This is a genomic window from Rhodococcus sp. BL-253-APC-6A1W, assembly GCF_012843405.1.
Lineage (GTDB): Bacteria > Actinomycetota > Actinomycetes > Mycobacteriales > Mycobacteriaceae > Rhodococcus.
Genome location: NZ_JABAFB010000001.1, coordinates 399,532 through 454,288, shown reverse-complemented (window position 1 = coordinate 454,288; position 54,757 = coordinate 399,532). Strand labels below are relative to the sequence as shown.

Here is a 54,757-nt window from a genome sequence, read left to right as displayed (position 1 = left end):
TTGTGCGGCTCGCCGGAGCCCTTCTGCACGCCCGCTGCCTTGAGCAGCAGCTTGGCAGCCGGAGGCGTCTTCAGCTTGAAGTCGAACGAGCGGTCTTCGTAGACCGTGATCTCGACCGGCACGACGTTGCCGCGCTGCGACTCGGTCGCTGCGTTGTACGCCTTGCAGAACTCCATGATGTTGACGCCGTGCTGACCCAGCGCGGGGCCGACCGGAGGCGCCGGATTGGCCGCGCCGGCCTGGATCTGGAGCTTGATGAGCCCGGCGATCTTCTTCTTCTTGGGGGGCATCTCTATTCCTAAGTTTCTTGCTCGGTGTGGTTCTTGCGTATTGCTACTGCAAGCTTTCGTGCGTCAGATCTTCGAAACCTGCGTGAAGGACAACTCCACGGGAGTCTCACGACCGAAGATCGACACCAGGACCTTGAGCTTCTGCTGCTCGGCATTTACTTCGCTGATGGACGCGGGCAGCGTAGCGAACGGACCGTCCATCACGGTCACGGACTCCCCGACCTCGAAGTCCACCTCGATGGTGGGCTTCGACGACGCGGCGGCCGACTGCTCGCCGGCGGCCGACGTTCCGGCCGCAGGCTTCTTCTTCGCCTGCTGCGGGAGGAGGAACTTCACAACCTCCTTGATCGTCAGCGGCGACGGACGGGAGGTCGCACCGACGAAGCCGGTCACGCCGGGCGTGTTGCGCACGGCGCCCCACGACTCGTCGTTCAGCTCCATGCGAACCAGGATGTAACCGGGCAGCACCTTGCGGTTGACCAGCTTGCGCTGCCCGTTCTTGATCTCGGTGACCTCTTCCGTGGGCACCTCGACCTGGAAGATGTACTCGCCCAGGTCCAGGTTCTGCACGCGGGTCTCGAGGTTGGCCTTCACCTTGTTCTCGTAACCGGCGTACGAGTGGATCACATACCAGTCACCGGCTTCGAGGCGAAGCTGCTTCTCCAGAGCCTCGGCGGGATCGATCTCGACCTCGGCTTCGGGCTCGCCACCTTCTGCAGATGCGTCGGCATCCTCACCGGCAGGGGCAAGGTCATCGACGTTCTCGGGCGTCGCGTCGGCATCGACGGCCTCGGCGGTCGCCGCGTCGTCAACGAAAACCTCGTCCGAAACGTGCTCTTCGGCCGAAGCCTCGTAGGAGTCGTTCTCGGGGGTGCTCACCGGCACTTTTCCTCTCGTCGATCAAATTTGCAGGCGCGCGAGCGCTAGCCGAACAACCAGCTGACGCCCTGCACGAACGCCAGATCCAAGCCGAAGATGAACGCCGTCATCACAGCCACGAACACCACCACGACGATCGTGTAGGTGGTCAGCTGCTTGCGATTCGGCCAGATCACCTTGCGGAGCTCGGCGATGACCTCACGGAAGTAGCGACGCAGGCGCTTGAAGATGTTCTCGGGCTTCTTGTCCCCGGAGACGTCACCGGTCGCGACGGCAGACCTGGCACGGCGCGAACCTGCCGGATCGGAATCCTTGGCGACGGAAACTCGTCCACCATCGGACGAGCGGGCGACACGCTTGCCGCTCGGCCTCGCTACCGCAGAGGAATCGTCGGGGGTTGCGCCGGTTGCCGGTCCAGCGTCGCGGGGGGTGAACCCTCCGGTGTCGCTGAGGCGCTTACCGCGCTCCTCGCTCACATCGTTCCTCTCGGTCGCTGGCAGTCCGGGGGCAGGGGCGACAGGACTTGAACCTGCAACCTGCGGTTTTGGAGACCGCTGCTCTGCCAATTGAGCTACGCCCCTTTGGTCGATCATCGGTGTCTCGAACGAGCACCTTGTCGATCGACCCGTCTGCGATCACATGACACGCGCGCTACCCCATCGGCTTTGAACGAGCACCGAAGAGCAGCGCGCTGCGCTATACGATCCCAGAAGCTTTAGTGTACTGCATTGCCCCGGGACAAACCCAATCCGCCCGGCCGTCAGGCCAAGCGAACCGTTGCCGTGGCCCGGCCGAAGATCTTACGACCTTCCGACTTCGCCACGATCGCGACCACTGCTGTCTTGCTTTCCGGGTCCAACGACTTGATCTTGCCGTTGAACTCGATTGCGGCGGCCTCATCGGCCTCCACGTATACCGGGCTGGTGAAACGAACGTTGTATTCCTTCACCGCACCGGGGTCTCCCAGCCACTCCGTGACATAGCCGGCCCCGATGCCCATGGAGAGCATGCCGTGACCGACGACGCCGCGCAAGCCGGCAAGTTCGGCGACCTTGTCGCTCCAGTGAATCGGGTTGGGATCACCCGACACACCGGCATAGTTGACAAGATTGCCGCGCGTGAGCGTCACCGTCTTGGTGGGAAGCTCGTCCCCGACCACGACGTCTTCGAAGCTACGAAGGCTCATGCATCATCACATCCTTGACCGCGTGCGCGATGTTGGCGTCGACCTCGCCGCCGGTACGGCCCACCAATGTGGTCCACGAGGTCAGCACGAGATTGTCGAACTGATCCGTGATGAGGTTCTTCGTGGTGATGATGTCGCTGCCGGCTGCCTGACGGAATTCCTCCAGGTACACGTCACAGAACAGACGATCGCCTGCCTGGATCGGCCGGTGGAACACGAGACGCTGATCGGTCTGCATGATCTGACTCAGGTCGTAACCCGTGACGACTTCCTCGAACAGCTTGCGCTGCGCGATCATGCCGACGATCGAGATGAACGTGAGCGGAGCGATCAGGCCGTCGTATCCGAGGCCTTTGGCTGCGTCCTCGTCGTGGTGCGCGGGATGTCCGTCGAGCACCGCACGGGCGTACTCACGAATCTTCTCGCGACCGACTTCGTAGAAGTCGTCCACACGGTAATGGTGTCCGACCATGGACTTCGCATGCGCGGCGACATCGAACTGGATCCCGGCCTGTTCGGTCACGTCCACAGAGTCTTCGGATACGAGTGCGTCTGTCATACGCAAAAACCTCCGCAATTCCGCCCAGGACGCCAACAGGCGCGGTCGGTATTGCGGAGACCTTACGCGTCGACGTCGATCAGATAGGCTACTTCGACTCGCGGTGCGACTGGTGCGTACCGCAGTTCGGGCAGAACTTCTTCAGTTCGAGCCGATCGGGGTCGTTGCGACGGTTCTTCTTGGTGATGTAGTTGCGGTGCTTGCACACCTCGCAGGCCAAGGTGATCTTCGGCCGGACGTCTGTAGAGGAGGCCACGGGATGCCTTCTTTCGGTTAAATCTGATCATGATCGATCAGGTGGTTCATTCAACTCTGGTAGCGATGGCCGGACTTGAACCGGCGACACAACGATTATGAGTCGTTTGCTCTACCAACTGAGCTACACCGCCTCGGTGTCATGTGCCGCGCGGAATCAAGGCACACAATCCAGCGAGCCCCCTGACGGAATCGAACCGTCGACCTTTTCCTTACCATGGAAACGCTCTGCCGACTGAGCTAAGGGGGCGCGGCCACGTGGAGCATCTCTGCTCGCTGCGGCCTCCAAAAGATTACACACACTCGCCGTCAGCACAAAATCAGCAGGTAGTGGCACCAAAAGCGACGCTCGAGCGTCGCGCAGGACCTGCCGGCCACCGCACGCTCCGGTCGGCCCGACAGGGTTGCCGACAGCTGCCGGACCGTGTGCCGCGGCACCCCCCGGGAAACTACCCCGGAGAACACGACAGCCCCGGTTCCGAAGAACCGGGGCTGTGTGGTGGCAGGTGTAGGATTCGAACCTACGTAGGCATAAGCCGACGGATTTACAGTCCGCTCCCATTGGCCGCTCGGGCAACCTGCCGGGTGCTCTCGGGACCGTGTCCCTGATGCGTTGGAAGAATACAACGCATACCCCCCCGAAATGCAAACCGGGTGGTTACGGGCGCCGATCGACCGGATAGCGTCGGCATGACAACCCCGTACAGACCGACCGAAGTGGAGACAGACGTGGCTGATTCGTCGTTCGATGTGGTGAGCAAGGTCGACCGTCAGGAAGTGGACAACGCCCTGAACCAGGCGGCGAAGGAGATCGCGAACCGCTTCGACTTCCGCAATACCGGCGCGAGCATCGAATGGTCCGGCGAAGAAAGCATCGTGATCACCGCCGACACCGAGGACCGCGTCAAGGCGGCGCTCGACGTGTTCAAGGAGAAGCTGATCCGGCGGGACCTGTCCCTCAAGTCGCTCGAGACCGGAGAACCGACCCAGTCGGGCAAGGTCTACAAGCTCACCGGCACTCTCGTCCAAGGCATCAGCCAGGAGAATGCGAAGAAGATCACGAAGCTCATCCGTGACGAAGGCCCCAAGGGCGTGAAGGCACAGATCCAGGGCGAAGAGCTGCGTGTGAGCAGCAAGAAGCGTGACGACCTTCAGGCCATCATCGCGCTGCTCAAGAACGCCGACCTCGACGTGGCGCTGCAGTTCGTCAACTACCGCTAGAGCGACGCGGCCACACCGACACCCGTCCCGCGCTTCCCTGCGCGGGCGGTGTCGCTCCCGCGGTTTCCGGGCCCTGAGGCCTCTGCGGGCACTTCCCCGGAACTACGCGGGGGTCGCCTACCGCAGGCCGGCCATGCGCTCCAGCCGCGCGATGCGCTCCTCCATCGGCGGATGGGTGGAGAACAGCCTGCTCATCTTGTCGCCGGCCCGGAACGGATTGGCGATCATCAGGTGCGACTGAGCCGCGAGTTGCGGCTCCGGCGGCAACGGTGCGGCCTGGGTGCCGCGCTCGAGCTTGCGTAGCGCCGACGCCAGCGCCAGGGGATCGCCCGTCAGCTCGGCGCCGGACTGGTCTGCCTGGTACTCACGTGAGCGCGAGACCGCCAGCCTGACCACCGACGCGGCAATGGGGCCGAGCAACGAGACGAGCAACAGCGCGATCGGATTGGCGCCGCCCTCCCGGCCGCCACCGAACGCGCCCGCGAAGAACGCGAAGTTGGCAAGGCCGGAGATGACTGCGGCCATGGCGCCGGCCACCGACGAGATCAGGATGTCGCGGTTGTAGACGTGCGACAACTCGTGACCGAGGACCGCGCGTAGTTCGCGCTCGTCGAGAATGTCGAGGATCCCGCTGGTGCAGCACACCGCGGCATTACGTGGATTCCTGCCGGTGGCGAACGCGTTGGGCGCGTTGGTGGGACTGACATACAACCGCGGCATCGGTTGATGCGCCGCCGTCGCCAGCTCACGCACGATGCGGTAGATCACCGGTGCCTGGACCTCGGTGATCGGCTGCGCGTGCATCGACCGCAACGCGAGCTTGTCGCTGTTGAAGTACGCGTACCCGTTCACACCGACCGCCAGCACCACCGAGATCACCAGGATCGTCGAGTTCTGGAACAAGGCGCCGACGAAGACGATCAGCGCCGACATTCCCACCAGTAACCCGGCCGTCTTGAGACGGTTCGCATACCCGTGCACGTCACGCTCCTCCCCCACCCCGCGTCTGTGGTTCGCACGGTGGTGGTCCATTCGCCCGATCAACGAACGGCAGAGCTTCCCGGTTCCCCCGGGACAGGTCGGAGGAGGTCAGCCCACCCGGGCGATCGTGAAGTCGACGAGGTGCCGCAGCGCCTCGTTGGCGGGACCCTGAGGCAGCGCCTCGAGTTCGGCGTGCGCCCGCCGTGCATACGTGTCGAGGGTGTGCTTGGCCGCCTCCATGCCGGGCGACCGGACGAGAAGTTCGAGGGCCTCCTCGACGTGTGCCTCGTCGTCGATCGGACCGACGAGCAGCTCCCGCAACCGGTCCGCGTCCGGTCCGGTCTCGCGCAGCGCGTAGAGCACCGGCAACGTGTGTACGCCCTCACGAAGATCGGTTCCGGGTGTCTTGCCCGATTCGGACGTGACCGACGCGATGTCGATGATGTCGTCGACGATCTGGAAGGCGGTACCGACGGCGTCGCCGAGCCTCTCGAGCCGTGCGACGTGTTCTTCGTCGCCCCCGGAGAAGGTGCCGCCGAATCGGCCGCTCGCCGCGATCAGCGAACCGGTCTTCTCCCACACCACCCGCAGGTAGTGCTCGACCGGGTCCTGCTGCTCACGGGCACCGATGGTTTCGCGCATCTGCCCGGTGACGAGTTCGGCGAACGTCTCGGCGATGATCTGCACCGCGGACGGGCCGAGTGTGGACACCAGCCGGGACGCGTGGGCGAACAGGTAGTCGCCGGCGAGGATGGCGACGCTGTTGTTCCAGCGCACGTTCGCGCTCGGAGCGCCCCGCCGCATCGTCGCCTCGTCCATCACGTCGTCGTGGTAGAGGGTCGCGAGGTGGACGAGTTCGACCACCGTCGCTGCCGTCACGACCGACGGATCGGCGGGGTTGGGGCCGAGTTGCGCGGTCAGGATCGTGAACAGCGGCCGGAATCGCTTGCCGCCCGCCTTCGCGAGGTGCAGTGCCGCCTCCGTCAGGAAGTCTTCACCGTCCGACAACTCCTGGACGAGCAGTGCCTCGACGCTCGCGAGTCCGTCGCGCACGCTGGTCGCGAGACCCGGGTCGCCGAGTTCCACACCAGCAACGACGGTGCTCGATACCGCGTCGGCCGGACCGGCGGTCCGAGCCGCCCCCTCAGTGCTCACGATGACGTACCCATCCTCTTCTGTCGCCTCGGCCTCACGGTAGTGAACCTAGCCGCTCCACCACCACACCACCTCGTCGAGGCGAGAAAGTCGTGCCTGAGAGGATGGACACGTGGTGGGCGAAAACTCCGCGACAGAGCCGCGGCAATCCCGGTCCTGCGTTCCCGACAGTACCGATGTTCTCGTCGTCGGTGCCGGTCCCGCCGGTTCGTCGGCTGCGGCATGGGCAGCCCGCGCCGGGCACGACGTGCTGTTGGTCGACGCCGCGACGTTCCCGCGAGACAAGACCTGCGGCGACGGGCTCACCCCGCGCGCGGTCGCGGAACTGGACCGTCTCGGCCTGGGCGACTGGTTGCGCACCCACACCGTCAACCGCGGCTTGCGCCTCGAAGGGTTCGGCGGCCGGTTCGAGTTGCCGTGGCCTGACTCCTCGTTCCCCTCGATGGGTAGCGCCGTGCCCCGCACCGAGTTGGACGACCGGATCCGCCGGGTCGCCCTCGACTCCGGTGCCCGGATGGTCGAAGGAGCCAAGGCCGTCGACGTCGAGCGTGACGGCGACCGGGTGACCTCCGTTCTCCTCCGCACCGAGGACGGTCCGCGCACCGTGTCGTGCCGGCGGCTCGTCGTCGCCGACGGCGTGCGCTCGCCGCTCGGCAAGGTCCTCGGGCGCCGCTGGCACCGCGACACCGCGTACGGCGTGGCCGCGCGCGCCTATGCGACATCGACCCGGAGCGACGATCCGTGGATCACCTCGCACCTCGAGTTGCGTGACGATGCGGGAACCCTGCAACCGGGTTACGGCTGGGTGTTCCCACTCGGAACCGGCGAGGTCAACATCGGCGTGGGCACGCTCGCCACGGCCGCGCGCCCCGCACAGGGATCGTTGCGGCCGTTGATCGACCTGTACGCGGACAAGCGTCGTGCGGAGTGGGGACTGGGCCCCGTGACCAGGGTCGCGTCGGCCCTACTTCCCATGGGTGGTGCGGTGTCCGGAGTGGCCGGCGTCAACTGGGCGCTCGTCGGCGACGCAGCCGCCTGCGTCAATCCCCTCAACGGAGAAGGCATCGACTACGGACTCGAGGGCGGGCGCCTGCTCGCAGAGATCCTCGACCGGGACGATCTGACAGGCGAGTGGCCCGCATTGCTGCGCGCGCACTACGGAGCCGCGTTCTCGACCGCACGAAGGCTCGCCGGGCTGCTCACCGTGCCGAAGTTCCTGCCGACGACCGGACCGGTCGCGATGCGATCACGGGCGATGATGAATGTCGCGGTGCGTGTGATGGGAAATCTGGTGACCGACGAGGACACCGATGTCGTGGCACGGGCGTGGCGGGCGAGCGGACGTGCGTCCATGCGCTGGGACCGCCGGCCGTTGTTCGCCTGACACACCGCGCTGTACCGATCCAGCGCACCGCGCTGTGCCGACCTAGCGCACCGCGCTGTGCAGCGCCGCGATCCCGCCCGTCAGATTCCGCCACTTCACGTCGCGCCAGCCTGCCTCTCCGATACGCACGGCGAGTTGTTCCTGCGTCGGCCATGCCCGGATCGACTCGGCCAGGTACACGTACGCGTCGGGGTTGCTGCTCACGGCGCGCGCGACCCGCGGAAGCGCACGCATCAGGTATTCCATGTAGACCGTGCGCAGCGGTTCCCGCACGGGAGTGGAGAATTCGCACACCACCAACCGCCCGCCGGGCTTGACGACCCGCGCGATCTCGCGGAGGCCGGCATCGGGATCGGCGACGTTGCGCAGGCCGAAGGAAATCGTCGCGGCGTCGAAGACGGCGTCGGCGAACGGCAACCGCATCGCGTCGCCCGCGACCATGGGTACCTGGCGGAACGCACCGGCGTTCAGCATGCCGGTGGAGAAGTCGGTGGCCACCACCCACGCTCCGGAGCGGCCGAGTTCGACCGTCGAGACGCCGGTGCCGGCCGCGAGATCGAGAACCCGCTCGCCGGGCTTCAGGTCCAGCGCGGCACGCGTCGCACGGCGCCATCCGCGGTCCTGGCCGAACGACAGAACGGTATTGGTCAGGTCGTAGCGCGCCGCGACACCGTCGAACATGGACGCGACCTCGCGCGGATCCTTGTCGAGGGACGCGCGCGATCCGTGAGTTTTTGCCACGGCCGAAACGTTACCCGGCGACGGGCCCGCGAACCCTGAGGAGGACCTCGTCGTCAGGACATCGCGCGTGCCGCGCCCTCGGCCACGGAGGGATCGGTGTCCGCGGCCTCACGGCGCCGCAGGTAGACGAGGACCGGCACCGCGATCAGCCACGTGACCACAATCACCGAACCGGTGGGGATCAGTGCCACCCGGGCATCGCGTCCGGTGACCCTCACCAGGTCGGGATCACTGCGCGCGTACTCGACGGCGATGCGCTGGCCGGCGGCAAGACCCGTCGGGTACAGCACGCCGAGTTCGGGGTTGTGTGTGACGCCGTCGGGCGTGACGAAAGCGACCGCGGACCGGAGCGACCCGGCCGACAACACCTCGGCGGTTGCGGTGCCCATGTCGCTCTCGATGGTCCGGTCGTTGCGCAGAGCACCGAGAAACAGGGCGACCGCCAATGCGGACAGCGCGATGGCGACGATGAGGACGATGCGTCGCGCGCGTTCGGTTCCGGTCACAGCTGAGCCCGCACCGCCGCATGGAGTTCACGCAGTCCCGCCCGGTCGGTGGTCACCTCGACGACCCGGATCCCCCCGGACGGCGGAGCGGTGTCGGCGAGGGCGGCCGCCAGGCCCTGCAGGTCCACACTCTCGTGCGGAACGCGGTACGCGGCGCACAACGCCCCGAGGTCCATTCCGTGCGGCGTGCCGAAGACTCGCTCGAAGACGCCTGCATACTGCGGGTCGCCCTGTTCGAGCAGTTCGAAGATGCCGCCGCCGTCGTCGTTCGCGACGACGATCGTGAGGTTGCGCGGGCGCGGCTCCGAAGGTCCGATGAGCAGTCCGGCCGCGTCGTGCAGGAACGTGAGGTCGCCGAGCAGCGCGACGGTGCGGCCGGCGGTATAGGCGAGCGCGGCGCCGACCGCCGTCGAGACCGTCCCGTCGATACCGGCGACGCCCCGGTTGGACAACACACTCACGCCGGGTTTCGGGTAACTGACCAGCGCCGCGTCGCGCACGGGGTTGGAAGCCCCGAGCAGCAACTGGTCTCCGTCGCGCATCGCGTCGGTGACGACTGCGGCGACGTGCAGTCCGGTGGCTTTCGGGTGGGAATCCAACTGCGCACGCACGGCTTTGTCGGTGTGCGCGGAAAGCTGCCGGCACCGCTCGAGCCATGCCTCGTCCGGCTGTCCGGAGATCACCGCGCGGGTGCCGGTCGCGAGAACGTTGCCGGACACATCGGGCCAGCGCGGACCGGTGGTGAGGGCGTAGACCGCCACCGCCGGGTCTGCCAGCAGGTTCGACACGGGACGGTGCAGGGTCGGCCGGCCCGTGATGATTGCCTGCCGCGGCTTCAGATGTGGCAGCGCCATCGGGTGCAGCGGTACGCCGTGCAGCGGCGCGGTCGGTTCGGCGACGGTGGGCAGGCCCGCGAGTTCGGGCCGCAGCGCGGAGCCGTGCCCGGAGATGACGACCGTGTCCGGCGTGAGGTCGATCTCGACCGGTACGTCCAGTGTCGCGTTGGCGGTGGTGGTCCACGCTGCCCCGTCCGGACGACCTTCGGGGGCGGATCCCTTCTGGTCCGCCGCGGGAACGAGGGGTTCACGCAGCGGAATGTCGAAGTGCACGGGACCGGCGTTCCCCGACCGGGTGCCGCGCGCTGCCGCCAGCACACGGCTGACCGCCGATCGCCACGCGCTGTTCTGGTCGGCGCTCTCCGCCAATCCCAGGCTGATGGTCGCGCGGACCTGCGTACCGAACAGGCCGAGTTGCTCGACGGTCTGGTTCGCACCCGATCCGAGCAGTTCGTAGGGGCGATTGGCGCTCAGAACGACGAGCGGCACGCGCGCATAGTTCGCCTCGAGGACCGCCGGGGAAAGGTTCGCCACCGCTGTCCCGGATGTCATCACCACGGGCACGGGCCGCTTCGACGACAGGGCCAGGCCGATCGCGAGAAAGCCGGCGGTCCGTTCGTCGATGCGCATGTGCAGACGAAGCCGCCCGGCAGCATCTGCCGCCTGCAACGCGAACGCGAGCGGGGCATTGCGCGAGCCCGGGCACAGCACGACATCCCGTACCCCACCTCGGGCGAGTTCGTCGACGACTGCGGTGGCCTGGGCTGTGGACGGGTTCACGACGTCCAGGGTAGTGCGGGGCGGCAGGTGCCCGGGTTCTCCCCCGCGCCGCGCCGGGTTGCGGCCGGGCAGCGATCCGCCGCCCGGCAACCACCACAATGGGGGGATGCGCACCGTCTTCGATCCCGCCGATCTGAGTCCCGGACGTTTCTACGGCCTGCTCACCGCCACGATCGTGCCCCGTCCCATCGCGTGGGTCTCGACGGTGTCGGGCGACGGGGTCGCCAACGTGGCTCCCTACAGCTTCTTCACGGTCGCGAGCACGGCGCCACCGGTCGTGCAGTTCACGTCGGTGGGCCGCAAGGACAGTCTTCGCAACATCGAGGAGACGGGCGAATTCGTGGTGAACGTGGCGACGGTTCCGCTGATGGAGCAGGTCAACGCCTCCTCTGCGAATTTTCCGCACGAGGTCGACGAGTTCACGGAAGTCGGGTTGCGGGCGGAGCCGAGCGAGCGGGTGCGCCCTCTCCGCGTCGCGCAATCGCCCGCGTCGATCGAGTGCACGTTGCGCCGGGTGATCGAGGTGGGCGATTCGTTCGTGGTCATGGGCGATGTGGTCGCGGTGACGGTTCGGCGCGACGTGCTGGCCGAAGACGGAGCGCCGGACTTCGCGGCGCTCGCGCCCGCGAGCAGGCTGGGACGCACCGAGTGGGGATTGACGCCGCAGGTTCGGTCCCTCGAGCGCCCTACCTGCTGAGCCCTGCGTCACCGGACACCGCCCCCGCAGGTTAGGGTCGGCTCAGTAGGGGGCGGCTCCGGAAGGGTGGTCATGGCCGAACGCACCAGGGCAGCGCGCAAGGCGCCGAAGTTCGTCAAACCCGCGACACGCGAGATCGTGCGCGCTCGCGTGCTCGCCACCGCACGGATCAGTCCGACGTTCGTCCGGGTCACCATCGGCGGCGATGCGGTGTCGACCATCGGTCCGATGGGCTTCGACCATTGGTTCCGGATGTTCTTTCCCGCGCCCGGCCGGCGCGGATTCACGCTGCCCTCGGCGACGGACGACCGGTGGTGGCCCGAATACCAGGTGATCCCGGACGACGAGCGGCCCGTGCTGCGGAACTACACCTTCCGCCGGTTCCGCGCGGCCGGCGCCGGATCGTACGGCGACACGGCGGAAATCGACATCGACTTCGCGTCGCACGGAGACCTCGGACCGGCGTCGGCGTGGGCGAACACCGTCTCGGCCGGTGAAGAAATCGGTGTGCTCGACGAAGGAATCGGCTACGTCCCCGACGCGAGCGCGCACTGGCAGTTGCTCGTGGCCGACGAGAGCGCGCTGCCGGCGGTCGCGGGCATCCTCGAGTCCGTCCTCTCGGCTGATCCGGCGGCGGTCGCGGAAGTGTTCGTGGAGGTTCCACATCCGGAGGATCTCGCGGCGCAGCACCTGGCGACCGGCCCGAACGTGAGGGTCCATCCCCTCATCCGCACCGACAGAGCGGCGCGTCCGGGGGTTCTCGCCGTCGAAGCGGTGCGAGCCGCGACCCTCCCGTCGGCACGCGGTTGTGCGTTCGTCGCCGGTGAATCCGATCTCGCGACCGGGGTGCGACGTCACCTCGTGCGCGAGCGCGGCTGGGACAGGTCGGCAGTGACGTTCACGGGTTACTGGAAGTACGGCGAGCCCGTCTACTGAGGTCTCCCTCGGGAGAACCCTGCGACGAAAGCAGAACGTCGCGGTGCCGACCGGCCGGAGCCGGTGGTCACCGCGACGTTCGTCGGATCGATCCGCAGTATCGGATCAGCCCGCGTGCTTCTGGACGAGGTCGCCCAGACGGGGCAGAGCCTCGATGACGTGCTTCTTGGCCGACGGACGCAGCGAGTCGTAGACCCTCTTCACAGCGGTCTTGTCCGAGCCGGCAATCTTGTCGTCGGTCACTCCGAGCAGCGCGTCCGCGACCGCGTCACCGCGAGCAACGAGGAAGTCGGCGAACGAACCGGCACCGGCGTACTCGATCCAGAACGGCTGGAGCCGCTCGACGAAGTCGGGGAGCAGGCTCTCGATCGCGCCGGGCACGACCGACGGTCCGACCTTCTTCACTGCGGCGTAGCCGCCCTTGAGGGCGAGGCCCGATGCACCCTTCTTGTCCGACACCTCGGCGTCGATCAGAGCTTCGACGTCGGCCTTGACCGCCGGGAACTTGTCGGGTCCGAGCAGAGCATCGTGCAGAGCTGCAACCACTTTCACTGCCTCCGTAAATGTGACACTTGTGACTGTTGGGACTGGGGGAACGATATACGACTCTGTAGCAGGTACATACTCGGCGTTCAGCCCAACAGGGCGCGGCACCGTCGCAGCCGGTCGAACCACCACTGGGCACGGTCCGGTGCGGCCCGAACCGCGTCGAGCATCCCGGCTTCCGGGACCACCGCTCCGACCGGAAGCACGCCGCCGGACATGCGTCGCGCGGTCGCGACGTCAGCGGTGAAGAAGCCACCGGTACCGAGTCCGCACGCGAACGGCAGCTGCGGCAACGCGCCCGCCGCGGCGAGTCCGGCGCTCATTCCGACAGCGGAATCGAGCGCGCTCGAGACGACCACCTCGACGCCGTGAGCTGCGAGTTCGTCGGCCAGGGCCAGCAGCCTGCGCACCCCGCCGAGCGGAGCAACCTTGACGACCGCGACATCGGCGCCACCGGCACGCACGACGCGCATCGGGTCCTCCGCCCTGCGGATGCTCTCGTCCGCCGCGACACGCACGTCGGGCAACCGCTTCCGGACGGCGACCAGTTCGGGCACGGTCGCGCAGGGCTGTTCCGCGTATTCGAGCGGCGCATCGACGGTGAGCGCGGTCAGCGCGGTGACGGCCTCGTCGACCGTCCAGCCGCCGTTGGCGTCCACGCGAACGCGCGGCACCAGTTCACGGACCGCCCGGACCCGAGCAAGATCCTGCGCGAGATCCTGGCCCGGTTCGGCGACTTTCACCTTCGCCGTGTCGGCGCCGGGGAACCGCGCGAGCACCTCGGGAACGCGGTCCGGATCGACGGCCGGCACTGTCGCGTTGACCGGGACCACGGACCGGACCGCCGGAGGATGACCGACCCATGCGGATTCGATCGCCGAACGGAGCCAGTGCGCGGCCTCGTCGTCTTCGTATTCCGGGAACGCCCCGAACTCACCCCAGCCGACGGGTCCGCGCACCAGCAGCACCTCACGCCGGGTGATGCCCCGGAAGCGGACCCGCATGGGCAGCGACACGACGACGGCGCTCGCGAGGAGCTCGTCGGCGGACGGCAGGGCCGGATCGATCACTGCTGGCCGGGCAGAAGCTGGATCATCAGGGCCTCGGAATCGGCGAGGAGATTGCCGTCGAGGTCGCGCAGCTCGGCCTTGCAGAATGCCTTTCGGCCCTCTACCCGGTCGACCCATCCGTCGACCACGAGTTCCGTCTCGATCGGCGTGATCTTGCGGTAGTTGACGTGGAGATATCCGGTGCGTGCGATGGGCCGTCCGTTGGCGTGGATGACCATGCCGAACAGGTCGTCGAACAGCAGCGGCAGCGTCCCGCCGTGGGCGGCACCGTTTCCTCCGAGGTGAAAACGGCGGAACATGCCGCGCTCGCGGACGCCGTCCTCGCCGAACTTCTCGATCTTCCACGGCAGCAGCAGGGCACTGCCGCGGCCGGGAAGCTCGACGTTGAAGCCGGCCGGTGACCGCCCCTCGGGAACCTCGTAGGGCTCGAGGAGGTCGATGAGCGCTTCGGTCTGTGCGATCGCCCGGTCGATCACGTCGTCCGGGGCGTGGGTCGAGACCATGAGGTCCTGCAGGCGCCGGAACGTGTCGATGAAGGTGCCGTAGTTCGGGCCCGCCTTCACCGGCTCGTAGACGGGGAAACCTCCGTGGTGCTCGTAGTCGTCGGCTACGTCGTTGCCGTCGACCTCTTCGGTACCTGCGCCGGTCTGCTCGCTCATGTGATGCACGTTATCCGGCCCACGGTCGCGTCGTACGACGGCCCGGGGCTCTAAGGTGACGACGTGACCTTCGATTCCCAGTTGTGGCGCCCGGTTCCCGGGTTCGAGAACCTCACCGACATCACCTACCACCGTCATGTCACGCAGGGCACGGTCCGTGTCGCGTTCGACAGGCCGGAGGTGCGCAACGCCTTCCGGCCGCACACCGTCGACGAGCTCTACCGCGCACTCGATCACGCGCGGATGACGTCGGATGTGGGCGTCGTGCTGCTGACCGGCAACGGCCCGAGCCCCAAGGACGGTGGATGGGCGTTCTGCTCCGGCGGGGACCAGCGCATCCGTGGGCGCAGCGGATACCAGTACGCGAGCGGCGACACCGCGGACACGGTGGACAAGGCCCGCGCGGGCCGGCTCCACATCCTCGAGGTGCAGCGCCTGATCCGGTTCATGCCCAAGGTCGTGATCGCGCTCGTCAACGGCTGGGCCGCGGGCGGTGGCCACAGCCTGCACGTGACGTGCGACCTGACCCTGGCATCGCGCGAGCACGCCCGCTTCAAGCAGACGGACGCCGACGTCGGCAGCTTCGACGGCGGCTACGGCAGCGCGTATCTCGCGAAGATGGTGGGACAGAAGTTCGCCCGCGAGATCTTCTTCCTCGGCGACACCTACTCCGCCGACGACATGCATCACATGGGCGCGGTGAACCGGGTCGTCGCGCACGACGAACTCGAAAACGTCGCGCTGGAATGGGCCGAGAAGATCAACGGCAAGTCGCCGCAGGCACAGCGCATGCTCAAGTACGCGTTCAACCTCTCCGACGACGGCCTGGTCGGCCAGCAACTGTTCGCGGGGGAGGCCACCCGCCTGGCGTACATGACGGACGAGGCCGTCGAAGGCCGGGACAGCTTCCTCGAGAAGCGGGACCCGGACTGGTCCCCGTACCCCTGGTACTACTAGATCACTCGGGCGCGGCGCAGTGCTTGCCGGGCATCCAGCGGAACGGCGATACTGTCCGAGTGGAGTCCAGGGAGCACACGGAGCTCATCGAGATGGTCCGCGCCTGGGACGAATCGATGGTCGACAACGACAGCCAGGCGATCGGCAGCTTCATGACCGACGACTGGATCATCGTCGGGCCTGACGGCAGCATCGACGGCCGCGAGCGGTTCCTGGAGCTCATAGCCTCGGGCGATCTGACGCACGACACAATGACCACTGAGGATCCCATCATCCGTGTCCTCGGGGACAGCGCGATCGTCGTGGCTCGGGGCGTCTCTGCCGGGGCGTACCGAGGCCGGCCGTTCCGCGAGCACGAGCGCTCCTCCAGCGTCTTCGTCCGCCGCGATGGGCGATGGGCGTGCGCCCTGACTCACCTGTCGAGCATCGCGCCGGAACCCTCGAGAACGACGCCGACTGAGCTCGCCCTTCGGCGAAAGCGGTTCCGAGCGGGAAGCCGCAAGGACGGCCGGACCAGGTAGCAAGACGCGAGGCGGGCACTCCCTGTTCGGGAAGTGCCCGCCTCGCGTTCGTTGCCGGGGAGCGTTACGCGGTCAAGCGCAATCGCGGCAGTACTCGCCGGAGCCGGAAGCCTTCCGGCTGTAGTGCTGGACGAGGAAGCAGCTCATGCAGGTGAACTCGTCGGACTGCTTGGGCAGGACGCGGACGGTCAGTTCCTCGCCCGACAGGTCGGCTCCGGGCAGATCCAGCGACTCGAGGATCTCGGCCTCGTCCGCGTCGGCCTTCTGGGTCGGCGTCAGCGCAAGTTCGTCCAGAGCAGTTTCGGCACCGAGGACGTCGGTGGTGCGGGGGGCGTCGTAATCGGTCTTCATGGCTGTTCTCCTGGGGTCGTCCCGGTAACGGTCGTGGCGTGCGGCTTACTCTGCCGAGCCGTGTAGGCACTGCGCTGCACCTGCCGGACATGATGTCCCGTTTGTCGGTTCGCCAAACACGCCCCCCGCGTTACCGCCGAAAGGTGTGCCGTCGGGCACACTCCGGGCCGCGGCCGACAATTGGTCCCGGCGGGCCGGCCGTACGATCGGCGGAGGCGGTCGCGCACGATCCCGATCGGCGAAGACGAAGCACCATCACCGGAAGGCCTCGACGTGGAGATACTGAGCAGTCGCACGATCCTGCGGCCTCGCGACTACGAGGCGGCGCTGGAGTTCTACGGCGGGAAACTCCGTCTCGCGATCGCGCGGGAGTACCCCGCCGGCACTGTCTACTTCGCCGGTCAGTCGCTGATCGAGATCGCCGCCCACGGACGCGGAGATGCGGACCAGACGTTCCAGGGTGCGCTGTGGCTCCAGGTCCGCGACGTGTACGAGTGCGAGGCCGAACTCGCCCTCGTCGGGGTGCCGATCGTGCGTGAAGCGCGGCAGGAGCCGTGGGGCCTGCACGAGTTGTGGGTCGCGGATCCGGACGGAGTCCCCATCGTGCTCGTGCAGATCCCTGACGATCATCCGCTCCGGCGCGACAGCCGGACCCCCTCAACCGGCCGGTCAAACCCCTCCGGCAAGTGATCTTCACCACACCGGGGAACCGGCGGCGCCGCTCCCTGCACGTGGAGGCTTGCAGGGTGTCCGCGTTCACCTGAGCGTCGCTGTACTTTCCCCTGTCCGCTACCCCAGAATGGGAAGACGTGACCGCAGAGTTCGTTGTCCTACTGGTAGTGGTCGTCACTGCCCTCGCATTCGATTTCACGAACGGCTTCCACGACACCGGCAACGCAATGGCCACGTCCATCGCCACCGGAGCGTTGAAGCCGAAGGCGGCCGTCGCACTGTCGGCGGTCCTCAATCTGATCGGTGCGTTCCTCTCCGTCGAAGTCGCGGCCACCGTCGCCAAAGGCGTCGTCGACCTCGGTACCGTCGGCGGTGAGGACCTTCTGCTGATCGTCTTCGCCGGCCTTGTCGGCGGCATCCTGTGGAACATCGCGACGTGGCTGTTCGGCCTTCCGTCCAGTTCCTCGCACGCCCTGTTCGGCGGCCTGGTGGGTGCGGCGCTCGCCTCCATCGGCGTCAACGGCGTGGTGTGGGACGGCGTTCTCGGCAAGGTGCTCCTGCCCGCTCTGCTCGCTCCCGTCATCGCAGCCCTCGTCGCCACCGTCGGCACGTGGTCGATGCGCCGCCTGACCCGCGACATCTCCGAAGAGCGTCGCGACCGCGGATTCCGGCTGGGTCAGATCGGCACCGCGTCGCTCCTCTCGCTGGCGCACGGCACCAACGACGCCCAGAAGACGATGGGCGTGATCTTCCTGGCCCTCGTCGCTCACGGCAGCATCACCGCGGACACCGAGATGCCGTTCTGGGTGAAGTTCGCCTGCGCGGTCGCCATCGCACTGGGCACCTACCTCGGCGGCTGGCGCATCATCCGGACCCTCGGCAAGGGCCTCGTCGAGATCGCGCCGACCCAGGGACTTGCCGCGGAGTCGTCGTCTGCGGCAATCATTCTGACCTCGAGCCACTTCGGGCTTCCACTGTCCACCACGCACGTCGCGACCGGCTCGATCCTCGGCACCGGACTCGGCACCAAGGGCGCCGAAGTGCGCTGGGGTGTCGCCGGCCGCATGGTCGTCGCATGGCTGATCACGCTTCCGAGCGCCGCGCTCGTCGGTGCACTGTGCTGGGCGCTCGCACACATGATCGGGGGCCTGGGAGGCGTCCTGTTCGTCTTCACCCTCCTGTGCGGACTGTCGCTCTTCATGTGGCTGCGGTCGCGCAAGGAGCCGGTCGATGCCTCCAACGTGACGGCAGAGTGGGACGGGTCGCTGGTCCCCGCCGCAACCACCCCTGAACCCGTCGTCCAGGAAGGCCGCCCGTGAATCTGCTGACCCACACCTTGGATTCCCTGTGGCAGGTCGTGCTCGTCGGCTTGTTCCTCGGAGCCGGTCTGCCCTCGCTCTTCGCACTCGGCGTCCGCTCCCTGCACGCGGGTCGTTCGTCGAGCGAGAGCGCACTGCAGCCCCTCGGCGTCGCCGGAGCGGTCGTGTGTTTCGCTGTCGTCGCCATCGCGGTACTCTGCGGAATCCTGCTCCTGACCGCAGACTTCTTGTCGGGCACCTTCGGTATCCACGTTTTCTGACATCGCGTTTTCCCGACATCGCGTTTTCCGACACCGAGTTTCCGACACCGAGTTTCCGACATCGCGTTCCCGCATCGCAGGTTTCGGCTGGAAGGAGTGCAGTGACCTCGAACCCGGTCCTCACACATCGTGTCCGGTCCCGTGTGCTGTGCGGCCGCGTGCCGAGCAGGTCCAGATGATTCTTCCGCCGATCCTCACCTCCATCGTGGAGTGGCTCCGTGCGGGCTACCCGGACGGGGTTCCCGAGCAGGACTACGTGCCGCTTTTCGCGCTGCTGTCCCGCCGGCTGTCCGAGGAAGAGGTCGATCAGGTGGCCGGCAGGCTCGTCGACGACGGGGATCTCCCGATCGACAAGACGGACATCGCCGTTCTCATCACCAAGATCACGAACGAGATGCCGTCCGACCGCGACATCGATCGGGTGCACCGGCACCTGGGCACCGGCAACTGGGACCGGACGGACCACGACCTGTGACCGCCTCCCGCGCATGACCGCCCTGCTGACCCCGCTCGCCGTCCCCTCGGGGGATGCCGTCCGCACGCTTGTCCCGACCCTGCAACGGCTTCTCGACGGAAGTGCTCCCCCACTGCTGCCGGTTCCCGCCGGAGACGCACGCGAGACCCGGCGGCTCACCGACGCGCTGCGGCCCGGCGATCCGATCGACGAGCGGATCGGTCTCGTGGTGGCCACGTCGGGCACGACTGGAGTGCCGAAGGGCGCTCAACTCACCGTGGACGCGCTGCGAGCGAGCGGCGACGCCACACACGCTCGCCTCGGTGGCACCGGTTCGTGGCTGCTCGCTCTGCCCGCACACCACATCGCCGGAATGCAGGTGCTACTCCGTAGCGTCCTGTCCGGGACCGAGCCCACCGTCGTCGACGTCTCGCGCGGGTTCGATCCCGCCCTCCTCCCCGACGCGGTCGCCGCGATGCCCGGACCCCGCCGCTACACCTCCCTCGTTCCGACCCAGCTGGTCAAGGCTCTCGACCACTCCGGGGCACGGGCGGCGCTCGCCGATCTCGACGGCATCCTGCTCGGCGGGGCGGCCACTCCCGCGCCGGTGCTACGCCGTGCACTCGATGCCGGGCTGAAGATCGTGCGCACGTACGGGATGAGCGAGACGTGCGGCGGCTGCGTGTACGACGGCGTCCCGCTCGACGGGGTGCGGGTGCGGGTCGGCGACGATTCACGGGTCCTGCTCGGCGGGGCGACCCTCGCTTCCGGATACCGCGGGCTCCCCGATCATCCCGCGTTCGTCGAGGCAGGATGGTTCCGCACCGACGACGCCGGAGTACTCGACGGGGGGGTGCTCCGCATCCTGGGCCGGCTCGACGAAGCCATTTCGACCGGCGGCCTGACAGTGGTTCCGCAGATCGTCGAAGCGGTGCTGGCCGAGCACCCCGCGGTCCGGGAGGTCGCCGTGATCGGCCTTCCCGACGAGCGATGGGGGCAGCGGGTCACCGCGATCGTCGTGGCCGAGGACGGCGCGGTTCCCACGCTGGACTCACTGCGCGCACACACCGCGGCGTCACTCGACATCACCGCGGCGCCGCGGGAACTGCACGTCGTCGAGTCGCTGCCCGTGCGGGGTCCGGGCAAGGTCGATCGTCGCGCGCTCGTCGCCCGGTTTTCGTAGCGCCCTTCGCAGCCGCGCGACGGGGCGTGAGAACCGGCGTCGCGAAGGTGCGAAGATCGAAGCATGGCAACCGCTGGTCACTGGATCGAAGGCGCACGTCCGCGCACACTCCCCAACGCGATCGCTCCCGTCCTTGCAGGCACGGGGGCGGCCGCAGCGCTCGGTGAGGCGGTGTGGTGGAAGGCGCTCCTCGCGCTCGTCGTGGCACTCGCATTCGTGATCGGCGTCAACTTCGCGAACGACTACTCCGACGGTGTGCGCGGGACGGACGACGACCGTGTCGGCCCGGTGCGACTCGTCGGGTCGGGGCTCGTCGCCCCCGCGCTGGTCAAACGTGCGGCGTTCGTCTGCTTCGGAATCGGCGCGGTAGCCGGCATCGCACTGGCGCTGACGAGTGCATGGTGGCTGATCGTCGTCGGGGCGCTGTGCATCGCGGGCGCGTGGTTCTACACCGGCGGCCGCACCCCGTACGGCTACAACGGTCTCGGCGAAGTTGCCGTGTTCGTGTTCTTCGGTCTCGTTGCGGTGCTGGGTACGCAATTCGTGCAGGCGGGCCGCGTCGACTGGGCAGGACTCGCGTGCGCGGTGGCCGTCGGATCGTTCTCGAGCGCCGTCCTGGTGTCGAACAATCTCCGCGACATCCCGACCGATACCGTCACCGGAAAACGCACCCTCGCCGTCCGTCTGGGCGACCGCCGGACCCGAATCCTGCACCTCGTTCTCGTCACGGTGCCGTTCGTGTTGTCGGTGGCGCTCGTCGCGGCGACGCCGTGGGCGGCGGCCGGGTTGCTCGCGGCCCCGTTCGCCGTGCGCGCGAACGCGCCGGTCCGGTCCGGAGCCTCGGGGCTCGCTCTCGTTCCGGCACTGCGCGACTCGGGGCTGGCGATGCTGGTGTGGGCGGCCGCGACAGGTCTGGCACTGGCCTTCGGCTGAGTCGTCGTTCCGGGCGGCAGAACTGCCGCCCGGAACGGGCACCGTCAGTCGCGGTCGGGTACGGCCAGGCCGAGAACGAAGTTGACGAGCGAGATGATGATCGCGCCCCAGAAGGCGGACCAGAATCCGGCGATGGTCAGTCCGTAGTCGGTGAATCCGCTGAGCCATGCGGTCAGCCAGAGCATCAGCGCGTTGACGACGAGGGTGAACAGCCCGAGGGTCAGGATGACCAAGGGCAGCGACAGCATCTTCACGATCGGTTTGACCAGTGCGTTCACCGCGGTGAAGATCACCGCGAGCACGACCAGCGTGATGATCGTCCCGAGGTCGGTCTGGGACGCGCCTCCGGGTTCCGTGACACTGATGCCGGACACCAATTGAGCGGCAAGCCACAGGCCGATGGCGTTGATGATCAACCGCAGTACAAGTGAAATCATGCAGTCACTGTGGCACATCGCCTGCCACGGAGTCGCAGAGGTTTCAGGCGGCCTCGTCGAGGTGCTCGACGAGGCGTCGTCGCAGTTCGTCGCGGTGTACGTGCGCCTCGACCAGCGCGGTGGCCGACGGGTCGCCGCACCGGAGCACACCGAGCAGGAAATGTTCGGCACGAATGACCCGTTCGTGCCGGGCGATCGCCTCTCGGAGAGACAGTTCGAGCACCTTCTTGGCGCCCTTGTCGAATGGGATGTGGCCGAACCGCCCCCAGAGATTCCCGCGTCCGGCATCCCCCGTTCCAGAAGGATCGCGGTCGAGAACACCTTCGCCGAACGTCTCCTCGAGCCGCGATTTCACCGCGCCCAGGTCGATGCCGATCGCGTCGAGTGCGGCAGCGTCGTCGGCACCGAGCGCATCGCCGGGTGCCTGTGCGGCGCAGTCGTCGCGGAGACCGTCAACCGTGAGATCCGCGTCGGCGAGCAGGTCGCGCAGAGGCTCGTCCGCGCTGACGAGGACTCCGAGCAGCAGGTGCGACGGGTGAATCCGTTGAGCCTCGAGTCGTTTCGCCTCGGATTGCGCGGCGACCACCGCGGACCGGGCACTGTCTGCGAACTTTTCGAACACGACGATCACCTGCGCTTCCGGTTGTGCTTCTGGTGGACGGCCTGTCTGCTCACTTCGAGTTCGTCGGCGATGGCCTGCCAGGACCAGCCCCGATTCCTCGCGTTCTCCACCTGGACCGTCTCGAGTCGCTCGAGCAGTCGCCGGAGCGCGCGGACCGCGCGAAGGCCCACTGCCGGGTCGGGGCTCGCGGCAGATGCCGCCAGGTCGGTGGTGTCGGTCATACTGTCAATGTAGGTTGACAACTGTGGCGACGTCAATAGATGTTGACAAACTGAGACCCTCGACAGTGGGTCAGTCGGGTATGCCGGGACTCCACAGTCCGGTGGCTGCGAACGTCTCGAGCACAGCCGTCGACTCCGCCAGGTCGATCGACTCGGCCACGAGCCAGTCGTCGGAGAAGTACGTGTCACTGTACCGCTCGCCGCCGTCGCACAGCAGCGTCACCACGCTCCCCCGGCGGCCGTCGGCGAGCATGTCCGCGACCAGCCCGAAGGCACCCCACAGATTGGTCCCCGTCGACCCCCCGACGCGCCGGCCGAGCGCCTCGCTCGCGTGCCGCATCGCGGCGATCGACGCCGCGTCCGGAACCCGGATCATGCGGTCCACGACCTCCGGGACGAACGACGGTTCCACCCGCGGCCGGCCGATCCCCTCGATACGGGACGGCATTCCGGTGGTGTAGTCGGCCGAACCGCTCTCGTAGCCGCCGAAGAACGCCGAGTTCTCCGGGTCGACCACCGCGAGACGGGTCCGGTGACGGCGATACCGGATGAAGCGACCCAGCGTCGCGCTCGTTCCTCCGGTGCCGGCGCCGACCACGATCCAGTCCGGCACCGGGTGCTGCTCGAGCCGCATCTGCGAGTAGATGCTTTCAGCGATGTTGTTGTTCCCGCGCCAGTCGGTCACACGCTCGGCGTTCGTGAACTGGTCCATGAAGCACCCACCGAGTTCGTCGGCGAGACGTCGTGCCTCGCTGTACATCTCGGACGGCCGGTCGGTGTAGTGGCAGCGGCCACCGTGCGCCTCGATCAGCGCGACCTTGGCCGGGGATGTCGTGCGCGGCACGACCGCGACGAAGGCGAGACCGAGAAGCTTCGCGAAATACGCCTCGCTGACCGCGGTGGACCCGGACGACGCCTCGACGATCGGGGTGTCCCGGGTGATCCACCCGTTGCACAGGCCGTACAGGAACAGCGACCGTGCGAGACGGTGCTTGAGACTGCCGGTGATGTGCGTCGACTCGTCCTTGAGATACAGCTGCACGCCCCATTCGGGGGGAAGAGGGTAGCGGAGCAGATGGGTGTCGGCACTCCGCTGCGCGTCCGCTTCGATCAGCCGGACGGCATTGTCGACCCAGTCACGCGGCTCGCTGCGGTCGACGACCGCGGCACCCACGTCGGTCACCGGCGGCCTTCACCGCGCAGCCGGTTCTCCAGATCTGCGCGATCGGTCCGGCGGCGCTCGTCGACGGCAGCGATGCCCTCGTTGACGCGACGGCGGAGCGTTTTGAACAGCACCAGCGAGACCGGGAGCGCGATGAGCACTGCGAACAGCGCGGCCACCAGCAGCGGGATCTCGACACCGAAGACACGCGGCACGTAGATGATCAGCAGCGCGAGCACGACGACGAGTCCGAGCCGCGCGAGGGAGTACAGCGCCACATCGCGAACGAGGGTGCCCGTGCTGCCGGAAGCACGCACGGCGCCCTTCGCGGGCGTTGTGTGTGAAATGCCCTCGGAGCGGCTATCCGAGGAGGAGTCTTGTTCCGGGGAGTCGTTCCGGCGTTCGTCGTTCACCCTTCCAGGGTAACTGTCGGCGCGGTACGGGCACGGGACACCGACCCCTGAGGCTTGGCCGCTCGTCCGTTTTGTCTATTACTTCCGCTTTACCAACGGCTGACCGTTCGAGCAACCAGGGGTTCCGGTGCAACCATGTCACTGGACAACACGATCGAATACCTCGATCAAGGCAATCCAACCGGGAGGATTTCAAGATGAGTGCACCCACTTTCAACGGCGCCAAAGAATCCCTGCTCACTCCGGGCCAGGTGGCAGCCCTGTTCCATGTGGACCCGAAGACGGTCACCCGGTGGGCTCACGCAGGTCGACTGGGGTCACTCCGGACACCAGGCGGCCACCGTCGATTCCGCGAGTCCGAAGTGCTCACGCTCCTTCGGTCCCTGACGACCGAAGCCACACGCTGATCACGCGCCGCTGAAACTCCGCAGGGCTTGCTCCGCAGCGGACCCGACCGCTGCCCGCGCCTGCGGTGAACGCACCACCACCCGGACCCGACCCGTTACCGGTCACACCCGTCCCAACGGGCACAACTCCGGGGCGCATAGACTGTGGGAACGTAGGACGCCGGCACCGGATCCCCCCGACGGTGCCGTCCACGGCTAGGAGGTGCGTAGTGCTCTACCTGTTGGCCCTCATCGGCGCGGTGACACTGGCCGTTTTGCTGTGGAAGGCATACGGGCCCAATTCCGGAAAGCCGCCCACCCGGGTCGTCGGTCCCGACGACGACCCCGAGTTCCTCTGGAAGGTCGACCGCGAAGTACGACGCCGTCCGCCTGACGACACGGCGCGACCCGGCCCGGACAGTGGCGATACCGGGAAGTGAGGTTCCCGGTCGCCGGAACACCGGACGCACCGACGATCCTGCGAGATAGACCCCACGTCACGAACAACGACGTCACGAAGACACGCATTCACGGCTTTCTGCTGCGGCCGGAACCCGTGCCCGACTCGGCGAAACCGGCCGCGACGTCCGCGGCCAGGCCCAGCAGTGCCCGCCGCGTGCCTTCCTGCAACCGGCCGAGATCGATCTCCGCGCCCTCTTCCAGATGCGGATCGAACGGCAGGACGTGCACCGCGCGGCAACGCTGCGCGAAATGTCCCACGAGCCGGTCGAGATCGACCTTTCCCGAGCGCGGCCGTACCGCATTGACTACCGCGAGGGATTGCGAGACGAGATCCCGGTATCCGTGCGCCTCGAGCCAGTCGAGCGTCGCCGATGCGCTCTGCGCGCCGTCCACCGACCCCGAACTGATGACGATCAGCGTGTCCGCGTTTCCCAGGATCGAGCGCATCGCCGAATGCATGAGTCCGGTTCCGCAATCCGTGAGAACGATGCTGTAGAAACGCTCGAGCACGGCGAGAGTGCGCTCGTAGTCCTCCCCGCTGAACGCTTCCGAGACCGCCGGGTCGGTGTCCGACGCGAGCACTTCGAGGCGATGCGAGTTCTGCGACATGTACTCCCGGACGTCCGCGTAGGTATCGAGCCGCTGCTCGTCACGCAGGAGAGTCCGGACCGTTGCGGTGGTCTCGGCGGCGATCTTCTGGCTGAGGGTTCCCCGGTCCGGGTTCGCGTCGACAGCGACGACCCGGTCACCGCGAAGCGCCGCGAAGGTCGACCCGAGAGTGACCGTCGTGGTCGTTTTGCCGACCCCTCCCTTGAGACTCAGCAGCGCGATCCGGGAGCACCCGTGCGACGGCGTGCGCACTTTGTCGACGAGGTCGCGACGGCGTTGCTCCCGTGCGCTGTCACCGATGGTCAGCAGGCCACCGCTCGCGTGGAACACTGCACGACGCCATCCCCGGCGCGGCGGCGAGGCCACCGGGCGAACCAGTAGCGACGCGTCGAGGTCTCGTGCAGTCGGCTGCCCCGCCCCCGGTAGCTGCGTTCCGTCCCCCTGCGTTCCGTCCCCCATCGCCTACTCCCCCCCGCTGTTCGCCTGCGACGGCGCGACGATAGCAGGGGTCAGTTCAGTCCGGCGTACGAGTGCAGGCCCGAGACGACCATGTTGATGATGAACAGGTTGAACAGCATCGCGACGAAGCCCGCGACGTTGATCCAGGCCGCGCGGGTGTTGCGCCAGCCCGACGTGGCGCGTGCGTGGAGGTACGCGGCGTAGATGACCCAGGTGATGAACGAGACGGTTTCCTTCGGGTCCCAGCCCCAGAACCGGCCCCACGCCGCTTCGGCCCAGATCGCGCCGAGAATGATGCCGGCGCCGAACAACGGGAAACCGATGATCGTGGTGCGGTAGGCGAGCCGGTCGAGGATCTGGGCATCGGGAAGACGCTGTGCCATCGCAGCGAAGAACCCGCTCGACGCTTCGCCCTTGGGGTAACGGATGCGCAGCAGGAACAGCAGGCTCGCGACACCCGAGACGAGGAAGATGCCGCTGCCGACACTGATGATCGTGACGTGGATGGGGAGCCAGAACGACCGCAGCGCGGGCACGACGGGCGCGGCGTCTGCGTAGAGCACGGTGGCCGCGAGGAACATGAGGATGAGCACCGGAACCAGCACGTACACCCACATGATGCGGTAGGACGGCTTGCGGAGCATCACCAGGCCGAAGACGATCGCCGCGGTGCACGCCATCGCCACGAACTCGTACATGTTGCCGAGTGGGAACCGTTCCGTGGCGAATCCGCGCAACACGATGGACGCGATCTGGAGAGCGGCGACGACCACGACCAGCGCGCGCCCCATGTTGCCCAGGCGCTGCGACAGCGTCCGGCCGTTCGTCTCGGTGACCCGGCCCGGTCCGTCGGCCGGAGCGCTGCTGCCCGACGCGACGAGCACCCGCTCGCGCTCGGCGACTGCGTCGGCGCGGTGCGTGGCGTATTCGGCGACCAGCAGGATCAGTGCCAGTACCAGCACCGCGAACGCCGACTCGAAGGCCCAGTCGCTGTACTGCGCGAGGGTGTCGTTGAGTGTCATGCCTTTTTCTCCTGTGCCGCCGGGGCGGAGGCGATGTCGTCGTGTGAAGTGCCGACGTGCGTGGGGGACTGTCCGAGAAGTCGCTCGACCAGATGGTCGAACTCGTCGCCCCACCCGGCCTGATCGGTGCGCGCGAGCCCACCGACCTCTACTACGGTTCGTCGTTTACCGTCTGTCACTGTACCGGCCGGATACACCCGAACCCATACCCTGCGTCGTTTCACGACGAGGGAGACCAGCAGACCCGCCATCATCGTGATCGCCGCGACCAGCACCCACTGCTGTGCCGGGTCGTGCGAGACCTGCAGGTTCACGAAGTCGACGGCACCGTCGAAACGCACCTGCGTGCCGTCCGCCAGCGTCACGCTCTCCCCCGGCATGAGGTTCACGCGGTCCTGCTTGACGAGGCGGCCCTGGTTGATCAGTTCCTTGTTGAGCGAGAACAACGACTGGGGACTGCCCGTGTCGAGGCCGGCTTCACCCTTGTAGACGTCGATCGCGACCGCGGGGTCGAGCATCGCGGGAAACACCGACGACAACAGCGTCCCGTGGAAGGAGGCCGTCGGGGCGAACAGACCCTCGATCGCGATCTGGTTCTTCCGGCGCTCGTCCTGCTCGGTGAACATGTCGCCGGGCGGGTCGAATCGCATCGCGCCACTGCTGAGGAAGGTCGTCGCGTCCTCGGGCGCCCACTGCAGCGTCTCGGTGCGGGTCTCGCCGTTCGGCCAGGTGACGGTGAACGTGGGCGCGTAACCGTGTCCCTGCAGGTACACGCGGTCGCTGCCGACGCGCAGTGGGTGGTTGACCTTCAGTTGGGCGTCGCGCCAGGTGTCGGTCGCGAGGTCGTCGCCGTACTGGTACTCGATGTTCGACGTGAACATCTCGGCCTGGCCGGTGTCGAGGTAGTCGGCCGAGAAATCGTTGACGCGCAGGCACATCGGGTTCAGGCCCGTGCCGTCGAGGTTCACGCCGGCGATGAACGAGTCGAACGCCGCGGGTGACGTCGTGCAGAATTCTTCGCCGTTCGCGACCACGATGCGCTGCCCCTCGTAACCGAGCAACTTGCCGATCGCGACGGCCGCGAGCAACGCGACGAGCGAGATGTGGAAGACCAGGTTTCCCACTTCCCGCAGGTAGCCCTTCTCCGCCGAGAGGGTCAGCTCGCCGTCGTGAGCGCGAGGTCCGCCCTCCCGACGCTCGACCTTCCACCCACGCAACTGCCCGCGTACCCGGTCGAGCACCGCGTCGGGCGCGTCGTCCACGGTGGTCTCGACGTGGTGCGGCAGACGCGCGAAGTTTCGGGGCGCCGGTACCGGCGGGGTGCGCAGCGCCCGGTAGTGCGCGACGCAGCGCGGCAGAATGCAGCCGACGAGAGAGACGAACAGCAGCACGTAGATCGCGGTGAACCAGAAGCTGCCGAACACGTCGAAGAGTTCGAGCCTGTCCATGAGCGGCCCGAGGGTCGGACGGGCACTGATGTACTCGTCGACCTTGCCCGCATTGAGACTGCGCTGCGGCAGAAGGGCGCCCGGGATCGCGGCGAGCGCGAGCAGGAACAACAGCACCAGCGCCGTGCGCATGGAGGTCAGGCCGCGCCAGGTGTTGCGTACGAGAGCGAACGCCCTCCCGGCGGGGGTCTGCCGCGGCGGTCGCTGCGGGGCAGGAGCGGGCGTGTCTGTGGCGGTCATACTGGCAAGATCACTTCCGAGATGAAGGCGTCCCGAACCCAGGACACGAACAGGTCCCATGCCCCGGTGACGAGAGCGATTCCGACGACCATGAGCAGGACGCCGCCGACGATTTGCACGGTACGCGCGTGCGTACGCAACCAGCCCACGCCGCGCAGCGCTTTGGCGGAGCCGAGCGCGAGCACGATGAACGGCAGGCCGAGGCCGAGGCAGTAGGCCACGATGAGGGTCACTCCGCGCGCAGCGGTGGTGCCTTCGGTGCCGGCCGCGAGCGAGATGACGCCGGCCAGCGTGGGGCCGAGGCACGGGGTCCAGCCGAGTGCGAAGACCGCGCCCAGCAGCGGAGCACCGGCCAGGCTCGAGATGCGCCGGGGCTCGGGACGCGTATCGCGTTGCAGGGCCGGAATGAGCCCGATGAACACCAGTCCCATGACGATCGTGACGACGCCGCCGATGCGCATGAGCAGTTCTCTGTTGACGGCGAGCGCCGAGATCGCCCCGAAGACCGACGCTGTCGCGAGCACGAAGACGACGGTGAATCCCGCGACGAACAGCGCGGCCGCACCGGCGACGCGCAGACGGCCGTCGTCACGGACCTTGGTGGTGCGCGCTCCGGCCTGATCCGCGGTGACGGCCGGTGCCTCGGCGCCGACGACGCCCGCGAGATACGACAGGTATCCGGGGACGAGGGGAACAACACACGGGGAGGCGAACGAGACGAGGCCCGCAAGCATGCACGCGCCGACTGCGAGCAGCAGCGGACCGGAGAGCGCCGTGTTCTGGAAGGTGTCGCCGACTCCGGAGGCAAGCACCGCCTCCGCAGTCCCCGACATCAGCATTCCCGCGCCCGCTGCCCCGCTCACGATCTACCCCTCGTCCGCTTCGGCTGCGACGCGTTCCACGACCGGTTGCAGGTCGCTTGCGAGCAGTTCGGTGAGGAAGACGGCGGCGACCCGGTGGTCGCGGTCGAGGACCACGGTGGTGGGCACGACCGACGTCGGATAGTTGCGTCCGAGCGCCAGGAGCGACCGCATCGACGGGTCGTAGATCGACGGGTAGCCGACCTCCTGCGACACGACGAAGTCCTGCGCCTTGTCGCGCTGGTTGTCGCGGACGTTGATGCCCAGGAACTCGACTCCCAGATCCTTGGTCTGCTCGTAGACCTCTTCGAGATCGTCGGCCTCGCTACGGCACGGTGCACACCACTGGCCCCAGACGTTGAGCACGACGACCTGTCCCGCGAAGTCCGCGAGGGAAATCGTGGCGCCTTCGTTCATGAGGTCGTCACCGGTCAGCTCACCGAGGGTGCCGCGCTCGGAAGGCGGATCGTAGAAGATGCGGGTCTGCCCACCGGGCGACACGAAGTCGAACGTACCGCCGGTCGCGACGGCATCGTCTCCGGTCGCACACGAGGTGAGCAGCCCGGCACTCAGCAGTACCGCGCACACCACCCCGAACACTTTTCTCATGCGCCGTGCACGTTCGGGTCGGAGGCACCGGCCGGCTCGGAGTAGACGAGGTCGACCAGGGTGTCGCCTTCGTAGACGAGCGAGGTGAGCGATGCGAGGCTGCATTGACGGTGGCGCGGGTCGTGCCACAGCCGCTCGCCCTCGAGGAAGCGGCGCAGCGTCCACACCGGGAGCTGGTGGCTCACGCAGACGGCCTCGTGACCGGCTGCGGCGACGCGCGCGGCGTTGACCGCGGCGAGCATGCGGTGCGCGATCTGCAGGTACGGCTCGCCCCACGACGGGGTGAACGGGTCGCGGAGTTTCCACCAGTGCCGGGGCCGGCCCAGCGCACCGTCGCCCACCGACACCTTGAGGCCCTCGAAGTCGTTGGCGGCTTCGATCAGGTTCTCGTCTGTGCGGATGGTGAGGCCGTGCTTCTCCGCGATGGGCGCGGCGGTCTGCTGTGCACGCTCGAGCGGCGAGGCGACGACGTGCGCGATGTCGTGGTCGGCGAGGGAAGCCGCAACGGCCCGGGCTTGCGCTTCACCGGTCGCCGACAGCTGGAATCCGGGGAGGCGGCCGTACAGGATGCCGTCGGGATTGTGCACCTCACCGTGCCGGAGCACGTGCACGATGGTGCGGGTCTCGGACGGGGCGGCTTCGGTCACGTGAGTATTCCTCGGGGTGATGGGCGGAGCGAACGGATCAGGACGGGCAGGTCGTCTACGGGGCAGGTCAGGGCGCGGTCGCGGCGGCGGCTGCGCGGGCCGCGTGCGGAAGGGCATCGGCGATCCGCGAGAACGCGGCGTCGTCGAGGGCGGCGGACACGAACCAGGTCTCGAATGCACTCGGCGGCGCGTACACGCCATGGTCGAGCAACGCGTGGAAGAAGGCGGGGAAACGCCAGGTCTGGGCAGCCTTGGCCTGGTCGTAATTCGTGACCGGGTCCTCGGTGAAGAAGACGCTGAGCATGGTGCCGGCGTTCTGGATCCGGTGCGGCACGCCCTCGGCGCTCAGGGACTCGCCGAGAAGGCGGCCGAGCGTCGCGGCATTGCGGTCGAGCGCGGCGTAGACCTCGGCGTCGGCGGCGCGCAGGCTCGCGAGCCCGGCGGCGACGGCCACGGGGTTACCGGACAGGGTGCCGGCCTGGTACACCGCACCCGCGGGGGCGAGGTGCGCCATCACGTCGGCGCGACCGCCGAACGCGGCGGCGGGCAACCCGCCGCTCATCACCTTGCCGAACGTCATCAGGTCACCGGCGACCCCGTCGATGCCGTACCAGCCCGTGGCACTCGCACGGAATCCGGTCATGACCTCGTCCATGATCAGCAGCGCGCCGTGCTCACGGGTGAGCGCCTTCAGTCCCTCGTTGAATCCGGGCACCGGCGGCACCGTGCCCATGTTTCCGGCGGCAGCCTCGGTGATGACCGCGGCGATCTCGCCGGGATTCGCCTCGAACGCCGCGCGTACGGCGTCGAGGTCGTTGTAGGGCACCACCAGCGTGTCGCCCGCCTGCGCCCCGGTCACACCCGGGGAGGTGGGCAGCCCGAACGTGGCGAGCCCCGATCCGGCATCCGCGAGCAACGCGTCCACGTGACCGTGATAACAGCCGGAGAACTTCACAATCTTGGACCGTCCGGTGAATCCACGCGCAAGACGTACCGCGCTCATGGTCGCTTCGGTGCCGGAGTTGACGAGCCGTACCTGCTCGACGGGAGCAATTCGAGCGACGATTTCTTCGGCGAGTTCGACCTCGCCGTCCGTGGGCGCGCCGAACGACAGGCCCGACGTAGCGGCCGTGCGGACCGCGTCGACGACGGCGGGATGCGCGTGCCCCAGAATCATCGGACCCCAGGAACACACCAGGTCGACGTAGGTATTTCCGTCCACATCGGTGAGCGTGCATCCCGAGCCCGAAGCGATGAAGCGGGGCGTGCCGCCGACCGATCCGAACGCCCGGACCGGAGAGTTCACACCCCCGGGAGTGACCTTCGATGCCCGTCGGAAGAGTGCGGCGGATCGGGTGTCGCGGTCGGGCGCAGCATCGGGAGTCGCAGTCACGACTTCCAGTGTCCCAGTTTCGCCGGATTTGCCAAAAAAGCAGTGCGCCAAACCTGGTGTGTTTCTTCTCCCGGACGGTAGGGAAAGGCTGCCTTTTCCGGGGCGGATCACCTTATGGTCGAGCCATGCCGACCACAGCCGAACACCTCCGCACCGCACTCGACGGCGCGTGGCACGACGCCCGCCACCGCGCCCGCACCGATCTGGCCGACCCCGCGTTCGCGCCGCATTACACGCCGGACCTCGAGGAGGCCCGCGCGATCACCCTGAAGCAGATGAAGATCCTCGCGGAGCGCGGCTACGCGGCGTCCGGTTTCTCCGTCGAGTCGGGCGGGACCGGCGACCCCGGCGGGGCGGTGGCGTCGATCGAGATGCTCGCGATGTCTGATCTGTCGCTGATGGTCAAAGCCGGGGTGCAGTGGGGACTGTTCGGCGGCGCGATCGAGAACCTCGGGACCGAGCGTCACCACAAGGAGTACATCCGGCCGCTCATCGACCTCGATCTGCTCGGATGCTTCGCGATGACGGAAACCGGGCACGGCAGCGATGTCCAGGCGCTGGAGACCACCGCCACGTACGACCCGGCAACCCAGGAATTCGTCGTCCACTCGCCCACTCCGTCGTCCCGGAAGGACTACATCGGCGGTGCGGCGCAGCACGCAAAGGTCGCGGCGGTGTTCGCACAGTTGGTCACCGGCGGCGAGTCGCACGGCGTGCACTGCTTCGTCGTTCCCATCCGCGACGAGGACGGCAACGACCTGCCCGGGGTGACCACCTCGGACTGCGGTCACAAGGGCGGACTGCCCGGCGTCGACAACGGCCGGATCATGTTCGACTCGGTGCGGATCCCCCGCGAGAACCTGCTCAACAAGTACTCGGATGTCGAACCGGACGGCACGTACGTGTCCGACATCGACAATCCGAGCCGCCGATTCTTCACGATGGTCGGCACGCTGGTGCGCGGCCGCATCACGGTCGGTGGGTCCGCGGGCGCCGCGGCGCGGGTCGCACTGACCATCGCCACGCAGTACGCGGAGAAGCGCCGGCAGTTCGACGCGCCGGGCCGCGAGGCGGAGGTGCCGATCATGGACTACCTCGTCCACCAGCGCCGTCTGCTCCCGCTCATCGCGCGGTCATATGCACTGGGATTCGCGCAGAACGAGTTGCTCAGCACCATGAACCGTCTCCAGTCCATGTCGCTGGAGGACCTCGATCCCCAGGAGCAGCGCGAACTCGAGGGTCGTGCCGCAGGCCTGAAGGTGGCCCACACCTGGCACGCGTCACAAGCCATCCAGGAGTGCCGGGAAGCGTGCGGCGGCGCGGGCTACATGGCGGAGAACCGGCTCACCGCTCTGCGCGCCGACGTGGACGTGTTCACGACGTTCGAGGGTGACAACCATGTGCTCACCCAGCTCGTGGCGAAGGAACTGCTCACCTCCTACGCCGACGAGGTGCAGGGCATGAGCCCGGTGGATTGGATGCGCTTCGCCGCGACGACGATCTCCGATGTCGTGAAGAAGCGGACCGCTGCGCAGCAGATCATCCAGACCTTCCTCGACACCCGGCAGGACAACGAGGAGGACGGCAGCCTCTTCAACCGCGGTACGCAGCTGACGATGTTCGAGGACCGCGAGCAGTATCTGATCTCGACGGCGGCGCGACGCCTCCAAGCGGCCATGAACCGCGAGGAGAACGCGTTCGACGCGTTCAACTTCGTGCAGGACCATGTGCTGCACGCCGCCGAAGCGCATATCGACCGCGTGGTGCTGGAAGCGTTCGTCGCGGCGATCGACGACTGCAAGGACGAAACGGCGTGCGGCCTGCTCTCGGAGCTGTGCGACCTCTACGCGCTCACCGTGATCGACGGCGACAAGGCCTGGTTCATGGAGCATCGACAGCTGTCGGTGGAGCGCGCCAAGGCCGTGGGGCGCGGCATCAACGAGCGTTGCCGCACCCTGCGTCCGTATGCCCTGACGCTCGCCGAAGGTCTCGGCGTGCCGGAGTACCTGCTCGGCTCGGCGATGCTCGACCGGGAAGGCGCGGTCGCTCCGCTTCAGGGCGCGAGCGCGTAACCCGCTTCGTCGACGGCGGCGGCGACCGCAGCTCTATCCGGTTCGCTGCCGCTGTCGACGACGAGCTGTCCGGTCTCGAGGTCGGCCTTCGCGGCGGTCACTCCGTCGAGCGCGCCGACTTCTTCTTCCACGGCGGCGACGCAGTGCCCGCAGGTCATGCCCTCGACGCGGTACGTGGTCTGCATGGTGGTGTGTTCCTTTCTCGGGGGGACGCCCGCAAATATACCCCTAGGGGGTACCTGCGGCACGAACGAGTTCCTCGAGTCGCGCCCGCAGTCCGTCCGCGTCCTTCGCCCAGGCCCGGACAAGTGCGCCGCCGCGCAGGCGCAGCCCGACCGCGGTGCGGCCCCGGGGCACGCCCGAGAGTTCGCCGAGGGTGCGGGCCGATTCCCACCGATCCGGCTTCCACGGGTCGGCCGACGGCGGCAGCACCGCCTCGATGTCGTCCACCGGCAGTTCTTCGGTGCCCTGGCGCAGCACGCTCGGAGTGAGCTCGACACTCACGTGCCGCCGGGCAGCGACGACCATCGGATAGACGAATCCGGCGAGCAGGAGCGCGATCACCGGCAGCGCGATCCAGTGGACGACCGGCCCGGTCGCGATCTCGACGACGAGCCCCACCGCGCACAGCACCGGACCGTAGGCCACCGTGCGCCGGCGGCCACCCGGTTCGTGGAACAGCGGCACGGTGATATCGCCGGTGGGAGATGTGCCGCTCAAGCGGTGAGTGCTCCGGGTATCACGATCAGCAGCGTGGTCACCAGGCCGAGCACGGCGATAAGGGCGATCAGGACCAGTTCGCGACGACGCCCATAGGGCCTCGGTTCCACCTGCATGACGTCCTCGAGGTCGACGGGAACGGCCGTGTCCGGCCGTGGATGCCAGCGCTCACCGTACTATCCCCGCACGCGGATCTGAACCCGGTGACGCGCTCTAATCCTGTGGAAGCCGGAGGAAGTACCGGTTCGAGTCCTTCCGGTGCATCAGAACGATGGCACCCACCGTGAGCACCGCTTGCACGATGCCCACGAAACCGAGTATCCAGCCGAGGGTGCCGCCGCCGACCCCCACACCGAACACTGTCGGCAGGGTCGACAGGGACATGAACACCCCGAGCAGGGTCAGCAGCATTCGGGCCCAGTTCTTGCCACGCCGCAACTGCCTGACCACGAGGTACAGGACACCGATGAGTGCCAGACCGAGCGCGGCGGTGAGCCCGACCACCACCGGCACCGCGGACTCCAACTGCTCGCTCGTGACGCCCTCGAACGCCGGATCCTGGGCCATCTCGGTCATGAGATCGACCAGTTCGGTACGCCTGGCCACCATGTCGACCAGGCTCGCGACGAGTGTCACGACAGCGAGGCCGAGTACCCCACACCACAGTTGGTACGCCGTTGTGACATCCGCGGGTACGGGCCGCTCGGACGGCGCGGCGGACACCGGCGGGGGTACGGGAAAGCTCACGACAGCCGGCCCGCGACCTCTGCGGCCCAGTAGGTGAGCACGATGTCCGCACCCGCACGGCGGATGCCGATCAACGATTCGAGGATCGCGGCGTCGCGGTCGATCCAGCCGTTCGCGGCCGCGGCGGAGATCATCGAATACTCACCCGAGATCTGGTAGGCGGCCACCGGCACCGGCGACCGGTCCGCGACTTCCCGGAGCACGTCGAGGTACGACATCGCCGGCTTGACCATGACCATGTCGGCGCCTTCGGCGAGGTCGAGATCCACCTCGTGCAGCGACTCGCGACGATTCGCCGGGTCCTGCTGGTAGGTCCGGCGATCGCCGTCGAGGGACGAGCCGACGGCCTCGCGGAACGGGCCGTAGAACGCGGACGCGTACTTCGCGGCGTAGGCGAGCTGGCCCACGTCCGTGTAGCCCGCGTCGTCGAGCGCCGCGCGGATCGCCGCGACCTGGCCGTCCATCATCCCGCTCGGCCCGAGCAGATGAGCGCCCGACTCCGCCTGGATCACGGCCATGTCGGCGTACCGCTCGAGCGTCGCGTCGTTGTCGACGACGCCCGAGTCGGTGAGCACTCCGCAATGCCCGTGGTCGGTGAACTCGTCGAGGCACGTGTCGGCCATCAGCACCGTCGAGTCGCCGAGTTCGCTGCGCAGCGACCTGAGAGCGCGATTGAGGACGCCGTTCTCGTCGGTCGCACCCGACCCTCGGGCGTCCTTGTCTTCGGCGCGAGGCACGCCGAAGAGCATCAGCCCGCCGACACCCGCCTCGACCGCGGCGGACGCCGCAGCGATCAGCGACTCGCCGGTGTGCTGGTACACACCCGGCATCGACGTGATCTCGCGTGGCTCCGATATTCCGTCGGCAACGAACATCGGCAACACGAGATGCCGCGGTTCGAGGGAGGTTTCGGCAACCAGCCGACGCATCGCCGGCGTACTGCGCAACCGGCGCGGACGAATCTCGGGAAACATTCGGACTACAGCACCTTCCAGGAGAGACACCACGCCGTACGGGGATCAGCGGCGGGCGCGGGACTTCTTCCGCGGCGGAGGCAGCGCACCTTCGGCGCGCAACCGGGCCGCGTGCTCGGCCAGGGCCTCGACGAGCGGTCCCACCTGAGCGGTCTCGGGCTGCACGTCCACGCGCAGGCCGAACTCGATCGCGGTCTCGGCCGTCTTCGGTCCGATGCACGCAACGATGGTGCGCGCGTGCGGCTTTCCGGCAATACCCACGAGGTTGCGGACCGTGGACGACGAGGTGAAGCACACCGCGTCGAACCCGCCGGTCTTGATCATCTCGCGGGTCGACGCCGGCGGCGGCGCCGCCCGGACGGTCCGGTAGGCCGTGACGTCGTCGATCTCCCAGCCGCGTTCACGCAGACCCTCGGCGAGTGTCTCGGTCGCGATGTCGGCCCGGGGCAACAGAACCCGGTTGACGGGATCGAACACGTCGTCGTACGGCGCGAACTCCGCGAGCAGGCCTTCGCTGGACTGCTCTCCGCTCGGAACCAGTTCGGGGATGATGCCGAACGAGCGCACCTTGTCGGCGGTGGCCTGACCGACACATGCGATCTTCACGCCCGAGAACGCACGAGCGTCGAGACCGAACGCCTCGAACTTCTCCCACACGGCGCGCACCGCGTTGGTGGAGGTGAACACCACCCACTGGTAGCGGCCGTCGACGAGACCCTTGACCGCGCGTTCCATCTGCGCCGGGCTGCGCGGCGGCTCGACCGCGATCGTCGGCACCTCCATCGGAATGGCGCCGTGGGTGACGAGACGATCGCTCATCTCCCCGGCCTGTTCCTTGGTGCGGGGCACCAGCACGGTCCAGCCGTACAGGGCGCGCGACTCCCACCACGACATCTTGTTGCGCTGAGCGACCACCTTGCCGACCGTCACGACGAGCGAGCCGACGAGTTCGGAACCCGCGTCGTTGAGCGTCGCAAGCGTCGCTTCGACGGTGCGCTGCTGACGCGTGGTGCCGCGCACCGTGATCGCAGCCGGAGTCTGGGGCGCGAGTCCGTGCTCGACGAGTGCGCTCGCGGTCTCGGCCAGATGCCCCGACGTGGCGTGCAGGACGAGCGGGCCCGGAGCCGCGGCCAGCGCGGCCCAGTCGACCTCGCCGCGCACGTCGACCTCGGTGTGACACGAGCCGAGGGCCATGCCCGCGTAGCTCGGCACCGACGACCCGGCGGGCAGGCCCGGCAGAACCTCGAAGACGACCTGCGTGCGGGCGACGGCATTGACCTCGGCGATCACCGAGTCGGTCGTGAGCGGATCGCCTGCGACCAGGCGCACGACGTCGCGTCCGGCCTTGGCTTCCGCGACGAGCGTCTTCGCCACCTCGGCGGGCTCGCCCAGGGCGGGCCGGACCTCGGCGACGGGCTCCCCCGTCTCGGGGTCGGTGCCGTGATCGGTCCCGACGAGCGCAACGACGCCCTTGTCGACATCGGGGTCGGTGAAAGCGATGGTGGCACCCGTGAGCACGTCGTGCGCGCGCACGGTGAGCAGTGCCGGATCGCCCGGTCCAGATCCCACGAACAGGATCCGTCCGGGAGTGTTCTTACGGACTCGGCTCATCGGTCATTCTCCAGTGCGGTCAAATCTGCGGTAAGGGAAAAAAGGGGGAACAACTCGGCCACGTCAATCATCCGCCGTGGCCTGTTCGGGCAGTATGCCGTCGGCGGTCATCAGGCCCCGGGCACCGAGTTCGAGCAGTTCGCGGGCCACCGCACGGCCGAGTTCCTCGGCACGCTCGGGGGCGCCGACCGCGCTCGCGCGCAGCACGTCCGAACCGTCGAGCGCGGCGGCACAGCCTCGCACCGACAGCTCCTCGAAGACGCGCCCGTCCTCGTCGATCGACTCGACGACCTCGGCGAGCGCCCCGACGGGAGCCGTGCAGCCGGCTTCCAGTTCGGCGAGCAACGACCGCTCCGCGACCACAGCGGCGCGACTGGCGGCGTCGTCGAGAGGCGCGACCAGCGCGATCGTCTCGGCATCGTCGGAGCGGCACTCCACCGCGAGAGCCCCCTGCGACGGTGCGGGCAGCATCTGTACCGGTTCGAGCGCCTCGGTGACCCGGTCGAGCCGGCCGATGCGCGACAGTCCGGCGCGCGCGATCACGATCGCGTCGAGTTCGCCGGAGTCGACCTTGCCGATGCGGGTGTCGATGTTGCCGCGCAGCGGCTCGAGCTCGAGGCCCAGTCCCAGCGCGGCGAGCTGGGCGCGACGGCGGGGCGCGGAGGTCCCGACCTTCGAGCCCCACGGCAGCTCACCGAGCACGAGACCGTCGCGGGCGACGAGCGCGTCGCGCGGATCTTCCCGCGGCGGCACCGCCGCGACGACGAGTTTCGGGTCCTGGAAGGTGGGCAGGTCCTTGTACGAGTGGACTGCGATGTCGACCTCGCCGTTGAGCAGCGCCTCACGGAGTTCGGCGGTGAACACGCCGACGCCGATCCGCTGGACGGGGCCCGGCGTGACGTCACCCTTCGTCGTGATGATGACGAGTTCCGCGGGATGCCCGGCGGCTACCAGCGCGTCGCGCACCGTTCCGGCTTGGGTGGTGGCGAGCACACTGCCGCGGGTGCCGATCCGCAAGGTGCGGCGCTGCCCGGGTGCGTCGATCCGGGTTGCCGAAGCGGCTTCGGTGCTCATGCCTTGCCGTCCTTTCGTGGGGCCTGCAGCTCAGTGGTGACCGCAGGGTCGAGTGCGGCGGACAGGTCCGTCGCCATGGTCGGGTCGGTCAGCGACCCAAGTTCTTTGGTCGGGGTGGCGACCGCGTCGACCGCGCCCGGACGCAGCTCGAACAGCTCGCGCAGAGCTTCCGCGTACTGGTCGCCGCCGGGGGTCGAGGCGAGTTGCTTCACCCGCACGGTCGGCGCGTGCAGCAGTTTGTCCACCACTCGCCGGACGGTGCGTGCGACTTCGTCACGCTGCGTGTCCTCGAGATCGGGCAGGCGGGATTCCAGACGCATCAGTTCGCCCTCGACGACCTCGGCCGCGCGCTGACGCAGTGCCGTGACCGTGGGGGTGACCTCGGCGAGCCGCTGCGCCGTGAGGTACTGCGACAGTTCCGACGCGACGATCGCGCGCGCGGCCTCCGCGTCGGAGGACGCGGCACCGGCGGCAGGATCGCGTTGCAGCGACTCCATGTCGAACACCGTCACGCCGGGCAGACCGGCCACGGCCGGTTCCACGTCGCGCGGCAGACCGAGATCGCAGATCGCCAGGGGACGCTCGCCGCGTCCTGGCTGTGCGAGCGCACGGTGCGCGTCGGCGAGGGTGACCACCGTTCCGACTGCGCCGGTGCAGGTCACGGCGACATCGACGCGCGACAGTGCGGAGGCGAGATCGTCGAACGCAACGACGTCGGCCTCGACGCCGTTGGCACGGGCGGTCTCGGCAAGTCGCTCGGCGCGCTCACGCGTGCGGTTGGCCAGCACGATCGTGCCGACGCCGGAACGGGTGAGGTGCGCGACGGCGAGGCCGCCCATCGCACCGGCACCGATCACCGCGGCGGTGCGGCCGCGCAGCCCGTCACCTCCGAGGAATGCCGAGGCCTTGTCGAGAGCCACCGACACCACCGAGGCGCCGGCGGAATCGATCCCGGTCTCGGAGTGCACCCGCTTGCCGACGCGCAGCGCCTGCTGCGCGAGTTCGTGCAGGGTCCGGCCGGCGGCCTGCTGGGCATCGGCCGACGCGTATGCCGTGCGGATCTGCCCGAGGATCTGCTGTTCGCCGACCACCATCGAGTCGAGTCCGCTGGCCACGGAGAACAGGTGCTCGGCTGCGGCTTCGCTGTACCGGACGTAGGCGTGCTTCTGGAGTTCGGCCAGGTCGAGCCCCGAATGTTCGGCAAGCAACTCACCGACCGTCGACAGGGCGCCGTGGAACGCATCGACGACCGTGTACACCTCGACCCTGTTGCAGGTCGAGACGATCATGGCCTCGGAGATGCGGCCGGACGCCATCATCTTGTCGGTGAGCTTGGGGCGGTCGGTATCTGCGACCGCCACCTTCTCGAGAATCGAGACCGGAGCACTCCGGTGCGAAATCCCGACGAGGAGAACACTCACGGCGCGATCACCGATCCGTTTCTGGTCACGGCCGGACCCAGTGGGCCCGCCTTACCTGTTTGGGTTCGCCGAGCGGAACTCTGCGTGGACACTCGCGCGAGACCGGACGCCCGGGCGCCGTCTGCGGTTCTGACGAGTTCGTCGTGGCGGGTGCTGTTGAACGACAGCACCTGCATCTCCACGGCGAGGTCGACCCGGCGCACCTCGACGTGGTCGGGCACATCCAGTTCGATCGGGGCGAAGCTCAGCACGCTCCGGACGCCCGACCGCACCAGCAGGTCGCACACGTGCTGGGCGACGTCTTCGGGAGTCGCGACGACTGCGATGGTGGCACCGAGTTCGCGGGCGTCCTCTTCGAGCGCGTCGACATGCCGGACGATCAGATCGCCGACGCGGGTTCCGACGACCGCGGGATCGGCGTCGAACAGGCCCGCCATGGTGAACCCGCGGCGATCGAACCCCGGGTACCGGGCGAGCGCACGGCCCAGGTTGCCCACTCCGACCAGCACGACGCGGTGTCCGCGGTCGAGGCCGAGAGCGTTTTCGATACGCGATTGCAGGCGCAGGACGTCGTATCCGACTCCCCGCACGCCGTTCGGTCCGAGGAACGACAGATCCTTGCGCAGTTTGGCCGAACCGACCCCGGCGGCGGACGCGAGTTCCTCGCTCGACACGATCAGAGTGCCCGCTTCGACGAGCGCTCCGAGGACCCGCAGATAGGTCGCGAGACGCGTCACAGTAGCCTGGGGGATATCCCTCACCGTGACAACGGGAGCGGCACCCCCGCCGGAGTCGGCGGTACCGCGGGCGTCCTCGCCCTGCGGTGGGTGCAACTGCGTCACGTTGTGGCTCCTCGTCCGGCCTGTGGACACACGTCTGGCCTCACGGTGATCCGGGGATTTCGTTCACCCCACGGTAACCGCTTGTGAAGCCATGCACAAAGTTGCTCGAAGGCCCCCGAATGTGCTTCTCACCTGCGTCACGGCCGACGAGGGTCCGCTCAGCGGGCCAGATCGGCACGCAGTCGCGCCTCGTCCACCTCCCAATAACTGTGCTCCCGCCCGTCCAGCAGGACGACGGGCAGACGGTCGCCGAATTCGGCACGCAATTCGGGATCCCTTGCGGCAGCTTCGTCCACATCGATGCAGGTGACCTGCAGCCCGAACTCTTCACAGAGCTGCTCGAGCTGCCGGTGCGCCGGCTCGCACGCGGCGCACCCGGCACGGACCAGAAGCGTGACGTCGTGACGGAGTGCGGACGCGTCGGGGGCGCGGAAACGATCATCGGTCATGCATCCACTCTGCGCCATCGCCCGTCGAGATGAAGGTCACACCCTCACGACCGCGTTGTTCCTCCTCGGGTGCGCATCCTCGGGTGCGCGTCGCGTACGGGCTACGCTGGGCGCGGGTCACCCGTGATCAGGGACGGGTGGGAGGGCCCGGCCGTCGCGACACCGGAGGTGCGAGTGCCAACAGGTTCGTTTCCCTACGTGTGGGGCATGGGCGAAACATGGGCGCGGATCATCAGGCCCGGCCGGCGGCTGCTGTCCCGAAAGTTCGGCCCGAGCGAAGAAGAGGTGCGCGCCAACCTCGCGGGCGCGGCGAGTGCCGATGCCGCTCTCGCGATGCAGGAGTCACGGACCGAGCCCGAACCCGATCTCGACGCCGCACCACCGGCTCGCGATCTCACCGCGGCCGCGTTCTTCGACGTCGACAACACCATGGTGCAGGGCGCGTCGATCATCCACTTCGCGCGCGGACTGGTCGCGCGCGACTACTTCCGGAAGTCGGACCTGTTCGAGTTCGCGTGGCAGCAGGTGAAGTTCCGCGTCACCGGCAAGGAGAATGCCCACGACGTCGCCATCGGCCGCGACAAGGCGTTGTCGTTCGTGCAGGGCCGCTCCACCGAGGAACTTCGGCAACTCGGCGAAGAGATCTACGACGAGATCATCGCCGACAAGATCTGGGCCGGCACCCGCGCGCTCGCGCAGATGCACCTCGACGCAGGTCAGCAGGTCTGGCTGGTCACCGCGACACCGGTCCAGCTCGCGGATGTCATCGCGAAACGGCTCGGTCTGACCGGTGCGCTCGGCACCGTCGCGGAAGCCGAGGACGGCAGGTTCACCGGCCGGCTCGTCGGCGACATCCTGCACGGTCTCGGCAAGGCGCACGCCGTGCGTGCGCTTGCCATCGGTGAAGGCCTCAACCTCAAACGGTGCACCGCGTACTCCGACAGCCACAACGACCTGCCGATGCTGTCGGTGGTGGGTACCGCTGTGGCGATCAACCCCGACCCCGATCTCCGGCAGGTCGCGCGGACGCGGGGATGGGAGATCCGGGATTTCCGGACGGGCCGCAAAGCCGCGAAGGTCGGGGTGCCCACCGCGCTGGGCCTCGGAGCGGCCGGCGGTGCGGTCGCCGTGATGGTCGGGCGTCGCCGCGACCGCAACTGACAGTCGCACGACCGCGACGGGCCGGAGGAAGCTCTAACCGAGGAAGACGTTGCGGCGGCGCGTGAGCAGTTTGTAGAGCGTCTGCTGGATGGTTTCCCGAACGTGGTCGGTGACCTCGAACAGCACCATCGGGTCGTCGGCTGCCACTTCGTCGTACACATCGGTGTTGATCGGTGTGCCGAATTCGATGTACCACTTGGACGGCAGCGGAATGATCCCGAGCGGGCCGAGCGCCGGGAACAGCGGCGTGACGGGAAAATACGGCAGGCCCAGCAACCGCGCGAGGGACGACAGGTCTGCCAGGTTCGGGTAGATCTCCTCCGAACCCACGATCGAGCACGGCACGATCGGGGCGTGGGTCTTGAGCGCCGCCGACACGAATCCGCCGCGGCCGAACCGTTGCAGCTTGTAGCGCTCCTTGAACGGTTTCCCGAGACCCTTGTAGCCCTCCGGGAACACCGCGACCACCTGGTCCTCGCGCAGCAGCCGTTCGGCGTCGGGGTGGCACGCGAGGGTGTGGCCGGCTTTGCGTGCGACCGTCCCGACCAACGGCATGTCGAACGCGAGATCGGCGGCGAGCATCCGCAGCGGCCGTCCCGCGCGTTCCCGCACCGCGACCGAGGTCATGAGCGCGTCGAGAGGCAACGTCCCGGCGTGGTTGGCGACGACGAGCGCGCGCCCGTCGGTGGGGATGTTCTCGGCACCGCGCACCTCGACCCGGAACCACTTCTCGAACAGCGGACGCAGGACGGGCTGGACCACGTTGTCGGCGAAATGCGGGTCGAAGCCGAAATCGTCGACCTCGTAATCGCCGGTCATGCGCCGCCGCACGAATTCGGCCGTGCCGATGACCTGGGCGATGAGGGCATCGCGGAAGTCGTCGAGCAGTCCACCGGTATCGACGGACTGCTTCGCCTCGCTCTCCTTCCGCTCGGGAGGACCCGGCGTCACGGTGCGGTGCGTGCCTCCGCCCGCCGGACGACGCGAACCGGCGTGCAGCGGGATCACCTTGGCAACCTGTGTCATCGAACCTCCGTTCGCTCTCCCAGGGCGGACAGCACCATCGACTCGGCTTTGTCCACCCATTCGGTCTTCATCACCCGGGTGAGGCCGATGCCCCGCGCGAAGTCGTCGAGCGCGTCCCGCGTCGTCCATCGCGGCTCGAAGCCCAGTTCGGTACGCATGCGCGTGGTGTCGAGGCCACAACCGAAGTGGAAATAGTCGAGTTCTTCCTTCGTGAACGACTTCATCACCGAACCCATGAGCGCGTGCCCCGCGGTGCGGAACAGCGCGTAGGGCATCGGCACCGTCACGCCACCCGCCCGGCGGACGGCCTGCGACATCATGACGATGCCGTCGCCGGCGATGTTGTAGGTTCCGGACGGCCCCCTGCCGACGACGGCATGTTCGAGGGCGCCGAGGGCGTCTTCCTCGTGGAGAAGTTGCAGCCGCGCGTCGCGGCCGAGCACGCTGGGGACCAGCGGCGAGGTCAGATAGGTCGACACGGAACCGGGCAACCGGCTCCCGACGGTCGGGGCAAGTCGCAGGATCGTCGTCGCGATGTCGCTGCGGCGGCGGGCCAAGCCGCGCAGGTAGCCCTCGATTTCGATCATGTCCCGGGCGAAGGGCCCGGTGGGCCGGCGGCGGGCGCTCATCTCTTCCGTGAACTTCGCCGGGTCCTTGGCGCTCGAGCCGTAGACGACCGAGGACGACCGCAGCACGACCTTGCGCACCGACGGCGCTTTCTGGCACACGGCGAAGAGTTGCATGGCGCCGAGGATGTTCATGTCCTTCATCGCTGCGCGACTGCCGGACTTGGGAGCTTTGGCGACGGCCGACGCATGCACGACCGTGTCGACGTCCATGTTGCGGATAACTTTGCCGAGGAGCGGGTTCCGGATGTCGGCGAGGACGAATTCGGCGCGGCCCATCCGCCGGTGCATGTCTTTGGTGGGGGATTGCGTATCGACGGCGATCACGCGCTCGATTTCGGGATTCTGCGCCAGTCGTGTGACGAGGTAGCCGCCCAGGAACCTGCTCGCACCGGTGACGAGCACCACACGAGATTGTTCTGCTTCCCGCCCCTGCGAACTCACATCCACCCCTGCCTGTGACACCAGCGAGCTCTTACGCTGTCGCGGTCCTCACGGTATGCGGCCACAATACGGCGCGTTCGGCATGCGCGCATTACACCCGGGGCGATGCCGCCATCCGCGGCGCGGCGACCGGACGCGGATACAAGCGATGCCCGCCACCGTGAAGGGGGCGGGCATCGGCAAGCTCAGAGACTTACTTGCCGAGTTTGCGACGCTGCACGCGAGTGCGACGGAGCAACTTGCGGTGCTTCTTCTTGGACATGCGCTTGCGGCGCTTCTTGATCACAGAACCCATGTGGGCATCCCTCACGTTTCTTATAGCGTTCCTACGCACGCCGGTGACGTACGCCTGATGTATGTCGACGCTGGCCCTCGTTGAGTTCAGCGCCTCACGACACCGGCCGCCGGTACGACGAAAAGCAATCGTACCGGGGCGGGTACGCCTTGGTGAAACCGAGGTCCGCTCCGTGACGCGACTGCCTTCGACGATCCGTCACCCGACGTCGAAATACGATGTCTCCAGGTAGTCGTGAACCGCCTTCGCATGCACTCGGAACGAGCGTCCGACGCGCACCGCGGGTAGTTCACCACTGTGGACCAGCCTGTAGACGGTCATCTTCGACACCCGCATCAACGCCGCCACTTCGGCGACCGTCAGGAATTGGGTACCGGCGAGAACCGATTGTCCGTCTTGGGGTTGTTGCCCCTTCGACGGCGTGTTTCCTGTAGCCATTACACACCTCCGGCACGTCCGCGCCGCCGGCTTCCCCTCCGGCGGAACAGACACGCACGTGCTGTTTCGAGCTTAGCGTGACGAATGGTTCCTGTGCGACGATGACGACCGGTATTTTCCGGACTCCCGATCCGGTACACCCCATAATGAGGGGTTTACGCGGTGCCCGGCCCCGGTTCGGGCGCACTGCCGATCTGCTGCGAGCGGGCACGCGCGGCGTCGATCGCCTCGTAGAAGGCGTTGCGGACGCCCCCGCGTTCGAGTTCCCGGACAGCGGCCGCGGTGGTCCCGCCCGGTGAAGTGACCGCGGCACGCAGGTCCGCGGCGTTCTCCCCCGACTGCGCGAGCATGGCCGCCGAGCCCGTCATCGTCTGGACGACGAGTTCGGTGGCGACCGCGCGGGTGAGCCCGACCGCGACGCCCGCGTCGATCATGGCTTCGGCCACCAGGAAGAAGTAGGCGGGGCCCGAACCCGAGACAGCGGTGACGGCGTCGATCTGCGCTTCCGGCACCACCGACACGGTGCCCACCGTGGAGAGGAGTTCCCGGACGGTGTCGAGGTGCTGTGGCCGAGCGTGCCGGCCCGCGGCCAGAACGCTCGCGCCCTGCCCGACGAGCATCGGCGTATTCGGCATCACCCTGACGACGGGGAAGCCCGCCGGAAGCTTCTTCTCGTAGCGCGCCGTGGTGACACCGGCAGCGAGGGAGACCAGAATCTGTTCGTTCTCGCTGTCGAGGTCGGCCGACGACAACGCCGTGACCACCGCGTCGACGTCGTTGGGTTTGACGGCCACCACCACGACGTCCGCACCCTCGGCTGCGTCGGATGTGCTGTCGGTGACGCGGATCGAGTACTCCGCGGCCAGTTCCTGTGCACGTTCCGGGTACTTCTCGGCCACGACGAGATCCTTCGTCGCGAAGCCGTTGTGCAGCAGTCCGGAGATCAGGGCCTCGCCGATCTTTCCGCCACCGATCACAGCAATTCTCGTCATAGGTGACAGCCTGCCACGACGCGCTGCCCGTCCGGTATCGCAGGTCGTGTGTCGGCAACCACCGCCTTGCGGCGCTGCCTCAGCGCGGGATCATCGCCAGCTGACGCGACTGCACGACGACTGCGCCCGTGGAGTCGACCACGGTGTGGTCTTCCTCGAACCACTTGTTGCCCAGCACGCTGCTCTCCGCCGTCACCCGCAGCCATCCGGGGGCGGGCACGCGGCGCAGGTATGCGGTGAGCTGCACGGTGGGTGCCCAGCCGAACATGCCGCGGTTCATCGTGACGGGTGCGGAGATGTCGCCCGCCATGAGTGCGAACAGCACGGCGGTGTCGATATCGGTCTCGTCGTCCGGGCGGGGGCGCGTCCACATCGACACCGACGGCTCCCCCTCCGTCCCGGACAGAAAATGTGCGGTCGAGCCGTCGATATGCAGATTCGCGAGCCCGGCGAACTTGACGATCCGACCCATCGGATGGTCGGGGGTCACGGCCACCGCGTCCGCGACCGGCTCCACGGGCAGCGAACTCGTGCGGTGCGGCACGGTGTGGAGCGGCTCGCCGCCGTCCGGGACACCGAGGGTCACGCTCGCACGGACCGCCACCCGGCCTCCCTGCGCGAGTTCGACGTCGACGACCCCGACCTGCCGGCCGTTCTTGCGCAGGGTCGTGGTGAGGTCCACCTCGCCCGGATCGGGCGCGGAGACGAACGAGGCGCTGACGGCGAGCGGTTGCACGGCCGCATCCGCACCGGCAGCGAGAATTTCCCGGCGTGCAGCGGCGGCACACACCGCGAGCATGCAGCCACCGTGCACCTTCGGCCCGATTGTCCACAGGGGGTCGATATGCGCCTGCCAGGCGTTCTGGCCCGTCGCGGTGACGGTGACGAGGTCGCGGAAAGGATGGGAATGGGCCGTGCTCACGGGTTCTCCTCGGTGTTCGACTTGCCGGTGGTTCTACTCGGGGTCTCGTGCGGGGGCACGAAGAGTCCCGCCGCAAGGTGCTGATGGGCGAGACGGCGCATCGCCGTGAGGACCGGCTCGTACAGTGCGGTGCCGAGCACCGCGGCCTCGACGGTCTCGTGCGGGGAGCCCGTGGGCAGGGCTCCGACCTCGAAACGCGCGATCTCCCGGATGTGCTCGCCGTACGCGTCGATGCGGCGCCCGGACATCGGGAGCCCGGCGGCGTCGAGCGCCGCGAGCGCGTGTTCGAGCTGCGCGACGGCCGCGAACCGGGGGTCGTAGAGCTGACCGAGATGCTCGAGCACGCGCCTGGCGCGCGGATATTCGGGATCCTCGCCACGGGTAGGGCCGCCGGTGTTTCCGGGTTCTTCGTGGACGTACGGCGGGAGCGTGGCGATCGCCTTGCCGAGCGCCTCGAACAGGTCGTCTCCCGGATGGTCCGCGAGCGCGACGATCATCTTGATCCTGTCGAGCGGAAGACCCTGGGCGGCGAGGGCGCGGACGAGACCGAGTCGCCGGACGTGCCGGTCGTCGTACTGCGCCTGCGTCGCGCTGGTCACCCGGCCGGGCATGAGCAGCCCTTCGCGCAGGTAGTACTTCACCGTGGGGAGCGGCACGCGAGCGCGCGAGGCGAGTTCGGAGATGCGCACGGATCGACCCCTTTCACCCTCGGTCGATAATGGATACTACAGCTATCCAATCTCGGCAGACAGCAGTACCCGACAGCGGGTGGGATGTCGTGTCAGGCGTCGCCCTGCTGGTCGCCGGCGTCGGCGTCGTCCGACTGCGCGGGTATCCGGGCAACCTCCGTGAGGCGCAGATGCTCCGGACCCGAGGTCAGTGCGCGACGTGCCGGCCGGGCAAGGTGCCGGCGCGCGAACTCGAGGGACCGCGCGAGCATGGCCGAGCGTTCCGCCCGGGTGCGCGCACTCTGTGTGCTCACCTCGAGCACGACCTGTCCGGCGAAGTCGCTGTCCGCGAGTCGACGGCACATGTCCGCGCACGGCTGGGTGCCGTCCCCCGGGACGAGATGCTCGTCCACCGGCGATCCGCGGCCGTCCGCGAGGTGCAGGTGGGTCAGCCCGTCCCCCATCCGGTCGGCCAATGCCATCGGATCCATTCCGGCCGTCGCGGTGTGCGACAGATCGAGCGTGTAGTGCGGGAATCCGGTGTCCGTCGGATCGAGCGAAGGCCGGAAAGTGGACACCGCCCGGCCCAGTCCGCGGCGCCGGAGGCGTTCGGCTCCACGCTCACGACCGCCGAGCAGGACGTCGGCACGCATCGGGAACATGTTCTCTACCGCGACGGATACGTCACTGGTGTCCTCGAGCGCCGCGACCTGGTCCGGGAAACCGTCCGCGTATCGACGCTGCCAGCGGAACGGCGGATGGATCACCACCGTGGCCGCGCCGAGGATCTCCGCGGCCCGCACCGATCGCTCGAGCTTCGCAACCGGGTCGGCGCCCCAGACTCGCTGGGAGATGAGCAGGCACGGCGCATGCACCGCCAGGACCGGCACTCCGTACTTGCGCACCAGTCGCTCGACCGCACCGAGGTCCTGGCTGACGGGGTCGGCCCACACCATGAGTTCGACACCGTCGTATCCGAGGTCCGCCGCGAATCGGAAGGCCGCTTCCGTGTTCTCGGGGTACACGGAAGCGGTCGACAGCCCTACCCGTATGCCGTTCGCCGTCATCATCGGATCATCACCCGTTGGGCATCAGGAACAGGAGGGGTCCGAACGCAACGAACACGCCGACCGCCAGAGCGATGAGCTGGCTGGCGATGTCGTCGGTGCGGCGCAGAATCCGCACCAGCGCGACGAGACCCACGATCACCAGCAACGCCAGGCCGAATGCCACCCACGGCATCATGTCCCAGAGCTTCTCGAAACCCTTGAACAACAGTGCCCCTGCGGCGACCGCGGCAACGCTTTCGGTGATCAGCAGGGCCCATTGCTTGAGGCTGCTGCCGCCGGGCTCGTCGTCTGCACCGTCCTGTGGGGCGTCGTCCGTCCGGTCATCCCGGGAGGTGCGGCCGCTCGTCTGCTCGTCCACGTCGGACGGGTTCGCCGGGGCGACCTTCCGGGGGGAGGCCTTTTCGGGGACGTCCTCGGTGTTCTTCCGGCGACGCTTGCCCCGTGCGGGAGTGTCGGCACCGTCGCCGGCCGCGGAGCCAGGCGCGCCCTTCCGCGCATCCCCGACCGGCTCGGCGAAGCCGTAGGTGTCGGTCGGGTCGTTCTCGTCCTCGGTGCCGGTGCCTTGCAGGTCGCTGGCGGGACCGGAGAGCAGTCGCGGCTCGGCGACGTCCCCGCCCCGCGGGGTAGGCACGGGCGCACTCTGGGTGTCCGGTGCCGAAATGCCCAGGTGTGCGCGGGCACGTCGAGGAAGTGCGGCAGGCCTGATCACTTCGGTGGGCGACTCGACCTTCGGTGCTTCCCGCACCGCGGCTGCCGACGGCGCCGAGCCGCGGGAGCCGGACGTCGCGCCTCGCGGAGCGGAGGTCGAACGGGAAGCGATGGTGGGCTTGGCTCCGAGGCCACTTTTGGGTGTTGCTGTCGGCGAGCCGAATTCGGGGCGCGCGGTCACGGTGGTCAGCTCCGTCGCCGACGGCGGTGCCGGGGTGACGAGTTCGGGGACCTCGACCTGGGGAGTGACCGGCACGACGGGCTCGACGCGCGGAGTTTCGGGAACGACGAATTCCACCCGGGGGACGGACGGCGCCACCGGCTCGACCTTCGGCACCTGTGGTGCCGCGTCGGCCGATCGTGTCCCGGCGGACGCGGAGTCGTCGGCCCGCGTGATGGGGATTTCGCCGGTCAGCTCGGCGACGGAGATTCCGCCGCTCGTGCCACGCCGACGGCGTCCACCACTGCGCGAGTTCACCTTCTGGCCGTTACGGGCCAGCAGTTCGGCAACGGAGACCTGCCCCGTGTCGTTTCTCCGATTCTCGGTCATCCGGCAGTCACCACCAGTTCGCCCCCCATGTCGGTATCGAGCTTCCGCAGAATCAGGCCTTCGCGCAATGCCCACGGGCAGATCTGCAATGTTTCCACGCCGAGTGCGCGCATGCTCGCCTCGGCGACCAGCGCTCCCGCGACGAGTTGCTGGGACCGGTCCGAGCTCACACCCTCGAGTTCGGCGCGGTCGGCCGTGGTCATCCGGGAGATGAATGCGATGAGCTGCCGGAGGCCGCTCGCGGTCAGTGTGCGCTGCACCCGCATACCCGCCGACGACGGCGCGGCCCCGGTGAGCCGCGCGAGCGTCCGGAAGGTCTTCGAGGTGCCGACGCACAGGTCGGGATCGCCGGCGTGGCGCAGGTGCTTGGTGGGCTGGACGAGTTCGGCGTCGAGCCAGTCACGGAGCGCGGCGATCCGCCGCTTGCCGGGCGGATCCTCGGGGAACCAGTCACGGGTGAGACGCCCGGCGCCCATCTGGAGCGAATACGCGACGTCCGGGTCCTCGTCCCCACCGAACGACAACTCGAGCGAACCGCCGCCGATGTCGAGGTTCAGGATGCGGCCGGCACTCCACCCGTACCAGCGCCGCACCGCGAGAAACGTCAGCCGCGCTTCTTGTTCGCCCGACAGCACGTCGAGAGAAACCCCGGCTTCGCGGCGCACGCGGTCCAGCACGTCGTCGGAGTTTCCGGCGTCGCGCACCGCCGAGGTGGCGAACGCCATGAGCTCGCCGCACCCCGAGGTCCGGGCGATGCTTGCGAATTCGGCGACCGTCTCCACCAGCCGATCGGCGCCCCGAGTGGTGATGTCGCCTGCGTCGTCCATGTTCTCCGACAACTGCAGTGTCGCCTTGGTAGAACTCATAGGTGTGGGATGGCCGCCACGATGGGCGTCCACCACAAGTAGGTGAACGGTATTGCTTCCGACGTCGAGTACCCCTAAGCGCACATCAACACGTTACTGGGTCTACCGTCGAGACCTGTGACAGCAGGTATGCCCGGCGCCCCACGCAAGCTCGATCCGGCCCCGGAGGTTCCCCTCGATTTCCCGCGGGAGTGGGTCGAGTTCTACGACCCCGACAACGACGAGCACCTCATCGCAGCAGACATGACCTGGCTGCTGTCCCGGTGGACGTGCGTCTTCGGCACACCTGCCTGCCAGGGCATCATCGCCGAGCGCCCGGACGACGGGTGCTGCTCGCACGGCGCGTTCATGTCCGACGAGGACGACCGCGTCAAGCTGGAGAAGGCAGTGAAACATCTCACGCCCGACGACTGGCAGTTCATGGACAAAGGGCTCGGCAAGAAGGGCTTCCTCGAAGAGGACGAACTCGAGGACGAACCCGCGCTCCGGACTCGCCGGTACAAGGGCGCGTGCATCTTCCTCAACCGGCCCGGGTTCGAGGGCGGGGTCGGCTGCGCGTTGCACAAGATGGCCCTGCGGCGCGGTATCGAACCGCTCGAGATGAAGCCGGACGTGTGCTGGCAGCTCCCGATCCGGCGCACCCAGGACTGGATCGAGCGTCCCGACGGAACCGACATCCTGCGGACGGTCATCACCGAGTACGACCGGCGAGGCTGGGGCGAGGGTGGGCACGACCTCGACTGGTACTGCTCCGGCTCCCCCGACGCCCACGTCGGCGAACGTCCGGTGTGGCAGTCCTATGCGCCCGAGCTCACCGAACTCCTCGGTGCGGCCGTCTACGACGAACTGGCACGTCTGTGCCGGCGACGTCAGGGTCTGGGACTCGTCGCGGTCCACCCCGCGACGACAGCCGCGCACAACCACTCCTGACGGCGTGCGGGGTGCTCGTCACTCCTCGAGCTTGTAGCCGAGTCCGCGAACCGTGAGCAGATGCTGGGGTCGCGCAGGGTCGGCTTCGATCTTCGACCGCAGACGTTTGACGTGGACGTCGAGTGTCTTGGTGTCGCCCACGTAGTCGGCGCCCCACACGCGGTCGATGAGCTGCCCTCGGGTGAGCACTCTGCCCGAGTTCCGCAACAGGTATTCGAGGAGGTCGAATTCCTTGAGCGGCAACGATATCGGCTCGCCGTTGACCTGCACGACGTGGCGGTCGACGTCCATGCGCACCGGTCCCGCCTCGAGCACCCCGTCGGGTTGTCCACTCTCGACCTCGGCCTCGGCGCCCCGCCGCAGGACCGCTCTGATCCGGGCGATCAACTCGCGGGCCGAGTACGGCTTGGTGACGTAGTCGTCGGCTCCGAGTTCGAGACCGACAACCTTGTCGATTTCGCTGTCGCGAGCGGTCACCATGATCACCGGGACACCGGAGCGACTGCGCAATTGCTTGCACACGTCCGTGCCACTCATGCCGGGCAGCATCAGATCCAGCAGGACGATGTCCGCCCCCGCGCGATCGAACTCCGCGAGCGCGGAGGGCCCGTCGCCCACGATCGTCGCCTCGAATCCTTCCTTGCGCAGCAGGAAGGCGAGTGGATCCGCCAGCGATTCCTCGTCCTCGACGATCAGCACACGCGTCACTGCCTGGTCCTCCGTACGTTCCGTGGGAGCCACCCGGGTCTCCGGGTCGCGTTGTCCGTCACCGGCCGACTCCGCTTTCACGGTCCGCCATCGAATTGTCGTCGACGTCCCCCTCCACGTGGGCGGGGATGAGCAGGGTGAAGGTCGATCCCGTTCCGGGCTTGCTCCACAGGGTGATCTCGCCGTTGTGGTTCGCGGCGACGTGCTTGACGATCGCGAGACCCAGACCGGTGCCGCCTGTCGCGCGCGACCGGGCCTTGTCGACGCGGAAGAATCGTTCGAACACGCGCTCCTGGTAGTCCTTCTCGATGCCGATTCCGCGGTCGGTGACCGCGATGGCGACCTTCCCGTCGCGCAGTGAACGGCTCACCGACACGGGTGAGCCCGGCGGCGAGTAGGCGATCGCGTTCGCGATGAGATTGGTCAGCGCGGTGACGAGGAGCGTCCGGTCGCCGAGCACCTCGAATCCGGAGGGCTTGTCGGTGGTGATCTCGATGTCGGCGTTCTCCGCGGTCAGACGGGTGCGCGCGAGGGACTCCTCGATGACCGTGTCGACGTCGACGACTTCGAGATCCGGGAGTTTCTCGGCGCCCTGGAGATTGGAGAGGGCGATCAGTTCGGTGACCAGGTTGCCGAGGCGGACAGCCTCGCTCTGCACCCGCCGGCCGAAATGCCGGACGCTGTCCGGGTCGTCGGCAGATTCGAGCAGAGCCTCGGCCAGCAGTCCCATCGCCCCGACCGGCGTCTTCAACTCGTGGCTCACGTTGGCGACGAAGTCTCGGCGGGTTGCTTCCATACGCACGTGCTCGGAGTCGTCGTATGCGTAGAGGACGACGAACCTGGGGTCGTCGTCGAGGAGTATTCGTGCCACGCAGCGCACTGCGATGTGGTCGCGGCCGTGGGGCGTCTTGGGACCGAGGTCGAGTTCGAGAGGCTCACCCGTCTGGAGGACCCGGGTGGCGACCGCCCATGCGCGATCTTCGACGAGACGGTTGCGCACGAGCCCGAGCTCTTCTGCGCGGGGGTTGAACAGGATCACGTCATGGAATTTGTCCACGACGGCGATACCGGTCGCGGACCCGTAGACCACGCGATCGAGAACATCCGCCATGGTGGGACCCG

General features: G+C 67.9%; 65 protein-coding genes and 4 tRNA genes (2 of these 69 running past the window's edge). 17 read left to right on the top strand and 52 right to left on the bottom strand.

Annotation, left to right across the window (positions count from 1 at the left end):
- The 10 genes from rplK to HF877_RS02065 all read right to left on the bottom strand — a co-directional run.
- On the bottom strand, positions 1-290 hold the 5' portion of the coding sequence (gene rplK / locus HF877_RS02110) for a 50S ribosomal protein L11 (protein WP_169619492.1). The gene continues 145 nt to the left of window position 1, outside the view; only the first 290 of its 435 coding nucleotides appear in the window; the start codon lies at positions 288-290; its stop codon lies off the left edge, out of view.
- A 63-nt stretch (positions 291-353) separates the two neighbouring features.
- A complete protein-coding gene (nusG, locus tag HF877_RS02105) occupies positions 354-1,169 on the bottom strand; it encodes a transcription termination/antitermination protein NusG (RefSeq protein WP_169619491.1) in 816 nt (271 codons plus the stop codon).
- A gap of 44 nt (positions 1,170-1,213) precedes the next feature.
- A complete protein-coding gene (gene secE / locus HF877_RS21595; RefSeq protein WP_169619490.1) occupies positions 1,214-1,645 on the bottom strand; it encodes a preprotein translocase subunit SecE in 432 nt (143 codons plus the stop codon).
- A gap of 32 nt (positions 1,646-1,677) precedes the next feature.
- Positions 1,678-1,750, bottom strand: a tRNA-Trp gene (locus HF877_RS02095).
- A 179-nt stretch (positions 1,751-1,929) separates the two neighbouring features.
- The gene (hadB, locus tag HF877_RS21225) at positions 1,930-2,355 is read right to left on the bottom strand and encodes a (3R)-hydroxyacyl-ACP dehydratase subunit HadB (protein ID WP_169619489.1); all 426 of its coding nucleotides are present in this window, start codon (positions 2,353-2,355) and stop codon (positions 1,930-1,932) included.
- Positions 2,342-2,914 (bottom strand): (3R)-hydroxyacyl-ACP dehydratase subunit HadA, encoded by a 573-nt coding sequence (hadA, locus tag HF877_RS21220; RefSeq protein WP_169619488.1) that lies wholly within the window; start codon positions 2,912-2,914, stop codon positions 2,342-2,344. Before hadA ends, hadB begins: the two co-directional genes overlap by 14 nt.
- Positions 2,915-3,002: 88 nt before the next feature.
- Entirely contained in the window at positions 3,003-3,170 is a 168-nt protein-coding gene (gene rpmG, locus HF877_RS02080; protein WP_003941903.1) for a 50S ribosomal protein L33, read from the bottom strand.
- 57 nt (positions 3,171-3,227) lie between these two features.
- Positions 3,228-3,303, bottom strand: a tRNA-Met gene (locus tag HF877_RS02075).
- A 43-nt stretch (positions 3,304-3,346) separates the two neighbouring features.
- Positions 3,347-3,419: transfer RNA gene (locus HF877_RS02070), tRNA-Thr, on the bottom strand.
- A 247-nt stretch (positions 3,420-3,666) separates the two neighbouring features.
- Positions 3,667-3,752 (bottom strand) — tRNA-Tyr (locus HF877_RS02065).
- A gap of 146 nt (positions 3,753-3,898) precedes the next feature.
- Between HF877_RS02065 and HF877_RS02060 the strand changes: the two genes are divergently transcribed.
- Positions 3,899-4,390, top strand: a complete 492-nt coding sequence (locus tag HF877_RS02060) for a YajQ family cyclic di-GMP-binding protein (protein WP_169619487.1) — start codon at positions 3,899-3,901, stop codon at positions 4,388-4,390.
- 117 nt (positions 4,391-4,507) lie between these two features.
- Here the strand turns inward: HF877_RS02060 and htpX are convergent, their stop codons facing one another.
- Together htpX and HF877_RS02050 are read right to left on the bottom strand one after the other, a co-directional pair.
- Positions 4,508-5,371: a zinc metalloprotease HtpX gene (gene htpX / locus HF877_RS02055; protein ID WP_296551253.1), complete on the bottom strand. Its 864-nt coding sequence runs from the start codon at positions 5,369-5,371 to the stop codon at positions 4,508-4,510.
- 108 nt (positions 5,372-5,479) lie between these two features.
- A complete protein-coding gene (locus tag HF877_RS02050) occupies positions 5,480-6,526 on the bottom strand; it encodes a polyprenyl synthetase family protein (RefSeq protein ID WP_169619485.1) in 1,047 nt (348 codons plus the stop codon).
- Positions 6,527-6,638: 112 nt separating this feature from the next.
- On the opposite strand from HF877_RS02050, the gene HF877_RS02045 reads away from it, so the two are divergent.
- On the top strand, positions 6,639-7,910 hold the full coding sequence (locus tag HF877_RS02045) for a geranylgeranyl reductase family protein (protein ID WP_169619484.1): 1,272 nt from the start codon (positions 6,639-6,641) through the stop codon (positions 7,908-7,910).
- A 42-nt stretch (positions 7,911-7,952) separates the two neighbouring features.
- On the opposite strand, the gene HF877_RS02040 is transcribed toward HF877_RS02045, so the two are convergent.
- The 3 genes from HF877_RS02040 to menD are packed head-to-tail and all read right to left on the bottom strand — an operon-like array spanning position 7,953 to position 10,773.
- Entirely contained in the window at positions 7,953-8,651 is a 699-nt protein-coding gene (locus HF877_RS02040; protein WP_169619483.1) for a demethylmenaquinone methyltransferase, read from the bottom strand.
- A 53-nt stretch (positions 8,652-8,704) separates the two neighbouring features.
- Positions 8,705-9,157, bottom strand: coding sequence for a DUF3592 domain-containing protein (locus HF877_RS02035; protein ID WP_169619482.1), 453 nt, complete (start codon positions 9,155-9,157; stop codon positions 8,705-8,707).
- On the bottom strand, positions 9,154-10,773 hold the full coding sequence (menD, locus tag HF877_RS02030) for a 2-succinyl-5-enolpyruvyl-6-hydroxy-3-cyclohexene-1-carboxylic-acid synthase (protein ID WP_169619481.1): 1,620 nt from the start codon (positions 10,771-10,773) through the stop codon (positions 9,154-9,156). The genes HF877_RS02035 and menD overlap by 4 nt, the downstream gene beginning before the upstream one ends.
- A 106-nt stretch (positions 10,774-10,879) precedes the next feature.
- Here menD and HF877_RS02025 point away from each other — a divergent pair, with 106 nt between their 5' ends.
- Both HF877_RS02025 and HF877_RS02020 read left to right on the top strand, forming a co-directional pair.
- Positions 10,880-11,470, top strand: coding sequence for a flavin reductase family protein (locus HF877_RS02025; RefSeq protein ID WP_169619479.1), 591 nt, complete (start codon positions 10,880-10,882; stop codon positions 11,468-11,470).
- A gap of 72 nt (positions 11,471-11,542) precedes the next feature.
- The gene (locus tag HF877_RS02020; protein ID WP_169619477.1) at positions 11,543-12,406 is read left to right on the top strand and encodes a siderophore-interacting protein; all 864 of its coding nucleotides are present in this window, start codon (positions 11,543-11,545) and stop codon (positions 12,404-12,406) included.
- A 105-nt stretch (positions 12,407-12,511) separates the two neighbouring features.
- Here the strand turns inward: HF877_RS02020 and HF877_RS02015 are convergent, their stop codons facing one another.
- The 3 genes from HF877_RS02015 to HF877_RS02005 form a co-directional block, all read right to left on the bottom strand.
- Positions 12,512-12,952 carry a hypothetical protein gene (locus HF877_RS02015; RefSeq protein ID WP_169619619.1) on the bottom strand — a complete coding sequence of 147 codons (441 nt, stop codon included), beginning with the start codon at positions 12,950-12,952 and terminating at the stop codon, positions 12,512-12,514.
- An 86-nt stretch (positions 12,953-13,038) separates the two neighbouring features.
- Positions 13,039-14,022 carry an o-succinylbenzoate synthase gene (locus tag HF877_RS02010; protein ID WP_169618854.1) on the bottom strand — a complete coding sequence of 328 codons (984 nt, stop codon included), beginning with the start codon at positions 14,020-14,022 and terminating at the stop codon, positions 13,039-13,041.
- Positions 14,019-14,681, bottom strand: coding sequence for a PaaI family thioesterase (locus tag HF877_RS02005; RefSeq protein WP_169619475.1), 663 nt, complete (start codon positions 14,679-14,681; stop codon positions 14,019-14,021). The genes HF877_RS02010 and HF877_RS02005 overlap by 4 nt, the downstream gene beginning before the upstream one ends.
- 63 nt (positions 14,682-14,744) lie before the next feature.
- On the opposite strand from HF877_RS02005, the gene HF877_RS02000 reads away from it, so the two are divergent.
- Entirely contained in the window at positions 14,745-15,638 is an 894-nt protein-coding gene (locus HF877_RS02000; protein ID WP_169619472.1) for a 1,4-dihydroxy-2-naphthoyl-CoA synthase, read from the top strand.
- Positions 15,639-15,697: 59 nt separating this feature from the next.
- Positions 15,698-16,159 carry a nuclear transport factor 2 family protein gene (locus HF877_RS01995; RefSeq protein ID WP_169619470.1) on the top strand — a complete coding sequence of 154 codons (462 nt, stop codon included), beginning with the start codon at positions 15,698-15,700 and terminating at the stop codon, positions 16,157-16,159.
- Between the two features lie 72 nt (positions 16,160-16,231).
- Here the strand turns inward: HF877_RS01995 and HF877_RS01990 are convergent, their stop codons facing one another.
- Positions 16,232-16,510: a DUF4193 domain-containing protein gene (locus tag HF877_RS01990; protein WP_169619468.1), complete on the bottom strand. Its 279-nt coding sequence runs from the start codon at positions 16,508-16,510 to the stop codon at positions 16,232-16,234.
- A 273-nt stretch (positions 16,511-16,783) separates the two neighbouring features.
- Between HF877_RS01990 and HF877_RS01985 the strand changes: the two genes are divergently transcribed.
- The 6 genes from HF877_RS01985 (at position 16,784) to HF877_RS01960 (ending at position 21,331) form a co-directional block, all read left to right on the top strand.
- Positions 16,784-17,200: a VOC family protein gene (locus tag HF877_RS01985; RefSeq protein ID WP_169619466.1), complete on the top strand. Its 417-nt coding sequence runs from the start codon at positions 16,784-16,786 to the stop codon at positions 17,198-17,200.
- A gap of 119 nt (positions 17,201-17,319) precedes the next feature.
- The gene (locus HF877_RS01980; RefSeq protein WP_169619464.1) at positions 17,320-18,501 is read left to right on the top strand and encodes an inorganic phosphate transporter; all 1,182 of its coding nucleotides are present in this window, start codon (positions 17,320-17,322) and stop codon (positions 18,499-18,501) included.
- Positions 18,498-18,761 (top strand): hypothetical protein, encoded by a 264-nt coding sequence (locus tag HF877_RS01975; protein WP_169619462.1) that lies wholly within the window; start codon positions 18,498-18,500, stop codon positions 18,759-18,761. Before HF877_RS01980 ends, HF877_RS01975 begins: the two co-directional genes overlap by 4 nt.
- A 175-nt stretch (positions 18,762-18,936) precedes the next feature.
- Positions 18,937-19,236, top strand: a complete 300-nt coding sequence (locus HF877_RS01970) for a DUF3349 domain-containing protein (protein WP_169619460.1) — start codon at positions 18,937-18,939, stop codon at positions 19,234-19,236.
- Between the two features lie 13 nt (positions 19,237-19,249).
- Positions 19,250-20,398, top strand: a complete 1,149-nt coding sequence (gene menE / locus HF877_RS01965; RefSeq protein ID WP_169619458.1) for an o-succinylbenzoate--CoA ligase — start codon at positions 19,250-19,252, stop codon at positions 20,396-20,398.
- Positions 20,399-20,461: 63 nt separating this feature from the next.
- A complete protein-coding gene (locus HF877_RS01960) occupies positions 20,462-21,331 on the top strand; it encodes a 1,4-dihydroxy-2-naphthoate polyprenyltransferase (protein ID WP_169619456.1) in 870 nt (289 codons plus the stop codon).
- A 44-nt stretch (positions 21,332-21,375) separates the two neighbouring features.
- On the opposite strand, the gene HF877_RS01955 is transcribed toward HF877_RS01960, so the two are convergent.
- From HF877_RS01955 to HF877_RS01935, 5 genes are all read right to left on the bottom strand, one after another.
- Complete coding sequence (locus HF877_RS01955; protein ID WP_169619454.1) at positions 21,376-21,768, bottom strand: phage holin family protein; 393 nt, start codon at positions 21,766-21,768, stop codon at positions 21,376-21,378.
- A 43-nt stretch (positions 21,769-21,811) separates the two neighbouring features.
- On the bottom strand, positions 21,812-22,390 hold the full coding sequence (locus HF877_RS01950) for a Clp protease N-terminal domain-containing protein (protein ID WP_169619452.1): 579 nt from the start codon (positions 22,388-22,390) through the stop codon (positions 21,812-21,814).
- 5 nt (positions 22,391-22,395) lie between these two features.
- On the bottom strand, positions 22,396-22,611 hold the full coding sequence (locus HF877_RS01945; protein ID WP_169619450.1) for an HTH domain-containing protein: 216 nt from the start codon (positions 22,609-22,611) through the stop codon (positions 22,396-22,398).
- Between the two features lie 70 nt (positions 22,612-22,681).
- Positions 22,682-23,794 carry a PLP-dependent cysteine synthase family protein gene (locus HF877_RS01940; protein ID WP_169619448.1) on the bottom strand — a complete coding sequence of 371 codons (1,113 nt, stop codon included), beginning with the start codon at positions 23,792-23,794 and terminating at the stop codon, positions 22,682-22,684.
- On the bottom strand, positions 23,791-24,120 hold the full coding sequence (locus tag HF877_RS01935) for a DUF4229 domain-containing protein (RefSeq protein ID WP_169619618.1): 330 nt from the start codon (positions 24,118-24,120) through the stop codon (positions 23,791-23,793). The genes HF877_RS01940 and HF877_RS01935 overlap by 4 nt, the downstream gene beginning before the upstream one ends.
- A gap of 263 nt (positions 24,121-24,383) precedes the next feature.
- On the opposite strand from HF877_RS01935, the gene HF877_RS01930 reads away from it, so the two are divergent.
- Complete coding sequence (locus HF877_RS01930; protein WP_072704338.1) at positions 24,384-24,593, top strand: BldC family transcriptional regulator; 210 nt, start codon at positions 24,384-24,386, stop codon at positions 24,591-24,593.
- A gap of 209 nt (positions 24,594-24,802) precedes the next feature.
- Positions 24,803-25,012 (top strand): hypothetical protein, encoded by a 210-nt coding sequence (locus HF877_RS01925; protein ID WP_169619446.1) that lies wholly within the window; start codon positions 24,803-24,805, stop codon positions 25,010-25,012.
- An 88-nt stretch (positions 25,013-25,100) separates the two neighbouring features.
- On the opposite strand, the gene HF877_RS01920 is transcribed toward HF877_RS01925, so the two are convergent.
- The 7 genes from HF877_RS01920 to hemL form a co-directional block, all read right to left on the bottom strand.
- Positions 25,101-26,102 carry a MinD/ParA family protein gene (locus HF877_RS01920; RefSeq protein ID WP_169619444.1) on the bottom strand — a complete coding sequence of 334 codons (1,002 nt, stop codon included), beginning with the start codon at positions 26,100-26,102 and terminating at the stop codon, positions 25,101-25,103.
- A 50-nt stretch (positions 26,103-26,152) separates the two neighbouring features.
- Complete coding sequence (ccsB, locus tag HF877_RS01915; RefSeq protein ID WP_169619442.1) at positions 26,153-27,124, bottom strand: c-type cytochrome biogenesis protein CcsB; 972 nt, start codon at positions 27,122-27,124, stop codon at positions 26,153-26,155.
- Complete coding sequence (locus HF877_RS01910) at positions 27,121-28,812, bottom strand: cytochrome c biogenesis protein ResB (RefSeq protein WP_169619439.1); 1,692 nt, start codon at positions 28,810-28,812, stop codon at positions 27,121-27,123. The genes ccsB and HF877_RS01910 overlap by 4 nt, the downstream gene beginning before the upstream one ends.
- Positions 28,809-29,651, bottom strand: coding sequence for a cytochrome c biogenesis CcdA family protein (locus HF877_RS01905; RefSeq protein ID WP_169619617.1), 843 nt, complete (start codon positions 29,649-29,651; stop codon positions 28,809-28,811). Before HF877_RS01905 ends, HF877_RS01910 begins: the two co-directional genes overlap by 4 nt.
- 27 nt (positions 29,652-29,678) lie before the next feature.
- The gene (locus HF877_RS01900) at positions 29,679-30,281 is read right to left on the bottom strand and encodes a TlpA disulfide reductase family protein (RefSeq protein WP_169619437.1); all 603 of its coding nucleotides are present in this window, start codon (positions 30,279-30,281) and stop codon (positions 29,679-29,681) included.
- Positions 30,278-30,928, bottom strand: a complete 651-nt coding sequence (locus HF877_RS01895) for a histidine phosphatase family protein (RefSeq protein ID WP_169619435.1) — start codon at positions 30,926-30,928, stop codon at positions 30,278-30,280. The genes HF877_RS01900 and HF877_RS01895 overlap by 4 nt, the downstream gene beginning before the upstream one ends.
- A 67-nt stretch (positions 30,929-30,995) precedes the next feature.
- Positions 30,996-32,321 (bottom strand): glutamate-1-semialdehyde 2,1-aminomutase, encoded by a 1,326-nt coding sequence (gene hemL / locus HF877_RS01890; RefSeq protein ID WP_169619433.1) that lies wholly within the window; start codon positions 32,319-32,321, stop codon positions 30,996-30,998.
- 125 nt (positions 32,322-32,446) lie between these two features.
- Between hemL and HF877_RS01885 the strand changes: the two genes are divergently transcribed.
- On the top strand, positions 32,447-34,393 hold the full coding sequence (locus HF877_RS01885) for an acyl-CoA dehydrogenase (protein WP_169619432.1): 1,947 nt from the start codon (positions 32,447-32,449) through the stop codon (positions 34,391-34,393).
- Here HF877_RS01885 and HF877_RS01880 read toward each other — a convergent pair.
- The 9 genes from HF877_RS01880 to HF877_RS01840 form a co-directional block, all read right to left on the bottom strand.
- Positions 34,375-34,578, bottom strand: a complete 204-nt coding sequence (locus tag HF877_RS01880) for a cation transporter (RefSeq protein WP_169619430.1) — start codon at positions 34,576-34,578, stop codon at positions 34,375-34,377. The genes HF877_RS01885 and HF877_RS01880 overlap by 19 nt on opposite strands.
- 43 nt (positions 34,579-34,621) lie before the next feature.
- Positions 34,622-35,086 carry a hypothetical protein gene (locus tag HF877_RS01875; protein WP_169619616.1) on the bottom strand — a complete coding sequence of 155 codons (465 nt, stop codon included), beginning with the start codon at positions 35,084-35,086 and terminating at the stop codon, positions 34,622-34,624.
- Between the two features lie 240 nt (positions 35,087-35,326).
- The gene (locus HF877_RS01870) at positions 35,327-35,860 is read right to left on the bottom strand and encodes a hypothetical protein (RefSeq protein ID WP_346765035.1); all 534 of its coding nucleotides are present in this window, start codon (positions 35,858-35,860) and stop codon (positions 35,327-35,329) included.
- Entirely contained in the window at positions 35,857-36,834 is a 978-nt protein-coding gene (hemB, locus tag HF877_RS01865) for a porphobilinogen synthase (RefSeq protein WP_169619428.1), read from the bottom strand. The genes HF877_RS01870 and hemB overlap by 4 nt, the downstream gene beginning before the upstream one ends.
- A 45-nt stretch (positions 36,835-36,879) precedes the next feature.
- Complete coding sequence (locus HF877_RS01860) at positions 36,880-38,445, bottom strand: bifunctional uroporphyrinogen-III C-methyltransferase/uroporphyrinogen-III synthase (protein ID WP_169619426.1); 1,566 nt, start codon at positions 38,443-38,445, stop codon at positions 36,880-36,882.
- Positions 38,446-38,508: 63 nt separating this feature from the next.
- Positions 38,509-39,519: a hydroxymethylbilane synthase gene (gene hemC, locus HF877_RS01855; protein WP_169619424.1), complete on the bottom strand. Its 1,011-nt coding sequence runs from the start codon at positions 39,517-39,519 to the stop codon at positions 38,509-38,511.
- Entirely contained in the window at positions 39,516-40,940 is a 1,425-nt protein-coding gene (locus tag HF877_RS01850; RefSeq protein WP_169619422.1) for a glutamyl-tRNA reductase, read from the bottom strand. Before HF877_RS01850 ends, hemC begins: the two co-directional genes overlap by 4 nt.
- Positions 40,937-41,782, bottom strand: coding sequence for a redox-sensing transcriptional repressor Rex (locus tag HF877_RS01845; protein WP_169619420.1), 846 nt, complete (start codon positions 41,780-41,782; stop codon positions 40,937-40,939). Before HF877_RS01845 ends, HF877_RS01850 begins: the two co-directional genes overlap by 4 nt.
- A gap of 158 nt (positions 41,783-41,940) precedes the next feature.
- On the bottom strand, positions 41,941-42,231 hold the full coding sequence (locus HF877_RS01840; RefSeq protein ID WP_169619418.1) for a glutaredoxin family protein: 291 nt from the start codon (positions 42,229-42,231) through the stop codon (positions 41,941-41,943).
- Between the two features lie 207 nt (positions 42,232-42,438).
- On the opposite strand from HF877_RS01840, the gene HF877_RS01835 reads away from it, so the two are divergent.
- Positions 42,439-43,392 carry an HAD-IB family hydrolase gene (locus HF877_RS01835; protein ID WP_169619614.1) on the top strand — a complete coding sequence of 318 codons (954 nt, stop codon included), beginning with the start codon at positions 42,439-42,441 and terminating at the stop codon, positions 43,390-43,392.
- A 33-nt stretch (positions 43,393-43,425) separates the two neighbouring features.
- Here the strand turns inward: HF877_RS01835 and HF877_RS01830 are convergent, their stop codons facing one another.
- The 10 genes from HF877_RS01830 to HF877_RS01785 all read right to left on the bottom strand — a co-directional run bounded on the left by HF877_RS01830 (position 43,426) and on the right by HF877_RS01785 (position 52,081).
- Positions 43,426-44,418 (bottom strand): lysophospholipid acyltransferase family protein, encoded by a 993-nt coding sequence (locus HF877_RS01830; RefSeq protein WP_169619416.1) that lies wholly within the window; start codon positions 44,416-44,418, stop codon positions 43,426-43,428.
- Positions 44,415-45,449 (bottom strand): NAD-dependent epimerase/dehydratase family protein, encoded by a 1,035-nt coding sequence (locus HF877_RS01825; RefSeq protein WP_169619613.1) that lies wholly within the window; start codon positions 45,447-45,449, stop codon positions 44,415-44,417. Before HF877_RS01825 ends, HF877_RS01830 begins: the two co-directional genes overlap by 4 nt.
- 232 nt (positions 45,450-45,681) lie before the next feature.
- Positions 45,682-45,783: an AURKAIP1/COX24 domain-containing protein gene (locus tag HF877_RS01820; RefSeq protein ID WP_003402602.1), complete on the bottom strand. Its 102-nt coding sequence runs from the start codon at positions 45,781-45,783 to the stop codon at positions 45,682-45,684.
- 198 nt (positions 45,784-45,981) lie between these two features.
- Positions 45,982-46,221: a helix-turn-helix domain-containing protein gene (locus HF877_RS01815; RefSeq protein ID WP_169619414.1), complete on the bottom strand. Its 240-nt coding sequence runs from the start codon at positions 46,219-46,221 to the stop codon at positions 45,982-45,984.
- 155 nt (positions 46,222-46,376) lie between these two features.
- The gene (gene proC, locus HF877_RS01810) at positions 46,377-47,213 is read right to left on the bottom strand and encodes a pyrroline-5-carboxylate reductase (protein WP_169619412.1); all 837 of its coding nucleotides are present in this window, start codon (positions 47,211-47,213) and stop codon (positions 46,377-46,379) included.
- Positions 47,214-47,292: 79 nt separating this feature from the next.
- Positions 47,293-48,135: a thioesterase family protein gene (locus HF877_RS01805; RefSeq protein WP_169619410.1), complete on the bottom strand. Its 843-nt coding sequence runs from the start codon at positions 48,133-48,135 to the stop codon at positions 47,293-47,295.
- On the bottom strand, positions 48,132-48,824 hold the full coding sequence (locus HF877_RS01800) for a MerR family transcriptional regulator (RefSeq protein WP_169619408.1): 693 nt from the start codon (positions 48,822-48,824) through the stop codon (positions 48,132-48,134). Before HF877_RS01800 ends, HF877_RS01805 begins: the two co-directional genes overlap by 4 nt.
- Before the next feature lie 92 nt (positions 48,825-48,916).
- Positions 48,917-49,873, bottom strand: a complete 957-nt coding sequence (locus HF877_RS01795) for a sugar phosphate isomerase/epimerase (RefSeq protein WP_169619406.1) — start codon at positions 49,871-49,873, stop codon at positions 48,917-48,919.
- A 7-nt stretch (positions 49,874-49,880) separates the two neighbouring features.
- Positions 49,881-51,131, bottom strand: a complete 1,251-nt coding sequence (locus HF877_RS01790; RefSeq protein WP_169619404.1) for a hypothetical protein — start codon at positions 51,129-51,131, stop codon at positions 49,881-49,883.
- Positions 51,128-52,081, bottom strand: a complete 954-nt coding sequence (locus HF877_RS01785; protein ID WP_169619402.1) for a Ppx/GppA phosphatase family protein — start codon at positions 52,079-52,081, stop codon at positions 51,128-51,130. The genes HF877_RS01790 and HF877_RS01785 overlap by 4 nt, the downstream gene beginning before the upstream one ends.
- Before the next feature lie 45 nt (positions 52,082-52,126).
- Between HF877_RS01785 and HF877_RS01780 the strand changes: the two genes are divergently transcribed.
- Positions 52,127-52,927, top strand: a complete 801-nt coding sequence (locus tag HF877_RS01780; protein ID WP_169619612.1) for a hypothetical protein — start codon at positions 52,127-52,129, stop codon at positions 52,925-52,927.
- 18 nt (positions 52,928-52,945) lie between these two features.
- Here HF877_RS01780 and HF877_RS01775 read toward each other — a convergent pair whose 3' ends face one another.
- Together HF877_RS01775 and HF877_RS01770 are read right to left on the bottom strand one after the other, a co-directional pair.
- Positions 52,946-53,635 (bottom strand): response regulator transcription factor, encoded by a 690-nt coding sequence (locus HF877_RS01775; protein WP_169619400.1) that lies wholly within the window; start codon positions 53,633-53,635, stop codon positions 52,946-52,948.
- A 58-nt stretch (positions 53,636-53,693) separates the two neighbouring features.
- On the bottom strand, positions 53,694-54,757 hold the 3' portion of the coding sequence (locus HF877_RS01770; protein ID WP_169619398.1) for an ATP-binding protein. The gene runs 115 nt beyond the window's last position; 1,064 of the gene's 1,179 nt are visible here — the last part of the coding sequence; its start codon lies off the right edge, out of view; the stop codon is at positions 53,694-53,696.

What these genes read in the sequence shown, in the direction of transcription:
- HF877_RS01990 (WP_169619468.1), bottom strand. Translation starts at nt 16,510, where the DNA reads ATGAAGACCGATTACGACGCCCCCCGCACCACCGACGTCCTCGGTGCC.
- HF877_RS01945 (WP_169619450.1), bottom strand. Translation starts at nt 22,611, where the DNA reads ATGACCGACACCACCGACCTGGCGGCATCTGCCGCGAGCCCCGACCCG.
- HF877_RS01910 (WP_169619439.1), bottom strand. Translation starts at nt 28,812, where the DNA reads ATGACCGCCACAGACACGCCCGCTCCTGCCCCGCAGCGACCGCCGCGG.
- HF877_RS01860 (WP_169619426.1), bottom strand. Translation starts at nt 38,445, where the DNA reads ATGAGCCGAGTCCGTAAGAACACTCCCGGACGGATCCTGTTCGTGGGA.
- HF877_RS01880 (WP_169619430.1), bottom strand. Translation starts at nt 34,578, where the DNA reads ATGCAGACCACGTACCGCGTCGAGGGCATGACCTGCGGGCACTGCGTC.
- ccsB (WP_169619442.1), bottom strand. Translation starts at nt 27,124, where the DNA reads ATGACACTCAACGACACCCTCGCGCAGTACAGCGACTGGGCCTTCGAG.
- hemC (WP_169619424.1), bottom strand. Translation starts at nt 39,519, where the DNA reads ATGAGCACCGAAGCCGCTTCGGCAACCCGGATCGACGCACCCGGGCAG.
- HF877_RS01780 (WP_169619612.1), top strand. Translation starts at nt 52,127, where the DNA reads ATGCCCGGCGCCCCACGCAAGCTCGATCCGGCCCCGGAGGTTCCCCTC.
- HF877_RS01900 (WP_169619437.1), bottom strand. Translation starts at nt 30,281, where the DNA reads ATGAGAAAAGTGTTCGGGGTGGTGTGCGCGGTACTGCTGAGTGCCGGG.
- HF877_RS02005 (WP_169619475.1), bottom strand. Translation starts at nt 14,681, where the DNA reads ATGAGCGAGCAGACCGGCGCAGGTACCGAAGAGGTCGACGGCAACGAC.
- HF877_RS01920 (WP_169619444.1), bottom strand. Translation starts at nt 26,102, where the DNA reads ATGGGGGACGGAACGCAGGGGGACGGAACGCAGCTACCGGGGGCGGGG.
- HF877_RS01840 (WP_169619418.1), bottom strand. Translation starts at nt 42,231, where the DNA reads ATGACCGATGATCGTTTCCGCGCCCCCGACGCGTCCGCACTCCGTCAC.
- HF877_RS01955 (WP_169619454.1), bottom strand. Translation starts at nt 21,768, where the DNA reads ATGATTTCACTTGTACTGCGGTTGATCATCAACGCCATCGGCCTGTGG.
- HF877_RS01815 (WP_169619414.1), bottom strand. Translation starts at nt 46,221, where the DNA reads ATGGCTACAGGAAACACGCCGTCGAAGGGGCAACAACCCCAAGACGGA.
- HF877_RS01835 (WP_169619614.1), top strand. Translation starts at nt 42,439, where the DNA reads ATGGGCGAAACATGGGCGCGGATCATCAGGCCCGGCCGGCGGCTGCTG.
- proC (WP_169619412.1), bottom strand. Translation starts at nt 47,213, where the DNA reads ATGACGAGAATTGCTGTGATCGGTGGCGGAAAGATCGGCGAGGCCCTG.
- hadB (WP_169619489.1), bottom strand. Translation starts at nt 2,355, where the DNA reads ATGAGCCTTCGTAGCTTCGAAGACGTCGTGGTCGGGGACGAGCTTCCC.
- HF877_RS01885 (WP_169619432.1), top strand. Translation starts at nt 32,447, where the DNA reads ATGCCGACCACAGCCGAACACCTCCGCACCGCACTCGACGGCGCGTGG.
- HF877_RS02025 (WP_169619479.1), top strand. Translation starts at nt 10,880, where the DNA reads ATGCGCACCGTCTTCGATCCCGCCGATCTGAGTCCCGGACGTTTCTAC.
- hadA (WP_169619488.1), bottom strand. Translation starts at nt 2,914, where the DNA reads ATGACAGACGCACTCGTATCCGAAGACTCTGTGGACGTGACCGAACAG.
- HF877_RS02020 (WP_169619477.1), top strand. Translation starts at nt 11,543, where the DNA reads ATGGCCGAACGCACCAGGGCAGCGCGCAAGGCGCCGAAGTTCGTCAAA.
- HF877_RS01795 (WP_169619406.1), bottom strand. Translation starts at nt 49,873, where the DNA reads ATGATGACGGCGAACGGCATACGGGTAGGGCTGTCGACCGCTTCCGTG.
- HF877_RS01960 (WP_169619456.1), top strand. Translation starts at nt 20,462, where the DNA reads ATGGCAACCGCTGGTCACTGGATCGAAGGCGCACGTCCGCGCACACTC.
- HF877_RS01790 (WP_169619404.1), bottom strand. Translation starts at nt 51,131, where the DNA reads ATGACCGAGAATCGGAGAAACGACACGGGGCAGGTCTCCGTTGCCGAA.
- HF877_RS01830 (WP_169619416.1), bottom strand. Translation starts at nt 44,418, where the DNA reads ATGACACAGGTTGCCAAGGTGATCCCGCTGCACGCCGGTTCGCGTCGT.
- HF877_RS01930 (WP_072704338.1), top strand. Translation starts at nt 24,384, where the DNA reads ATGAGTGCACCCACTTTCAACGGCGCCAAAGAATCCCTGCTCACTCCG.
- hemB (WP_169619428.1), bottom strand. Translation starts at nt 36,834, where the DNA reads ATGTTTCCCGAGATTCGTCCGCGCCGGTTGCGCAGTACGCCGGCGATG.
- menE (WP_169619458.1), top strand. Translation starts at nt 19,250, where the DNA reads ATGACCGCCCTGCTGACCCCGCTCGCCGTCCCCTCGGGGGATGCCGTC.
- HF877_RS01970 (WP_169619460.1), top strand. Translation starts at nt 18,937, where the DNA reads ATGATTCTTCCGCCGATCCTCACCTCCATCGTGGAGTGGCTCCGTGCG.
- HF877_RS01905 (WP_169619617.1), bottom strand. Translation starts at nt 29,651, where the DNA reads ATGCTGATGTCGGGGACTGCGGAGGCGGTGCTTGCCTCCGGAGTCGGC.
- HF877_RS01820 (WP_003402602.1), bottom strand. Translation starts at nt 45,783, where the DNA reads ATGGGTTCTGTGATCAAGAAGCGCCGCAAGCGCATGTCCAAGAAGAAG.